The following is a 42,885-nucleotide window of genomic DNA, read 5'->3' on the forward strand; positions in this document are numbered from 1 at the left end:
CCGCTGCGCCGCACGCCCCGCTCCGAGGCCGGGCTCGACACCGAGGCGATCATGGGCGAGCCGGTCACGTTCTACGACGTGGTGGACGGCTTCGCCTTCGTGCAGCTCGGCCTCGATGGCTATGTCGGCTACGTGCCCGAGGGCGCCCTCGGCCCGGCCGATCCGGCCCCGACCCACCGGGTCACGGCTTTGCGCAGCTTCCTCTACCCCGAGCCGAACATGAAGCGGCCGAACGGCGGCTACCTCAGCCTCGGCGCCAGCGTGACAGCGCACGAATGCGAGGGCGATTTCCTGCGGATCGGCCCGGGTGCCTACCTGTTCGCGGCGCATGCCGAGGATGTGGGACACCGAAGACCCGACTTCTGCGGCACAGCCGAGCGCCTCGCCGGCACGCCCTATCTCTGGGGCGGCCGCACCAGCCTCGGGCTCGATTGCTCGGGCCTCGTGCAGCTCTCCCTGCTGATGGCCGGCATCGCTTGCCCCCGCGACACCGACATGCAGGAGGCGGCTCTGGGCGAAGCGCTTCCCCCCGGCCTCGACGGGCTGCTGCGCGGCGACCTCGTGTTCTGGAAGGGCCATGTCGGCTTGATGCTCGACGCCGACCGCCTCATCCACGCCAACGGCCATCACATGACGGTCGCCGTCGAGCCGCTGCGCGAGGCGGTCGCGCGGATCGCCGAGAAGAGCTTTGGGGCGGTCACGTCGATCCGGCGCCTGCCGCGAATCGCGGCGTAGCGGATTTTTCAGGGCGGCAATCCTCGCCGCACGCGGGTCTCACTGCTTCAACCGCATCTTGATCCGGTAGGTCAGCCCGTCCCGCACGTCGCGATAGCCGTCGAGGCGCTGTTCGCGGGTGCCGTCCTGGTTCAGCGTCGGGTCGGGGGTCGGCCAGTATTCGACGTCGGCGGCGAGCGTGTGCGTGAGGGCGATGGCCTTGTGGTGGGCTTCCGGGGAGAGGGTGACGATGAGGTCGAAGTTCAGGCCCTCCCACTCCTCCAGCTCCTCGATGGTGCGCGGCTTGTGGCGCGAGGCGTCGATGCCGATCTCGTCCAGCGCCGCCACCATGAACGGATCGCGCGGCTCGCCCGTGCGCACGCCGGCCGACTGCACGTAGATCGATTTTCCGAAATAGTGCCGGGCGATGGCCTCCGCCGCCGGGGAGCGTACGGCGTTGAAGTTGCACATGAACAGCACGGCCTGGACCCGCCGTTTCTTCGCCGGGCCTCCGGGGGGAGCCTCGTCCGCCATGCCGGAATCCTCAGGACGCGCGCCGCGCGCTCATCAGCCCTTCCAATGCAAGGCGAAGACCAGGGTGAACAGCCGCCGCGCGGTCTGGTGGTCGAGGTCGACCTTGCCGTCGAGGCGCTGCTTCAGGAGTTCCGAGGCCTCGTTGTGCAGGCCGCGCCGGCCCATGTCGATCGCCTCGATCTGGCTGGGGGAGGCGGTGCGGATGGCGCTGTAATAGCTCTCGCAGACCATTTCGTAGTCGCGGATCACCCGCCGGAACGGCGAGAGCGAGAGCAGGTGCGTCATCACCGGCTCGCCGCCCTCGGTGGAGATCGCGAAGGACAGCTTGTTCTCCACGAGCCCGATCACGAGGCCGTAGGGGCCCTGGTCGCGCCCCGGAATCGTGAAGGAGTTGTCCTCCAGGATGTCGAAGATCGCGATGGCGCGCTCGTGTTCCTGGTCGGGATTGCCGCGACTGATCGAGGCCTCGTCGAGGCTCACCGCGACGAGGCGGTGACTCGAGGTCTCTTTGTCTGTCGCCTTGTCCGCTTCGGCCGCCATCCCGCCGTCGCCTTCCATCACGTCCCGCGTTCGGACACGCCTATCAGAGGTTCAGCCGGATCGCGACCGAGCGGGCGTGCCCGTCGAGGCCTTCCGAGCGCCCCAGCGCGATCGCCGCCGGTCCCAGCGCCCGGAGCGCCGCCGGATCGCAGCGCAGGATCGAGGTGCGCTTCATGAAGTCGAGCACCGAGAGACCCGACGAGAATCGGGCCGAGCGGGCGGTGGGCAGCACGTGGTTCGGGCCGCCGACGTAATCGCCGATCGCCTCGGGCGTGTGCGAACCGAGGAAGATCGCGCCGGCATTCCGGATCTTCTGCGAGAGGGCTTCGGCGTCCTCGGTCTCGATCTCGAGATGCTCGGGGGCGAGCCGGTCGACCAGCGGCACGGCCTCGTCGAAATCCGCGACGCGGATGATCGCGCCGTAATCGCGCCAGCTCGCCCGCGCGATCTTTTCGCGGGACAACGTGGTGAGCGCGCGCTCGACGGCCTGCTCGACCTGCTCCGCCAGCGCATCCGAGGTGGTGATGAGGATGGCCTGCGCCGCCTCGTCGTGCTCGGCCTGGGCGAGCAGGTCGGCGGCGATCCAATCGGGGTTGGCGTGGTGGTCGGCGAGGATCAGCACCTCGGAGGGGCCGGCGATCATGTCGATGCCGACCTGGCCGAACACCCGGCGCTTGGCCGCCGCGACATAGGCGTTGCCCGGCCCGACGATCTTGGCGACGGGCGCGATGCTCGCGGTGCCATAGGCCAAGGCCGCCACCGCCTGCGCGCCGCCGACGCGAAAGATCTCGGTGACGCCGGAGATGTGGGCGGCGGCCAGCACCAGCGGGTTGAGCCGTCCGTCCGGCGTCGGCACGACCATGGCGACGCGCGGCACGCCGGCGACGCGGGCGGGCACGGCGTTCATCAGCACGGAGGAGGGGTAGCTCGCGGTGCCGCCCGGCACGTAGAGCCCGACGGATTCGAGCGCCGTCCAGCGCCAGCCCGCGGTGACGCCGAGATCGTCGGTGGCGAGGTGGTCCTTCGGGATCTGCAGGCGGTGATAGGTCTCGATCCGCTCGGCGGCGAGGCGCAACGCCGTGAGCTGCTCGGCCGGGCACTGCGCCAGCGCGGCCTCGACCTCCTCGGCGGTGAAGCGCAGCGAAGCCTCCGAGAAGTCGTCGCCGAGCCGGTCGAAGCGGCGGGTGTAGTCGACGAGCGCCGCGTCGCCGCCCGAGACCACGCCGGCGATGATGCCGCGCACGGTCTCGTCGACGTCTTCGGATATCTCGCGCTTCACGCTGAGGAGGCGGGCAAAGCCCTCGGCGAAGGACGGGTCGCGGCTGTCGAGGCGGATCATGAGGTGATGTCTCGGGTCTGGCCCTGCAGCACGGCCTGGCCGGCCTGTTCGGCGTCGTGGTCGGGACGGCCCTCGGCTTCCCAGACGGGCCCGAGATCCTTCATGCGGACCTCGATGCACTCGACGTCGAGCCGGACCGCGATGCCGTCGGCGAAGACGAGGGTGGCGGTGCCGGACGGCGCCTCGCCGGGCTCGAAGGTGACGGCGAGCAGGCTCAGGATCTCGTCGGATGTCTGGCCCGGCACGATGCCCATGTTTTTGAGCCCCTTGGCCTTCACGCTCATCACCCGCTCGAAATGCACGCCGACGAGCCGGCGGCGCGGCGCTTTGCCGGGGGCGGTGGAGCGGTCGAAACGGCGGGCCACCAGCACGAAGCGATGCTCGCCCGGTAGCCAGGCGAGGTCGTCCGCGCGCAGGATCGCATCCTGCAGATGCGCCGAGACGACGGCGAGATCCTCGGTGTCGAGGGCGGCGAGCTTGAGAAGCTCCACGGAGGGCTCCGGAGGGAGGCGGGGTCGCGCGCAGACGGCGACCGGTCGGCGTCTAGGTAGCGAGGCGCTTCCCCCGCGGCAACTGCGGTGGCGGCGCAGGCCCGGTCCCTGCGCGGCGCTTGCCCTGCGCTCGACCGCACCGACATGAGTCTGCCGACACCGAGTCTCGGGCTAAACGAGAGGCGCGCCATGGACCGCACCGAACTGATCCTGAACGTCGAGGGCATGACCTGCGGCGGCTGCGCGGAGTCCGTCCGCAAGACCATTTGCCGGCTCGACCCCGACGCCGAGGTCGCCGTCGACCTGGAGCGCCGCCGGGTGACGGCGACGACCCGCGCGCGGAGTCTCGAGATTGCGCAGGCGCTGGACAAGGCTGGTTTCACGGCCAGCGCTATGACGGGCTGAGGCACCATGGACGCTCCCCGCAACGACCGCGACGCCTGGTGGATGCCCTTCACCGCCAATCGCGCCGCCAAGCGCGATCCGCGCCTGATCGCGAGCGCGGAGGGCATGCATTACCGCACGCCCGATGGGCGCACCCTGCTCGACGGCATCTCGGGGCTGTGGTGCTGCAATGCCGGGCACAACCGCGAGCCGATCGTGGCGGCGATCCAGGCCCAGGCGGCGCAGCTCGACTATGCGCCGCCGTTCCAGTTCGGGCACGAGGGCGCCTTCGCGCTGGCCGCACGGATCGCGGCGCTGGCGCCGGGGGATCTCGACCACGTCTTCTTCTGCAACTCGGGCTCCGAGGCCGTCGACACCGCGCTGAAGATCGCGCTGGCCTATCGCCATGCCACGGGGGAGGGCGGCCGCACGCGGTTCGTCGGGCGCGAGCGCGGCTATCACGGCGTCGGCTTCGGCGGGATTTCGGTCGGCGGCCTCGCCGGAAACCGCAAGGTCTTCGGCCACGGCCTCTCGGGCGTCGACCACCTGCCGCATACCTACGACCGCGAACGGCAGGCGTTTTCCAAGGGCGAGCCCGATTGGGGTGGCCATTTAGCCGACGAACTGGAGCGCATCGTCGCCCTGCACGACGCCTCCACGCTCTGCGCCGTCATCGTCGAACCGATGGCCGGCTCCACCGGCGTGCTGCCGCCGCCAAAAGGCTACCTACAGACACTGCGAAACATCTGCGACCGGCACGGCATCCTGCTGATCTTCGACGAGGTCATCACCGGGTTCGGGCGTCTCGGCTTCGCCTTCGCGGCCGAGCGCTACGGCGTCACGCCGGACATGATCTGCTTCGCCAAGGGCGTGACCGCCGGCGCGGTGCCGCTCGGCGGGGTGATCGTGCGGGAGGGCATCCACGCCGCGCTGATGACGGGACCCGAGCGGGCGATCGAGCTGTTTCACGGCTACACCTATTCCGGCCACCCCCTCGCCTGCGCCGCCGGCCTCGCCGCGCTCGATCTCTACCGGGACGAGGGCCTGTTCGCGCGCGCCCGCACTCTGGAGCCTGTCTTCGCCGACGCCGTGATGAGCCTGCGCGGCGAGCCGAACGTGCTCGACATCCGCACCCTCGGCCTCGCCGCCGGCATCGACCTCGCGCCCCGGCCCGACGCGCCCGGCGCGCGGGGCTACGACGCCATGGTCGAGGCGTTTCACCGGCACGACCTCGTCGTCCGGGTCTCGGGCGATACGCTGACGCTCTGCCCGGCGCTGATCGTGAGCGAGGATCAGATCGGTGAACTGGTGGAGAAGACGCGGGCGGTGATCCGGGCGGTGGCGTGAACGGCGCTCTCTTACCAGTGGCCCTTACGGCTGACGCCGTCAGGGATGTCCGCCGCACGCGCGGCGACGCGCATTCGCGCTGGCCAACGGCCGACGGCTTGTCAGAGCCGAAGCTTACGGCCGCTGGTATCAAACAAAATTTGGCCCAAACCTCCAAAAAATCCGAGACGCTTTTCTCAGCCCACTCGACCACAACGCGCAGAACGCCTTATCTCGGCAGTTGAGCATTTCACGATCCGGCCGCGTGCGCCCGCGTGCCCGGCCCAAGAAATTGCAGCGACGCCCAAACCCAAAAAAGAACGAAGGAGAGGATATGCCCTCAGACATCGAGATCGCCCGCGCGGCGACGCTGAAGCCCATCGCGGAGGTCGCGGCCAAGGTCGGCATTCCGGAGGACGCGCTTCAGAACTACGGCAAGCACATCGCCAAGATCGATCACGGCTTCATCAAGTCGCTCGGCGACAAGCCGAACGGCAAGCTCGTGCTCGTCACCGCGATCTCGCCGACCCCGGCGGGCGAGGGCAAGACCACCACGACGGTGGGCCTCGGCGACGCGCTCAACCGCATCGGCAAGAAGGCCGTGATTTGTATCCGCGAGCCCTCGCTCGGCCCCTGCTTCGGCATGAAGGGCGGGGCGGCCGGCGGCGGCAAGGCGCAGGTCGTGCCGATGGAGCAGATCAACCTGCACTTCACCGGCGACTTCCACGCCATCACCTCGGCGCACTCGCTCGCCGCCGCGCTGATCGACAACCACGTCTACTGGGCGAACGAGCTCAACATCGACGTGCGCCGCATCCACTGGCGCCGCGTGGTCGACATGAACGACCGGGCGCTTCGCGCCATCAACCAGTCGCTCGGCGGCGTCGCCAACGGCTTCCCGCGCGAGGACGGCTTCGACATCACCGTGGCCTCCGAGGTCATGGCGGTGTTCTGCCTCGCCAAGGACCTCGCCGACCTCGAGGAGCGCCTCGGCAAGATCGTCATCGCCGACACCCGCGACCGCAAGCCCGTCACCCTCAAGGACGTGAAGGCCACGGGCGCGATGACCGTGCTCCTGAAGGACGCCCTGCAGCCCAACATCGTTCAGACGCTCGAGGGCAACCCGGCCCTGATCCATGGCGGACCCTTCGCCAACATCGCCCATGGCTGCAACTCGGTGATCGCGACGCAGACCGGCCTGAAGCTCGGCGACTACGTCGTGACCGAAGCCGGCTTCGGCGCCGACCTCGGCGCGGAAAAGTTCATCGACATCAAGTGCCGCCAGACCGGCCTCGTCCCGTCCGCGGTGGTGATCGTCGCGACGATCCGCGCCCTCAAGATGCATGGCGGCGTCAACAAGAAGGAACTCGCCGGGGAGAACATCGAGGCCCTGGAGAAAGGCTTCGCCAACCTCGCCCGGCACGTGACCAACATGCGCAGCTTCGGCCTGCCCGTGGTGGTGGGCGTGAACCATTTCTTCCAGGACACCGATGCCGAGCACGCCAAGCTGAAGGAGCTGTGCCGCGACAAGCTCGACGTGGAAGCCATCACCTGCAAGCACTGGGCTGACGGTGGCGCCGGCGCGGAAGAGCTCGCCAACGCCGTCGTCAAGCTCGCCGAGGGCGAGGCGAAGCCGCTGACCTTCGCCTACGAGCTCGAGGGCAAGCTGTCCGACAAGGTCAAGGCGATCGCGACCAAGCTCTACGGCGCGTCCGGCATCTCGATCGATGCGAAGGCGGCGACCAAGCTCGCCGGCTTCGAGAAGGACGGCTACGGCAACCTGCCGGTCTGCATGGCCAAGACGCAGTACTCGTTCTCCACCGACCCGACCCTGATCGGCGCTCCCTCCGACCACGTCATCGCGGTGCGCGACGTCCGCCTTTCGGCCGGCGCCGGCTTCGTGGTGGTGATCTGCGGAGAGATCATGACCATGCCGGGCCTGCCCAAGGTCCCGGCCGCGGACACGATCCGGCTCGACGAGAAGGGCCAGATCGACGGGCTGTTCTAGGAACCGCGACGCCCACCCTCTCCCCGCACGCGGGGAGAGGGCCGTGGCCCCTCGTCGGGTCCACGGCAAGCGGAGGCGAAGCCGAAGCGGGGGTGAGGGGGCGGCTCCGAACGAGACTCCTCCGGCGGCGACCCCTCACCTTCGGCTGCCGCCTTGCCCCGCCGACGACGAGGTCGTCGCGGCCCTCTCCCTGCAAGCGGGGCGAGGGGGTGCGCTCAGGCCGCGCGTGTACCTTCAGCCCTCGCCGAGCAGCGCCCGGATCTCCGCCGTCAGCGCATCCTTCAGATCCGGCCGCTGCAACCCGTAGGCGATGTTCGCGGTGAGGAAGCCGAGCTTCGAGCCGGTGTCGTAGGTCTTGCCGTCGTAGCGCATGCCGAAAAACTTCTGCGCGTCCATCAGCTCGAGCATCGCGTCGGTGAGCTGGATCTCGCCACCGGCGCCCTTCTTGCCGTGCTCCAGGATCGAAAAGACCTCGGGCTGCAGGATGTAGCGGCCGGAGATGATGAAATTCGAGGGCGCGGTGCCCTGCTTCGGCTTCTCGACCATGCCGGTGATCTCGAAGGTCTGGCCGAACGTCTCGCCGACGGAGACGATGCCGTATTGGTGCGTCTCCTCCGGCTTCACCTCCTCCACCGCGATGACGTTGCCGCCGTGCTCCTCGTAGGCCGCCAGCATCTGGCCCATGCAGCCGGGGCTGAGCATGTCGGGCAGCAGCACCGCGAAGGGCTCGTCGCCGACGATCTCGCGGGCGCACCAGACGGCGTGGCCGAGGCCGAGGGGGGCCTGCTGGCGGGTGAAGCTGGTCTGGCCGGCCTTGGGCAGGTCCTTCTTCAGCTCCTCGTAGGCCGCCGTCTTGCCGCGCTCCTGCAGGGTGTGGTCCAGCTCGAACGCGATGTCGAAATGGTCCTCGATCACCGCCTTGCCGCGCCCGGTGACGAAGATGAAATGCTCGATGCCGGCAGCCCGCGCCTCGTCGACGACATGCTGCACCACCGGCCGGTCGACCACGGTGAGCATCTCCTTCGGCATGGCCTTGGTGGCCGGCAGGAAGCGCGTGCCGAGACCGGCGACGGGAAGGACGGCTTTGCGGATTTTCTTCATGGAGCGGGACCCGTTTGTGGCGTGCGTCGGGACGCGTTGTGGCTGAGATTACATAGCACGGCGTTGGCTGGCTTCACTGTGGGCAAAACGTGCCTGAGAGGGAATTCCCGCGAGATGCGTACGGCGCCGTCGTGACCCGTCAGCCGATACTCGGGAGACATCCGGAAGGCGTCCCTTTCGGTCAAGCGCACCGTGCCTTGGCTTGGCTGAGCGATGCCGACGACGGTTTGCTCTGCCGACCGTAAGCAGTCGATGGTGCTTCATCCGCGCCCCACCATTGTGTAGCGTCAACCTGCAACTGTGGGGACCTGAAACACGATGGCGGTACTGGTCACGGGAGGCGCCGGCTATATCGGCAGCCACATGGTGCTCGCGCTGATCGATGCCGGGCACGACGATGTCGTGGTGATCGACGATCTCTCCACCGGCTTCGATTGGGCGCTGCCGCCCGAGGTGACACTGGTGGTGGGCGACGTGGCCGACCAAGAGCTCGTCGCCAAAACCATCCGCGAGCATGAGATCGAGGCGCTGGCGCATTTCGCGGCGCGGATCGTGGTGCCGGACTCGGTGACCGACCCGCTGCACTACTACCTTGCCAACACCGTCAAGACGCGGGCGCTGATCGAGACGGCGGTGCAGGAGGGCGTCAAGCACGTCATCTTCTCATCGACCGCGGCGGTCTACGGCGAGCCCGAGACCGTGCCGGTGCCGGAGAATCTGGCCACCAACCCGATCAACCCCTACGGCCGCTCGAAGCTGATGAGCGAGTGGATGATCGCCGACGCGGCCAAGGCGCACGGCTTCAGCTACGTCATCCTGCGCTACTTCAACGTCGCCGGGGCCGACCCGCGCGGGCGCTCCGGCCAGTCGACACCGAACGCCACGCACCTGATCAAGGTCGCGACGCAGGCGGCACTCGGGCAGCGCACGCATCTCGACGTCTACGGCACGGACTACCCGACGCCGGACGGTTCGTGCCTCCGCGACTACATCCAGGTCTCGGACCTCGCCGAGGCGCATCTCGTCGCGCTGAACCACCTGCGCGGCGGCGGCGACAGCCTGACGCTGAATTGCGGCTACGGGCGCGGCTATTCGGTGCTGGAGGTGATCGAGGTGGTGAAGCGCGTCTCGGGCAAGGATTTCGAGGTCAGGCTTTCACCGCGCCGGGCCGGCGATCCGGCGCAGATCGTGGCGGGAGCGGACCGGATCCGCAACGAACTTGGCTGGGTGCCGAAGCACGACGACCTCGACGGCATCGTGCGGCAGGCGCTGGATTGGGAAGATGCCTTGGTGAAGCGGAACCGGGTGTGATGACGAAGGGTGCCGACGCTGCGCGAAACCCTCTCCCCCGAAAGACCTCGGGCTTGCCCGAGATCTGTCCTCTTGATGCCCATGTCGGGCAGGCCCGACATGGGGTGAGCGAGGGTCGGGAGAGGGGAGCGACGCTTCCAGATATGTTGCTCCCCTCTCCCGACCCGCTTCGCGGGCCACCCTCCCCCGCAGAGGGGGGAGGGGAGTCGCGCTGGCACCGCCGTGCGATTCTCGTGTCGGTCGTCGGGCTTGCCGCGTCCGTCGGAAACCGCCGCGCGCTCGCAGCCGCCGACCCCGACTTCCGCGCCTTCCTCGACGCTCTCCGCCCCGACGCCCAGGCCCGCGGCATCTCGCAAACGACCTTTGACGCCGCGTTCCGCGACGTCACTGCCCCAGACCCCGACGTCATCGGGCGCACGAAGAAGCAGAGCGAGTTCAGCCGGCCGGTCTGGGAGTATCTCGTCGGCGCAATCTCGCCCGGGCGGCTCGACCGCGGGCGGGCGCATGCCGCACGGCTCGCGGAGACGCTCGCGAAAATCGAAAAGAACTACGGCGTGCCGCGCTGGGTCATGCTCGCGTTCTGGGGCATCGAATCGGATTTCGGCACGAGCCCCGGCACTTTGCCGGTGGTGCGGGCGCTGGCGAGCCTCGCCTATGCACGGCACCGCGGCGATATCTTCCGGGCCGAAATCCTGGCGGCCCTGGAGATCCTGGAGCGGGGGGACATCACGCCCGACAGGATGAAGGGCTCCTGGGCCGGGGCCATGGGGCAGGTGCAGTTCCTGCCCTCGGTGTTCCTGACATACGCGGTCGATTTCGACGGCGACGGGCATCGCGACATCTGGGGCTCGCAGGCCGATTCGCTGGCCTCGATCGGGCATTATCTGAAAGAGATCGGCTGGAACCCGGCCTATTCCTGGGGCTACGAGGTGCGGCTGCCGCCGGATTTCGACCTGAGCCGCTACAAGGGCGACTTTTCGGATTTTGGCCGGCGCGGCGTCAAGCGGACCGACGGCAAGGCGTGGCCGGCGAACGGCACCGGTTCGCTGTTCCTGCCCGGCGGCCTCGGCGGGCCGGTGTTTCTGATCACCGACAATTTCGAGGTGATCCGAGTCTACAACACCAGCGATTCCTACGCCCTTGCCGTCGGCCACCTCGCCGACCGGCTCTCCGGCGCACCGGCGCTCGCCGCCCCTTGGCCGAGCGGCGCGGCCCGGCTCGACAACGCGGGGTTGAAGTCGCTGCAGGAGGGGCTTGCGGCCGGCGGATTCTACAGCGGCGAGTTCGACGGCCGGGCCGGCCCGAAACTGCGCGAGGCCGTGCGGCAGTACCAGATCCGGGCCGGGCTGCCGGCCGACGGTTACGCGGGGCCGGCGCTGCTGGCGCACGTGGCTGGACGGCGCTGAGCCGCCGTTTCGGCCCCCGTGTTCGACACGGTGCGCATCTGGGTTATCATCCTGGCGATCACCGTGACGATCTCAGGCAGCATGCGCCGGCCTTCCTTCGGCGCAGCAGAACGGGCAGCCGTATGGCCTTCTCACCGAGGCATCTCGCGACCGTCGCGCTCCTCGCAGCCGCGGCATTTCTGACGCCCGTGCAAGGGGTCCGGGCGCAGTGGGGCGACAGCTACGACGCGCCGCGCGACCCGTATTACGCGCCGCGCCGCCGCGCCGTCCGCGAAGACCGCCGCTACGCTCCCCCGCAGGAGGCTCCGCGCCAGTTCTACTGGCCCTGGGAGGACCGCCCGCAGCAGCAGGTCCAGCCGAATCGTGAAGTCGCGCCAAGGACTTACAGTCGGCCTGCGCGTCCGCGTCCGCCCTCCGTCGGGTCGAGCGGACAGGAGGCTCCCGTCGCCCGCAAGCGCACGCCCAGCCCCGCGCCCAGCGTCGCCAAGCCACTCCCGCCGGCTCCCGCGAAAACCGCCCCCACCGTCCAGGTCGCGGTCTTCGGCGACTCTCTCGCCTCCTATCTTTCCAAGGGCTTGGACGACGTTTTTCGCGACAACGCCGACGTCGCGGTGATCGACCGCTCGCGCGGCGACAGCGGCATCGTGCGCAAGGACGTCGTCGATTGGGCCAAGGCGGCCGACGACTATCTCAACGCCAACCCGAAGACCGCCTACGGCCTCTTCATGGTCGGCGTAAATGACCGGCAGGCTATCCGCGAGGGCGGAGAAAGCTTCGAGCCGCTGAGCGACAAGTGGCGCGAAATCTATGCCGCCCGGGTCGATGCCGTCGCCAAGGTCTTTACCGACCATAAGGTCCCACTGATCTGGGTGAGCGTGCCGCCCGTACGGTTCGAGCTGCTCACCAAGGACTTGGCGACCATCAACGACATCGCGCGCGAGCGCATCCAGAGGGCCGGGCAGACCTATGTCGACATCTGGCCGGGCTTCGTCGACGACCGCAACCGCTACACCGCGACCGGCCCCGACCTCGACGGCCAGCGCGCCACCCTGCGCACCGCCGACGGCATCCACTTCACCAATCCCGGCGCCCGCAAGGTCGCCCACTTCGCCGATCTCGAGCTGAAGCGCATGATGGGCGCCAACGGCACGCTGCCCGTCGAGCCGCCCGCCGTCGCTGCGGTCCCCTCCGGGGCTCCCCTCGAATCCGGGCCAAGTCTCGACGACAGCTCGACAATCGACCGCAAGATCACCGCGATGCTGCCGAGCCTGCCCGAGCCGCCCGGCATCCCGAGCCTGCCGGTCAAGCCCGCCTCGGGCCCGGTCGTGCCGCTCGGCCGCGCCGAGGTCTCGCCGGGTGGGACGCTGATCAGCAGCCGGCCCCGCGAAGGCGACGCCCTAGGCACGGTCGAGCGGACGATGCAGCGCGGCGCCGCCCCGCTGCCGCAACCCGGCCGCGCCGACGACTTCAAATGGCCGCCGGGCTGATTTTTTGAGGTTTCTTCGAGGGATCAATGAGACAGCCGGTCCTGCGAAGCGCCGGACCGGCTTGAGACTTCAGCGCGGCAGGACGCTCTCGCCCATCAGCGCCTCGTCGATCGAGCGCGCCGCCTGACGCCCTTCGCGGATCGCCCAGACCACCAGGGACTGTCCGCGCCGCATGTCGCCGGCCGAGTAGATCTTGGGCTGTGAGGTCCGGTAGTCCTCCTCGTTCGCCAGCACGTTGCCGCGCTTGTCGAGGGTGACGCCGGAATCCGCGACCATGCCCTTGTGCAGCGGGCTCGCGAAACCGATTGCCATGAACACGAGGTCGGCCGGCAGTACGAACTCGCTGCCAGGGATTGGCTGACGCTTGTCGTCGACCCGAGCGCAGACGACGCCGGTGAGGCGACCCTTGCGGTTGCCTTCGAGCCGCAGGGTAGCAGCCTGGAACTCGCGCTCGGCGCCCTCGGCTTGCGAGGACGAGGTCCGCATCTTCGTCGGCCAATATGGCCAGACGGTCAGCTTGTCCTCGCGCTCGGGCGGACGCGGGCGGATGTCGAGCTGCGTCACCGAAAGTGCGCCCTGGCGGAAAGCCGTGCCCACGCAATCGGATGCGGTGTCGCCGCCGCCGATCACGACGACGTTCTTGCTGGCGGCCAGGATCGGCAATTCGCCGTTGCCGGGCATCGGCTCGGCGCCCACGCGCCGGTTCGATTGGACGAGGTAGGGCATGGCGTAGTGCACGCCTTCGAGCTCCTGGCCGGGAAGCTGCGGGTTGCGCGGCTCCTCGGCCCCACCGCAGAACAGCACGGCGTCGAACTCGGCCGTCAGCTCCTCGACCGATTTATCGACGCCGACATTGACCTTGTAGTGGAAGACGACCCCCTCGGCCTCCATCTGCTTCACGCGCCGGTCGATGTGGCGCTTCTCCATCTTGAAGTCGGGGATGCCGTAACGGAGCAGGCCGCCGGCCTTCGGCTCGCGCTCGAATAGATGGGTGTCGTGGCCGACCCGGGCGAGCTGCTGGGCGGCCGCCATGCCGGCGGGACCGGAGCCGATCACGGCGACGCGCTTGCCGGTGCGGATGGCGGATGGCTCGGGCTTCACCCAGCCGTTGTTCCAGGCCCGGTCCGCGATCGCCTGCTCGATGGTCTTGATCGCCACCGGCTGGTTTTCGAGGTTCAGCGTGCAGGCCTCTTCGCAGGGTGCGGGGCAGACGCGACCGGTGAATTCCGGGAAGTTGTTGGTGGAGTGCAGGTTGCGCGCGGCCTCCTCCCAGTCGGACTGGAAGACGAGGTCGTTCCAGTCCGGGATCTGGTTGTGGACCGGACAGCCGGTGGGGCCGTGGCAGAACGGAATGCCGCAATCCATGCAGCGCGCCGCCTGCTTGGCGAGATCGTGCTCGTCGAGCGGCAGCGTGAACTCGCGGAAGTGGCGAACACGGTCGGCGGCGAGCTGATACTTCTGCTCCTGCCGGTCGTATTCGAGGAAACCCGTGACCTTGCCCATCGATCAACCCTTAGCGGCCGGCATCCGCGCTGCGCGCGCGGCCTGACACGTCCGTCTTTTGCTGCAATGACGACCGGCCTTGTCCGGTCGTCTCGGTCACATCACTCCGCCGCCATCGGCATCCGGGCCGCTTCCATCTCGCGCAGCGCCCGACGGTACTCGACCGGCATCACCTTGACGAACTTGGTGCGGTAGGTCGCCCAGTCGTCGAGGATCAGCTTGGCTTTGGGCGAGCCGGTGTACTTGAGATGGTTGGTCAGGAGCTGGCTCAGCCGCTCCTCGTCGTGGCCCGACATGTCGGCGAGGAGATCGACGCGGCCCTTGGTCTCGAGGTCGCCGTCCTGGTGGTAACGACGCATGACGTCGTCCTCCTCCTCCACCGGTTCGAGATCGACCATCGAGAGGTTGCAGCGCGCGGTGAACGAGCCGTCCTCGTCGAGCACGTAGGCGATGCCGCCCGACATGCCGGCCGCGAAGTTGCGCCCGGTCTCGCCGATCGAGACTACGACGCCGCCGGTCATGTACTCGCAGCCATGGTCGCCCATGCCCTCGACCACCGTGATCGCGCCGGAATTGCGCACGGCGAAGCGCTCGCCGGCCGAGCCGCGGATGTAGCACTCGCCGGCGATGGCGCCGTAGAGCACGGTGTTGCCGGCCATGATCGTGCGCGACGGGTCGGACTTCAGGGCCTCGCTCGGGCGGATGATCAGCTTGCCGCCCGATAGGCCCTTGCCGACATAGTCGTTGCCGTGGCCGGTCAGCTCGATGGTCACGCCGGCCGCGACCCAGGCCCCGAAGCTCTGGCCGGCTGTGCCGGCGAGCTTCACCGTGATGGTGTCGTCGGGCAGGCCCTCGTGGCCGTGTGCCTTGGCGACCATGCCGGAGAGCATCGCCCCGGCGGCACGGTCGGAGTTCCGGATCACGTCGGTCAGCACCACCGGTTCGCCGGTCTCAATGGCGTTCTTGGCGCCTTCGATCAGGCGACGGTCGAGGACCTTGTCGATCGGGTGGTTCTGCCGGCTGGTCCAGCGGATCGCCACGTCCGGCCCGACATCGGGACGGTGGAACAGTTTGGAGAAGTCGAGGCCGCGGGCCTTCCAGTGCTCGATGGCGTCACGCTTGTTGAGGAGATCGGAGCGGCCGATCAGGTCCTCGACCTTGGTGAAGCCCATCGCGGCCATGAGCTCGCGCACCTCTTCGGCGACGAAGAAGAAGTAGTTCACCACGTGCTCGGGCGTGCCCTTGAAGCGCTTGCGCAGCACAGGGTCCTGCGTGGCGACGCCGACTGGGCAGGTGTTGAGGTGGCACTTGCGCATCATGATACAACCGGCCGCGATCAACGGCGCGGTCGAGAAGCCGATCTGGTCGGCGCCGAGCAGCACGGCGATCAGCACGTCCTTGCCGGTGCGGATGCCGCCATCGGCCTGGAGCGCCACGCGGCCGCGCAGGTTGTTCAGGACGAGCGTCTGCTGCGTCTCGGCGAGACCGGTCTCCCAGGGACCGCCAGCATGCTTGAGCGAGGTCAGCGGGGCCGCACCCGTGCCGCCGTCGAAGCCGGAGATCGTGATGTGGTCGGCGCGGGCCTTGGCGACGCCGGCCGCCACCGTGCCGACGCCGACTTCGGACACCAGCTTCACGGAAACGTCTGCCGCAGGATTCACGTTCTTCAGGTCGAAGATCAGCTGGGCCAGATCCTCGATCGAGTAGATGTCGTGGTGCGGCGGCGGCGAGATCAGGCCGACGCCGGGGGTGGCGTAGCGAACCTTGGCGATCTTGGCGTCGACCTTGTGGCCGGGCAACTGGCCGCCCTCGCCGGGCTTCGCTCCCTGCGCGACCTTGATCTGCATCATGTCGGCGTTGACGAGGTACTCGGTGGTGACGCCGAAGCGGCCCGAGGCGACCTGCTTGATCGCCGAGCGGCGCGAGCGCCCGTCCGGCCCGGTGATGAAGCGGCGCGGCTCCTCGCCGCCTTCGCCCGAATTCGAGCGGCCGCCGAACGAGTTCATCGCGATGGCGAGCGTCTCGTGCGCTTCCTTCGAGATCGACCCGTAGGACATCGCGCCCGTGGCGAAGCGCTTCACGATCTCGGAGGCCGGCTCGACCTCGTCGAGCGGCACCGGCGTGCGACCGATGTCCTCGGCGGTGCTGATCCGGAACAGCCCACGCAGGGTCTTGAGGTGGTTCTCCTGCTCGTTCACGAGCCGGGCGTATTCGCGATAGCGGTCGTCCGCGCCCATCCGCACGGCGTGCTGCAGGGTGGCGACGGTGTCGGGCGTCCAGGTGTGGGTCTCGCCGCGCAGGCGATAGGCGTACTCGCCGCCGACATCGAGGGCATGCCGGTAGATCGGCGCGTCGCCGAAGGCGTCGCGGTGGCGGATCGTCGTCTCCTGGGCGACCTCGGCCATGCCGATGCCCTCGACCGTCGTCGCGGTCCCGAAGAAGTCGCGGGCGACGAAGGCCGAGTTCAGGCCGATGGCGTCGAAGATCTGCGCGCCGCAATAGGATTGGTAGGTCGAGATGCCCATCTTGGACATGACCTTGAGCAGGCCCTTATCGATCGACTTGATGTAGCGGTAGACGATCTCGTCGTCGGTGAGATCCGGCGGGAACTCGTCCTTCATCGCGATCAGCGTCTCGAAGGCGAGATACGGGTTGATCGCCTCGGCGCCGTAGCCGGCCAGACACGCGAAATGGTGGATCTCGCGCGGCTCGCCCGACTCGATGACGAGCCCGACCGAGGTACGAAGCCCCTTGCGGATCAGGTAGTTGTGCACCGCCGCGGTCGCGAGCAGCGCCGGAATCGGGATGCGGTCCGGCCCGACCGCGCGGTCGGACAGGATGATGATGTTGTAGCCGCCGCGCACCGCGACCTCGGCCCGGTCGCAGAGTCGGTCGAGAGCACCCTCCATCGCCGACGCGCCGGTCTCGGCGGGGAAGGTGATGTCGAGGGTCTTGGTGTCGAAGCGGTCCTCGAAATGCGAGATCGACCGGATTTTTTCCAAATCGCCGTTTGTGAGAATCGGCTGGCGCACCTCCAGCCGCTTGCGGCGGGAGGCGCCTTCCATGTCGAGCAGGTTGGGGCGCGGGCCGATGAACGAGACGAGGCTCATCACGGCCTCCTCGCGGATCGGGTCGATCGGCGGGTTCGTGACCTGCGCGAAGTTCTGCTTGAAGTAGCTGAACAGCGGCTTCGGCTTGTCCGAGAGCGGTGCCAGCGGCGTGTCGGAGCCCATCGAGCCGACGGCTTCCTGGCCGGTCACGGCCATGGGCGCCATCAGCAGCTTGAGGTCTTCCTGGGTGTAGCCGAAGGCCTGCTGACGATCGAGCAGGGTCACGTCCGAGCGCGAGGCGCGCGGCTGGATCGGGTGCAGGTCCTCCAGCACGATCTGGGTGTTCTTGACCCATTCGGCGTAGGGATGCGCCGCGGCGAGCTCTTCCTTGAGTTCCTCGTCCGAGACGATGCGGCCCTTCTCCAGATCGATCAGCAGCATCCGGCCCGGCTGTAGGCGCCAGGACTGGACAATCTTCTCGTCGGGGATCGGCAGCACGCCCATCTCGGAGGCGAGCACGACGAGGCCGTCGTCGGTGACGATGTAGCGGGCCGGGCGCAGGCCGTTGCGGTCCAGCGTCGCGCCGATCTGGCGGCCGTCGGTGAAGGCCACGGCGGCCGGGCCGTCCCACGGCTCCATCAGGGCGGCGTGATACTCGTAGAAGGCACGCCGCTCCTCGGTCATGAGCGGGTTGCCCGCCCAGGCCTCGGGGATGAGCATCATCATGGCGTGGGACAGCGAGTAGCCGCCCATCACCAGGAACTCGAGGGCGTTGTCGAAGCACGCCGTGTCGGACTGTCCCTCGTAGGAGATCGGCCAGATCTTCGAGATGTCGTTGCCGAAGAGGTCGGAATCGACGCTGGCCTGCCGCGCCTTCATCCAGTTCACGTTGCCGCGCAGCGTGTTGATCTCGCCGTTATGCGCCACCAGCCGGTAGGGGTGCGACAGCCGCCAGGTCGGGAAGGTGTTGGTGGCGAAGCGCTGGTGGACGAGGGCCAGCGCCGATACGAAGCGCTCGTCCTTGAGGTCGAGGAAGTACTCGCCGAGCTGATGCACCAGCACCATGCCCTTGTAGACGATGGTCCGGGTCGAGACCGAAACCGGATAGAATTCGTGCACGCGGGTGTCGTCGAGGCCGTAGACGCGGCCCGAGATCGCCTTGCGGGCGATGTAGACGCGACGCTCGAAGGCATCCTGATCGGTGATCGCCGCCGGGCAGCCGATGAAGAGCTGGCGGTGATGCGGCTCGGTCTCCTTGACCGCCTGGCCGAGATCCTCCGGCTCGACGGGCACGTCGCGCCAGCCGACCAGCGGCAGGCCTTCCTCGGCCAGCACCTTCTGGACGATGTCCTCGATGACCGCGCGGGCCTGGTCGTTCTTCGGCATGAAGAACTGGCCGATGGCGTAGCGGCCGGCCTCGGGAAGCTCGAAGCCGAGACGCGAGCATTCCTCCGCGAAGAAGCCGTGCGGGATCTGGGTGAGGATGCCGCAGCCGTCGCCCATCTTCGGATCGGCGCCGACAGCGCCGCGATGGTCGAGATTCTCCAGGATCTTCAGGCCCTGCTGCACGATGGCGTGCGTGCGCCGGTCGTGCATGTCCGCGACGAAGCCGACGCCGCAGGCGTCGTGCTCCTGCGAGGGATCGTACATGCCCTGGGACTTCGGCATGGCGGGATCGCGCACCACCAGAGGCGCGGGGCCGGCGTGGCGCGACGGCACGGGCCGATCGCTCTCGTCAGCGGCGTGGGGCATCGATCCTCCGGATGCGATTCCGCTCATGTCCAATCCCGTTCTCCGATCGTCCCGCCGGATCCGGCCGGGGATGCGAGCATGTTTCGTGCCCGAACGCCATATGGCGGCCGGGAATCGTACGGTCGTCGCGATCGGGTCGGCTCGGCACTCTTGGAGGGAAGCGCCCGCAACCCGCGGGCGTCACGTCGGCGTCGTCAGCCGGCGTTCGCCCTGATCGCCGCGTCGGCAATCGGCATATCGGTTCGTTTCGACATCGCGTCGGTCACGCCAACCGCTCCTGCCCGTCTTCGGCATCCCGAGAAAAGGACAGTGTTCCTGTCCTAAAAATCGACGTTGCCAGATTTTATCGAGTCCAGCAAGAGCCCCGCCGCGCCGGCAATCACGCTTTAGCACAAGGGTGAATCGCGCTCTCGGCCCCGGCCCGCGTCCGCATGACGCGACCGCCGCGCGACCTTGCCTGATGCCGCCGCAATCGTCCCGCATTTCCGCCCCGATCGGCTGGTTGAAGCAGGGCAGCCGATCACAGGGGCAATGCGGGGCAACGACTCCGCTGAACGGACCGGAGGCGCTCGCGGCCGCAGGGCCCGCCTCCGGTCGAGGCCGGACGGGATCGCTCCGGGGGCCAAAAATCTGGGGGCCAGAGAGAAGCCACATGGCATCCATGCGCCGAACACACCCGTCCCATTCCAATTCTCGACGCGTCCGCTGCGCGCTGCTCGGATCGGCGGTTCTCTCGCTCGTCGCCGCGAGCGACGCTTCCGCGCAGTTCGCCTACGGCTACATGCGCACCTATCCTGGGCCGGCCTTCGAGGACGATCCGCCGCCGATCCCCCCGCGCGCCGTCGTCTATCGGCTGCAGGATCGCGGCTTCACCGAGATCGCTCGGCCGCGCTTCGACGGACGCGCCTATGTCGTCGAGGCGACCAACCCGGCGGGCAGCCGCGTCCGGCTGTTCGTCGATGCCCGCGAGGGCGGCATCGTCGGCCGCGAGCGTCTCGATACGCCCTACTATCCCTCCGCTCGCGTCGCCCGGTCCGCTCCCGGTTATGGCTGGACCGAGGAGGATGTGGCGCCGCGCCGTGGCAGCCGAGCTCCGGAAGGCCTGCTGCCACCGGGTGACATCCCGCTGCCGCGGCCCTCGCTCCATGCCGAGATCGAGCGCGCTCCGGGCCTCCCGTCGCGACCGGGCGCCACTGAGGGCGGCACGTTCGGCGTGAACCCGGATGGCAGGGCGGGCCTGCGGGGCGAGACGGCCAAGGGCGACAGGGCCCGGGCTCCCGCGCCCCAGCGCAAAACCGCCAAGCTGACGCCGCCGGTCAAGCCCGTCGCGCCGAGCGTCTCGCCCGAAGCGCCGCTTCCGCAGACGACGCCTTCCGAGCCGGCCGCCGCCAAGGCGCCGGAGACGGCCAAGGCGCCTGACGCCGCGAAGGTGGTCGCACCCGAGGTGACGAAGGCGGAGCCTGCTGCGATGACGCCGGCCGCGAACCGGCCTGCCGCTGCCGAGAAGGCCGCAAGCGACAAGCCGGCCGAGGAGAAGCGCGCGGACAAGGCGTCCGCCGCAAAGGACGGTGCGAATCAGGGCTGGCAGGACCCGCCGGCATCCGAGCCGAAGCGCAACGTCCGCGTCATCGGCGGTACGATCGTCGTGCCCGGCGGCGGCGAGGCCGCACCCGCCGTCGCGAACTGAGTCTTCCGGGTTTTTGGGAGAAGACGCCGCGCCGGCTGCCTTGTCAGGTGCCGAGCACAAGACGCTCCCGTCCCGCGAACACCGTGAGCGTGTCGGAGCGGGCGATGGCGCAGAGCGTCATATCGTGAAGCCGGGCGCGCTCGATCGCCAGCGAGGTCGGCGCGGAGATCGCTACGATCACGGAGGCGCCGTAGGTGGCCGCCTTCTCCACCATCTCGAACGAGCACCGGCTGGTGATGACGAGGAAGCCCTGGTCGGCGTCCTCGCCCGCCCGCATCAGGGCGCCGATCAGCTTGTCCAACGCATTGTGCCGGCCGACGTCTTCGCGGACCGCGACGAGCGAGCCGTCGAGACGGGCCCAGGCCGCGGCGTGCACGGCGCGCGTCTCCCGACCGAGGGTTTGTTCGGCGTGGAGACCGTCGAGCGCCGTTTTGATCGCCGCAACCGCGACGTCCGGCCCCTTGCCGCTGCGCGGCGCGGCCAACGGGAGCGCGGCGAGATCCTCGATGCCGCAGACGCCGCAGCCGGTCCGGCCGCTGATGGCGCGCTTACGGGCGAGGTGCTCGCGCAGCCGCCCCGGCGCGAGATCGACCAGCAGGCGCAGGCCGTCTTCGCCGGACTCGACCGTCGCCGAACGGATTTCCGCGGCGCTCTCGACGATGCCCTCCGTCAGGCTGAAGCCGTAGGCGAAATCCGCGAGGTCGGCGGGCGTCGTCATCATCACCGCGTAGGGCACGCTGCCGTAGACGACGTTTACCGGCGTCTCGACGGCCAACGACCGGTTGTCGGCGCGCGGGACGGCATCGTCATAGGCAATGACGAGGGTCGGGACGCGTAGGCTCGTCGGAGGCTCGGACTGCAGGGTCTCCGTCTCGCTCGATTGCATCGCGAAACCTTCGCACTCTCAGGTGGTGAGCCGCAGCAAAAATGGCCGCCGACGTCCAAAAGGGCCCGCTTCATCCGCCGCCAGACATGCGTCAAACGGAGCCGTGCGACGCTCTTGGCGGTTGCGTGATTGTGATCAGTATGGTTCTACGTCGCCGTCCATCAGTCTCGCGATGAGAGCCGAACACGGCTGTTGCGCCTCGACCGGACCTCGGCACCGCACCGACGCTATCTGCGAACGTGCGGTAACGAAATCAAGACAATAACGGGGAGCCACGAGAGGCACATGCGGACGGTGCAGGCGAAACATCGGTCTCAATGGGGGCTTGCCGCGATCGGCGCCCTCCTCGTCACGTCCACCGCCGCCTTCGCGGCGGAGCCCGGCGTTCCCGTGCCGTGGCAGATGGGCCGGCAGACGCCGGTGACGGCCGAGGCTCTCGATCTCATGAACTTCGAGCACGTGCTGCACTGGCTCGCCTTCGCCATCTCGCTCTTCGTGCTCGGGCTGCTTCTCTACTGCGTCTACCGCTTCAACGAGAAGGCCAACCCGACGCCGTCGCGCACGACGCACAACACCGCGATCGAGATCGCCTGGACCATCATCCCGGTCCTGATCCTCGTCGGCGTTGCGATTCCCTCGTTCCGCACCCTGCGCACGCAGCTGATCATCCCCACCGCCGACGTGACCGTGAAGGCCACCGGCCACGCCTGGTACTGGTCCTACGACTATCCGAAGGCCGGCGAAGACGGCGGCTTCACCTTCGACGCCAACATCGATGAAGAGAAGGAGCCGAAGCTGCTCCAGACCGACAACGAGATGGTCGTCCCGGTGAACAAGGTCGTGAAGGTCCAGGTGACCTCGACCGACGTGATCCACTCCTGGGCGATGCCGTCCTTCGGCGGCAAGGTCGACGCCATCCCCGGCCGCCTGAACGAACTGTGGTTCAAGGCCGACCGCGAGGGCGTCTATCACGGCCAGTGCTCGGAGCTCTGCGGCATGCGTCATGCCTACATGCCGATCGTCGTGAAGGTGGTCAGCGATCAGGCCTATGCCGAGTGGCTGAAGGAAGCCAAGACCAAGTTCGCCGCGATCGACGACGGCTCGAAGCTCGCCGCGGCCAAGTGAGGCCGCTCGCGGGACGGGCCTCGCCCTGTCCCGCTCCTTTCGCCTGATCACACGATACCCGAGTTAAGGTCAGCATCGATGGCAACCGCCGCAGCACATGCCGGGCATGATGCCCACGACGATCACAAGCCGTCCTTCTTCGCCCGTTGGTTCCTCTCGACGAACCACAAGGACATCGGCACCCTCTACCTGCTGTTCGCGTTCTTCGCGGGCTGCATCGGCGCATTCCTCTCCTTCGGTATCCGGATGGAGATGGAAGAGCCGGGCCTCCAGTACTTCACCAACCCGCAGACCTATAACGTCTTCGTCACGGGTCACGGCCTCATCATGGTGTTCTTCATGGTGATGCCGGCGCTGATCGGCGGCTTCGGCAACTGGTTCGTGCCCCTCATGATCGGCGCGCCGGACATGGCGTTCCCGCGCATGAACAACATCTCGTTCTGGCTCACCGTCGCCGGCTTCTGCAGCCTGATCTGCTCCCTCTTCGTCGAGGGCGCGCCGGGTGCGAGCGGTGCTGGTACGGGCTGGACCGTCTATCCGCCGCTGTCGGCCTCGGGCCATCCCGGCCCCGCCGTCGACTTCGCGATCTTCTCGCTGCACCTCGCCGGTGCCGGCTCGATCCTCGGCGCGATCAACTTCATCACGACGATCCTCAACATGCGCGCTCCGGGCATGACGCTGCACAAGATGCCGCTGTTCGCCTGGGCCGAGCTCGTCACCGCGTTCCTGCTGTTGCTCTCGCTCCCGGTTCTCGCCGGCGCGATCACCATGCTGCTGACGGACCGCAACTTCGGCACGACCTTCTTCGCCCCCGAGGGCGGCGGCGACCCGGTGCTCTACCAGCACCTGTTCTGGTTCTTCGGTCACCCCGAGGTGTACGTGATGATCCTGCCGGCCTTCGGCATCGTCTCGCACATCATCGCGACGTTCTCGAAGAAGCCCGTGTTCGGCTACCTCGCCATGGCCTACGCCATGGTCGCCATCGGCGTCGTCGGCTTCGTCGTGTGGGCGCACCACATGTACACCGTCGGCCTGTCGCTCCAGACGCAATCCTACTTCGTGTTCGCCACCATGGTGATCGCGGTGCCGACCGGCGTGAAGATCTTCTCCTGGATCGCGACGATGTGGGGCGGTTCGATCCGCTTCACCGCGGCGATGCACTGGGCGGTGGGCTTCATCTTCCTGTTCACGGTCGGCGGCGTCACCGGCGTCGTGCTCGCGAACTCGGCGGTCGATAAGTACCTGCACGACACCTACTACGTGGTCGCGCACTTCCACTACGTGCTCTCGCTGGGCGCCGTGTTCATCATCTTCGCCGGTGTCTACTACTGGTTCCCGAAGATGACCGGCCACGTCATCCCCGAGTGGGCCGGCAAGCTGCACTTCTGGCTGGCCTTCATCGGCGCGAACATCCTGTTCTTCCCGATGCACTTCCTCGGCCTCGCCGGCATGCCGCGCCGCTACGCCGACTACCCGGAGGCCTTCGCCCCCTGGCACAAGGTCGCGACCTGGGGCGGGCATATCTTCGCGCTCGGCATGGTGGTGTTCTTCATCGGCGTGATCCTGGCCTTCCGCTCCAGCAAGCGCGCTGCCGCCAACCCGTGGGGCGAGGGTGCGACGACGCTGGAATGGACGCTGTCCTCGCCGCCGCCCTTCCACCAGTACGAGACGCTGCCCCGGATCGTCGACGAGCCGGCCCACTAAGGCCCTACTCCCGACACCGAGACGATCGCGAGGACCGCTCCGGCGGTCCTCGCTCTTTCCCGGAGGCCACGGCCCAAGAGCCAGGCCTCCCGGAAAGGGCGATGCGACGGTACCGACCGCGCAGGCCTGAACGATCACGTTCAGCACATCGAAAAATACGGTTTTCATGTCGAGCCTGACGAACAGCCTTCCCGCCGACGCTCAGGGCTTCAATCCCACCGCATCTGCGGCAGGCGGTGAAGTCTCGGATTTCTTCGCGCTGCTGAAGCCGCGCGTGATGGTGCTGGTGATCTTCACGGCCCTCGTCGGCATGGTGGTCTCGCACCCGAGCGTGAATCCGATCATCGCGGGCATCTCGCTGCTGATGATCGCCGTCGGTGCTGGTGCCTCGGGCTGCCTCAACATGTGGTGGGACGCCGACATCGACGCGCTGATGACGCGCACCGCCACGCGCCCGATCCCGGCAGGCCGGATCCTGCCGAACGAGGCGCTCGCCTTCGGCATGGTGCTCTCGGTCGGCTCGGTGCTGATTCTCGGCCTCGCCTCGAACTGGCTCGCCGCCGGGCTCCTGGCCTTCACCATCGTGTTCTACGCCGTCGTCTATTCGATGTGGCTGAAGCGGGCGACCGCGCAGAACATCGTCATCGGCGGCGCCGCCGGCGCCCTGCCGCCGATCGTCGGTCAGGCCGCCGTCACGGGCACCGTCAGTCTCGACTCGATCATCCTGTTCGCGATCATCTTCATCTGGACGCCGCCCCACTTCTGGGCGCTCGCGCTCGTGAAGAGCGGCGACTACGCCAAGGCCGGCATCCCAATGATGCCGAACGTCGCCGGTCCCGATTCGACTCGCCGCCAGATCGTCTGGTACACGCTGCTGCTCGTGCCGCTCGGCATGTCGCCGGTGGCGCTGGGTTTCGGCGGCTGGCTCTACGCGGTGATCTCGGCCCTCGGCGGTCTCGGCATGCTGGCCGGCGCGATCCAGGTGTTCCGCCTGCGCGAGGGCGAGCCCGAGCGCCGGGCGGCGATGGGCCTGTTCGGCTTCTCGATCCTCTACCTGCTGCTGCTGTTCGCCGCCCTGCTCGCCGAGCACGGCTTCGGCCTGTTCCGCGCCGTCGGCGTCTGACGCGCCATGGCCGAGCATCCGGAGTTCTCCGTTCGACAGCTGACCCCCGCCGAGGTCCAGGCGCGGCGCAAGCGCTCGATCGCCATCGCGTTGACCCTCGGCGCCCTCGTCGTCCTGTTCTTCGTGCTGACGATCGCCAAGCTCGGTCCGCAAATCCTCGAGCGACCGCTGTGATCGGGCGCCGGGCATGAGCGACCAAGCGGCACGAACCGCGAAAACGGTGCGCTGGACGGCCATCGCCTGCGCAAGCGTCGTCGTCGGCATGACCGGGCTCGCCTTCGCCTCGGTGCCGCTCTACGACCTGTTCTGCAAGGCAACGGGCTATGACGGCACGCCGCGCAAGGGGCTGGCGCTCACGACCTCCGGCGACACGGCTGCGACCAAGCCGGTGACGGTCAAGTTCGACACCAACGTCGCCCCGAACCTGTCGTGGCGCTTTCAGCCGGAGGCGCCGAGCGTCGAGGCCGTGCCGGGCGAGACCAAGACGGTGTTCTTCAAGGTCAAGAACGTCGGCCCGAAGCCGTCCACCGGCATCGCGACCTTCAACGTGCAGCCCGGCCTGATGGGCAGCTACTTCGTGAAGATCCAGTGCTTCTGCTTCGACGAGCACACGCTCCAGCCGGGCGAGACCATGGACTTCCCGCTGGTGTTCTACGTCGACCCGAAGCTGCGCCAGGATGCCGATATCGCCGACATCGGCGAGATGACGCTGTCCTACACCTACTTCGTCTCCCGAAACGGCTCGCCACAGGCGGCGGTGGCGGGCGGCGGCTGAGGCGCAGGCACGAATATTTCGGCGCGCGAGCGTGACAACGGGCGCAGGCCCGCGATAGAGCTTCAGGCTCGGAGGCCGGCCCTAAGCCGATCTTCGACAAGGTGAAACGGGGCCCGCCGGTGGCGGCGAAGGCCGGGGGTGAGGAGAGCTTTTCGATGGCCGAGGCGCACGCCAAGAATCACGACTACCACATCCTCTCTCCGAGCCCGTGGCCGCTGATCGGCGCCTTTTCCGGCTTCGTCACGACGACCGGCGCCGTGTTCTGGATGAAGGGTCTGACGCTGGGCGGCCTCGCTGTCGGCCCGTACATGTTCTCCGCCGGCTTCCTCGGCATCCTCTACACGATGATGTCGTGGTGGAAGGACGTCACCAAGGAGGCGAACAGCGGCGACCACACCCGCGTCGTCCAGCTACATCACCGCTACGGCATGATGATGTTCATCGCCTCCGAGGTGATGTTCTTCGTCGCTTGGTTCTGGGCCTATTTCGAGGCGGCGCTCTACACCGCCGACCCGATCCAGGCGCAGCGCGTCGAGTTCACTGGTGGTGTCTGGCCGCCGAAGGGCATCGAAGCCTTCGATCCGTGGCACCTGCCGCTCCTGAACACGCTGATCCTGCTGACCTCCGGCACCACGATCACCTGGGCGCACCACGCTCTGCTGCACGACGATCGCAAGGGCCTGAAATACGGCCTCTGGCTGACGATCATTCTCGGCGTGCTGTTCACCGCCTGCCAGGCCTACGAGTACAGCCACGCGCATTTCGGCTTCGCCGGCAGCATCTATTCGTCGACCTTCTTCATGGCGACGGGCTTCCACGGCGCGCATGTCATCATCGGCACGATCTTCCTCGCGATCTGCCTGATGCGGGCCTATTCCGGCGACTTCACCGTCAAGCAGCACCTCGGCTTCGAATTCGCCGCCTGGTACTGGCACTTCGTGGACGTGGTCTGGCTGTTCCTGTTCGCCTCGATCTACGTCTGGGGCTCGGGCATCGGCCACGCCGCCGCTCACTGACGGTCCGAACCGGCGCGCCTTGCGCCTCGGACAACCCTGAAGGGCGGCGCGAGCCGCCCTTTTTTGCGCCCGGAGCCGGGCTCGTCCCCATATCGGGAGTCGAGCCCAGGAGACCGTATCCGTGACCGCCTCTGCCATCAGCCCGAATCCGATCCCGACTGGCCTGCGCGGGCGCTGTCCGCGGTGCGGCGAGGGCCATATGTTCGATGGCTTTCTGACCTTCCGACCGTCCTGCGAGGTCTGCGGCCAGGATTTCTCTTCGTTCTCGACGGGTGACGGGCCGGCCTTCTTCGTGATGTCGATCGTCGGCTTCGTCGTCGTCGGACTCGCCCTCTGGATGGAGATCACCTACGAGCCGCCGATCTGGGTCCACGCCCTGGTCGCGACGTCGCTGTCGGTGGGCTTGAGTCTCGCTCTGGTGCGTCCGCTCAAGGGCCTGCTGGCGGCGCTCCAGCTCCACAACAAGGCCGAGCAGGGACGCTTCAAATAGTGAACGTGATCGGCGCATCGAAGAGTCCCAGCCGCTGGCGCGGCCTGATCGCGCCCGGCATCGCCTCGGCCGTCTCTCTCGCCATCCTGATCGGGCTCGGCATCTGGCAGATCGAGCGCAAAGGTGAGAAGGAAGCGCTGATCGGCCACATCATCGAGCGCTCGCACGCGGAGCCGCCGGCCGCGCTGCCTGCCGCCGACGCCTGGGATCCGAAGACGGACGAGTTCCGCCGAGTCCGCGTCACCGGCACGCTGAAGAACGACAAGGAAACGCTGGTCCACGGCCTCGCCGCCGGCGACGTGCCGGGCCGGGCGCTTCAGGGCTTCTACGTGATCACGCCGCTGGTGCGGACGGACGGCTCGACGGTCCTGGTCAACCGCGGCTTCATTCCCACCGAACTCAAGAACCCCGCCGACCGTCAGGCCGGACAGGTTGCCGGTGAGACCACGCTGACCGGAATCCTGCGCGCCACCGAGGTCCGCACCATGTTCGTGCCGGCCGCCGATCCGGCCCGCGGCGAGTGGTTCAATCGCGACATCGCCGGCATCGCGGCGGCGAAGGGGCTCGGAGCAGTGCCGCCCTACCTGATCGAAGCGGACGCGACGCCAAACCCAGGCGGCTGGCCGAAGGGCGGCCAGTTGCGCGTCGACCTGCCCAACAACCACCTGCAATACGCGTTCACCTGGTTCGGCATCGCCGCGTGCCTCGTCGGCGTGTTCTCGGTGTTCGCGTGGAGAAAGCTCAACGATCCGCCCGAGGCGTCCGCCGGCTGATCCCTGCGGCACGGCCTCTGCTTGTTCCGCTGCGGCGGCGCGCTACACTCGTATCGGCCGGTCGTACGGAGTGGTGACGATGCGCATCCTCGTTGGACTTCTCTCTCTTCTGCTGATGGGTTCGCTGGCATGGGCCGCGGACGAGACCGATCGCAACGCCGCGCGCGCCACGATCGAGCGCCAGCTCGAGGCCTTCAAGAAGAAGGATTCGGCCACCGCCTACGCCCAGGCCGCTCCGCAGATCCAAAACATGTTCACCTCGCCCGAGACGTTTCTCGCCATGGTCGAACAGGGCTACCCGCCGGTGCTGGCGCCGCGCAGCTACAGCTTCGATGCCGTCGAGGATGCGGGTGAGGGCGAGCTCGCCCAAGGCCTGAAGCTGCAGGACGAGAACGGCGTCGACTGGGTCGCGCTCTATTCGCTCCAGAAGCAGGCCGACGGCCAATGGCGCATCACCGGCTGCTCGCTGAAGAAGGCGCCGGGCAGCAACGCGTGATAAACGTCGCACGACGTCCGGACCTTTTCGACAGACCCCCACGAAACGTGTAGAGCGGGCGCCTTCCCGGAGGCCCCTTTGCTGCACGTTTCGACCCGCGGCGCCGCTGCGCCCTTGAGCTTTTCCGACGCCCTCCTTGCCGGTCTCGCCCGCGACGGCGGCCTCTACGTGCCGGAGAGCTGGCCGCAGATCGCAAAATCCGAGATCGCGGCCTTGAGCGGCGTGCGCTATGCCGACGCGGCCAAGCGCGTGCTGCGCCCGCTCATCGACGGCGAGATCGCGGACGCTGCGCTCGACCGGATGATCGAAGATTCCTATGCCTGCTTCCGCCACCCGGCGATCTGCCCGCTGACGCAGATCGACGACAACCTCTTCCTGCTCGAACTTTTCCACGGCCCGACGCTCGCCTTCAAGGACGTGGCGATGCAGCTGCTCGGGCGGCTGATGGATCACGTCCTGCGCCAGCGCGGCTCACGGGCGACCATCGTCGGCGCGACCTCGGGCGATACTGGCTCTGCCGCCGTCGAAGCCTTCAAGGGGCTCGATCAGGTCGACGTCTTCGTGCTGTTCCCGCACGGCCGCGTCTCGGAGGTGCAGCGCCGGCAGATGACGACGGTGGCCTGCCCGAACGTGCACGCCATCGCCATCGACGGGACCTTCGACGATTGCCAGGACATCGTGAAGTCGATGTTCCAGCACGGCGATTTCGCGCAGGATGTCCACCTTTCGGGCGTGAACTCGATCAACTGGGCGCGAGTCGCCGCGCAGGCGGTCTACTACTTCACCAGCGCCGTCTCGCTCGGGAGCCCGCACCGCCCGGTCTCGTTCGCGGTGCCGACCGGCAATTTCGGCGACATCCTGGCCGGCTGGGTCGCCAAGCGCATGGGGCTGCCGATCGATCGCCTGATGATCGGCACCAACGCCAACGACATCCTGGCCCGCACGCTCGAACACGGCACCTACGAATTGCGCGGCGTGCACCCAACCACCTCTCCGTCGATGGACATCCAGATCTCGTCGAACTTCGAGCGGCTGCTGTTCGAGGCGCTCGGCCGCGACTCCTCCTCGCTCGGGCGTCTGATGGCCGGCTTGAAGCAATCCGGCGGCTTCTCGCTCGATCCCGCCGTGCTGCAGACCGTGCGCGACGAGTTCGATGCCGCCGCCGTCCACGAGCCCGAGGTGGTGGAGGAGATCGCCGGCACCTACCGCAAGACGGGCATGGTGCTCGATCCGCACAGCGCCATCGGCGTGCGCGCCGGCCGCCGGCTGCTGCAGAAGGACCCGGCGACACCCGTCGTGGCCCTCGCCACCGCCCATCCCGCGAAATTCCCCGATGCGGTCTCCCAGGCGACGGGCGCGGGGCGCCCCGTCCTGCCGCCGCACCTCGCCGACCTGCTGGACCGACCGGAGCTGATCGCCAACCTGCCGAACGATCAGGCCGCCGTGGAGCGCTACATCCGCGAGCGCGCCCGCATCACGGCGGGTGCCTGACCCCATGAACGAGCACTTTTCCACATTCGGCGCCTCGCCCGACCTGAAGATCGCGCGCCTCGCCAACGGCCTCACCATCGCGACCGAGGCGATCCCCGGCGTGGCGACGGCCTCCCTCGGCGTCTATGTCGGCGCTGGCTCGCGGCACGAGCGGCCCGAAGAGCATGGCCTCAGCCATCTCATCGAGCACATGGCCTTCAAGGGCACGCAGACGCGCTCGGCCCGCCGCATCGCCGAGGACATCGAGAATGTCGGCGGCGAGATCAATGCTGCAACCAGCACCGAGAGCACGAGCTACACGGCCCGGGTGCTCGGCGAGGATGTCGGTGTTGCCCTGGACGTGCTCGGCGACATCCTGACCCGCTCGACCTTCGAGGCCGGCGAACTGGCGCGCGAAAAGGGCGTGATCCTGCAGGAATACGCGGCCGTCGAGGATACGCCGGATGACGTCGTCTACGACGCCTTCGTCGAGACGGCTTTTCCCGACCAGCCGATCGGCCGGCCGATCCTGGGTCGGCCCGAGACGATCACGAGTTTTTCGCGCGAAGGCATCGAGGCCTTCATCGCTCGGGAATACGTACCCGAGCGCATGGTGCTGGCAGCTGCCGGCGCCGTCTCGCACGACGAAATCGTTGCGGCGGGCGAGCGTCTGTTCGGGGACCTGAAGCCGGCCATATCGCAGCCGATCGTTCCCGGGCTCTATGCCGGCGGCGAGCGCCGCATGCAGAAGAAGCTCGAACAGGCGAACCTCGTTCTCGGCCTGCCCGGCCTCTCGTTTCGCGACGACGGCTATTACGCGCTGCACCTGTTCGCGCAGGTGCTCGGCGGGGGCCTGACCTCGCGGCTCTGGCACGAGGTGCGCGAGACCCGCGGCCTTGCCTACGACATCCAGGCCTTCCACTGGCCCTTCTCGGATTGTGGGCTGTTCGGCATCGGCGCCGGCACGTCGGGCTCGGACCTGCGCGAACTCGTCGAGGTCGCCATCGCCACGACCCGCACGGCGACGGTGGAGCTCGACGAGGTCGAACTCGCCCGCGCCAAGGCGCAGCTCAAGGTCTCGTTGCTCTCGGCCCTGGAGACGCCCGGCGGCCGCATCGAGCGCAACGCCCGGCAGCTCCTGGCCTGGGGCCGCGTGATTCCCTCCGGCGAGGTGATCGCGAAAGTGGATGCCGTGACCGTGGACGACGTGCGGGCGGCTGGCCGGACGGTGATCGCCGGGGCGCCGACGCTCGCAGCGATTGGGCCGATCAAGAAGCTGCCGACGCTGAAGCACGTGGCCGCCTCGCTCGTCGCCTAACCCTCGCCGTCGACGAAGATTCGGCGGTCGCCGACGCGGCGCGTGAACCGCACTGCGTCGAGATGCTCGAGCAGCGGGATCGAGAACTTTCGCGAGATGCCCAGCGCCGCGCCGGCTTCCTTGGCCAGGAAGCCGCTGTCGGCCGCCGTCGCCGCCGGGAAGCTCCTTACGAGCTGCGCCTTGCCGGCCGTGATGGCGTCCCGGTGAAACAGGATCGTGCGCTTCTGCACGCGGTCCAGCGCTCGGATCAGCGTTCCCGAGGCTAGGAGATAGGTCAGTGCCTCGCGTCGCCGGATGTCGCGTCCGACGACCTCGACCTCGTCCGGTGGGGACAGCGCGCCGTTACGAAACGTCGTTTCGAGAAGCCGGACATGCTCGGTCTCGTTCCGGGCCGGGTCGAAATCGGCGCGGCGAAACAGCGGGCCTGCCTGAACCACGTCCCGCGTTCCGATGAGATCGCGCAGGGCGGCCGTGGTCACAATCTCAGCGGCCGTGACGGCACGGGCGAGACGGTCGACCGGAAGCCCGTGTTCGATTGCGTGATCGCGGTGATGCACAGTCAGGGCCGACAAAAGGTTCTCGCGGAGCGCAGCGAAGGCGGGGGCGCCAAGGAAGCGGTCGCCGATCTCGCAGGCACCGAGTTCCGTCAGGCCACGCCGCACGCGCTCCGGGGCGATTCCGACGAGGCGGGCGAGATCGAGCAGCGCGGTACCCGATGCGGCGTCGCGCGCGAGCCGTGTCGCAAGCGTCTCCTTCGGCTTGCCGGTTGCGGTGACGGAGAGTTCGGCCTGGACTCGCGCATCGTGCCGCTTGCGGCGTCGTGCCAACGGATCGAGGATCCGCCCGCCCGCCACGGTGACCGAGGGCGAGTCGAGGCGGAGGATGAAGGGCTCGCGGGCCGGTACCGCGATGTCCTCCTCGGTACGGAGCTGCGCGAGGGCGCTCGCGCCGGGCTCCAGTCTGTCGCGGTCGAGCAGGCGCAGGCGGGCGGGTACCTCGGTGGTGCCGAACAGGAGCCGGCAGCCGGTGCCTCCTTCCAGCGGCGCTGCAGCGCTCGCCACGGCCGTCAGGGCGACGTCGATCCAGCGGCCGGTGGCCAGCATGTCCGGTGCGGTCAGGGCCTGACCTCGGTGCAGGTCGCCGATCTCGACGCCGCGTAGGGCCACCGCCGTCCGGCGGCCGGGCTCGGCAGCCTGCACCGGGCGGCCATGGATCTGGAGGCTTCGCACCGTGGCCGTGCGGTTGCCCGGCATGATCGCGATCCTGTCGCCGACCGACAGCCGACCGCGCCGCAGGGTGCCGGTGACGACGGCGCCGAAGCCGGGGCGGGCGAAGACGCGGTCAATCGGGAGGTAGGGGAAGCCGTCGTCGCTGGACGGAGCGGCCTCCCGCAACAGCGCGCTCAGCGCCGTACGGAGCTCGGCGATACCGGTCTCGGCCAGGACCGAGGTCGCCACAACCACAGGATGCATGATGCCGGCGCGGGTCGCGACGGCGGACAGTTCTGCTTTGCGCGCGGCGATTGTTTCAGGGCCGACGAGGTCGCACTTGGTCAGTGCGACCACGCCGCGCCGCACGCCGATCAGCCGCGCGATCTCGAGATGCTCCACGGTCTGGGGCTTGATGCCCTCGTTGGCATCGACCGCGAGCAGCACGGCGCGCATGCCGGTGGCGCCCGAGATCATCGCGCGCACGAAGCGTTCGTGGCCGGGGAGATCGACGAGATCGATCTCCCCGGCTTCCCCGCCGGCGGCTTTCAGCAGGGCGAAACCCGGCACGATCGAGACGCCGCGCGCCTTCTCCTCCTTGAGGCGGTCGGTATCCGTGCCGGTGAGGGCGTGGACGAGGGCGGTCTTGCCGTGGTCGACATGGCCGATCACGCCGACGAGGAGCGATGTGGTCAAGACGGTGCCGAAGGGTTGGGGAAATAGACGATGATTGTCGCTGTTCTAGCCGCCGCCGCGCGTTCGGTGAAGCAAAATTATCAATCGCACAATCTAATTGTACGCAAGTTATAGGGTTGTGGTGCTGGGGGGAAAAGGCGAAATCCCGGGCGCTCAGACGACGAACAGCAGGTTCAATCCGGCCTTGCGAAACCCCTCTTCTGCGATCTTGAGGTCGAGGCCGTAGGAGGCCACGTCGTCGGCGATCGGATCGAAGGCCGGATCACGGTCCTGATGGAAGTGCTTGAGGTAGCTGTTGCAGCTCGTGCAGGTCTCGACCTTCACGTCCTTCGAGATCTCGTCGAGCCCGTAATAGCTGATGCCCTCCCCGGAGCCGCAAGCCGTGCAGCGGATCCGGACGTGGTTCCAAAGCGTGTTGCAGACCGAGCAAGATAGGTAGCGGGCCTTGTCGGCCGGCGTCCAGGCGACGATGAGGCTGGCCGTCGGCGCGCCGCCGCAGCAGGGGCAGACGCCGTCGGCCACGGGTTTCAGGACCTTGTCGTCGAGGGCGGCGGCCTGCTCGGCCATAAAGACCTGAAGACCGGCCGCGACGAAGACGCATTCGGCCATGCGCTCCACGAGGAAGGCGCCGTCGAAGATCTGGAGGGCGAGATCGAGCCGCTCCTCCGGCGCCGCGGCCTGCAGTGAGGTGCGGGCGAGCTGCGCCGCCTCGGTCAGACCAGAAAGATCGATGACGTCGAGCAGCCGGTCGAGGCAGGCGAGGAAGTTCGGATCGTCGCTGACGAGGCTACGAGAGAGCGGCGGCATGCCGTTGTCGCTGCGCAACGCGACGTCTTCGGCCGACAGAGGCAAGGGGCGTTCGCCGGCAAAGGCACGCTGCGCCACGACCTCGGCCTGCGCGGCGGCGATGCGCGCGAGCAAGTCGAGATAGCCCTCAAGCGGGTGCCCGGGTGCGATCGCCTTCAGCCGTTTGGCGCGATCCGCGAACAGCGTCGCCGGCTTCGGCAGCCGAACGAAGGGGACCGAGGCCGCGATGCCGATCCGGTCGGGATCGGGCTGGATGTCCGCCGGCTTACGGACCGGCTGCTCGGCAGGCGTCGGTTCGGTGGCGGCCTCCGCAGGGGGGCCGCCGCGCCTGAAAAATCGGGCCAAGGATCAGGGTCCGTGCTTCTCGACAGGCTTCGCGCCGGCAGCGGGCTTGTCGCCCGTGATCTGGCGCAGCCATTTGCGGTGGTGCCGGTAGGCCCAGCCGCCCGTGACGTTGCCGCGCATCATCGCACGCCCGGTGCCGCGCACCCAGATGCCGGCATAGATGTGGACGACGATGATGGCGATGGCGCCGATCGCGGCGAGCGAATGGGCGAGAAGCGCCCAGCGCTGCGTCTCGATGGTGGTGTACTCGTAGAAGTACTGCTCCCAGATCATCAGCCCCGAGACGAACATCACGCCGATCAGCACGGTCTGGCCCCAGAACACTCCCTTCTGGCCGGCATTGTACTTGCCGAGTTCGGGCAGCCGGTCCTCCCGGTTGGTGACGACGTCGCCGATCTTCATCGACCAGGCGACGTCGTCCTTGTTTGGGATGTTCAGGCGCCAGAACTTCAGGAACAGCAGCGCGAAGCTGACGACGAGGGCCACGCCGAACCATGGGTGGATCGCCCGCGTCGCCGCGCCACCACCGAACAGGCCGGTGAGCGAGAATAGGTAGGGCGTGAACATCGCCAGACCCGACAGCGCCAGCAGCGTGAACAGGATCGCCGTGACCCAGTGGTTGACCCGCTGGAGCCCGGAATAGCGCGGCACGTACATGATCTCGGGCGTTTCGGCCTTCACCTCCCGCAGGGGAGGATGCGGCTCGCCATCCCGGACATCGGTATGAATCGTCATCGGACCTGTCCCGATCTCTGTCTGTACAATGCCGTCTGTCTTCCGCTGATCCCCCAATCCATCACGAGGGCCGGATCTCGCCGCCGTCCCGGCGGCGCGCACCGCGCTCCTTCATGTCGATCGCCTCTTCCTCTTCCTCCGCCTCGACCTCGTTCGGTCCGGCGGTCACGTAGTGGAAGAAGCCGGCCAGCGCCGCGAAGCCCATCGTGGCGAGCCCCATCACCTTGGCGCCGCCCTTCCAGAAGGCGACCAGCGGCGAGATCTTGGGGTCGTTCGGCAGGCCCGCATAGAGCTGCGGCTTGTCGGCGTGGTGGAGCACGTACATCACGTGCGTGCCGCCGACGCCGGCCGGGTCATAGAGGCCGGCCTTGTCGAATCCGCGCGACTTGAGGTCGACGACCCGGTCGTTCGCCTGCTCGATCATGGCCTCCTTGGTGCCGAACATGATCGAACCGGTCGGGCAGGCCTTGGCGCAGGCGGGAGCCTGACCGACCGCGACGCGATCGGAGCAGAGCGTGCACTTGTAGGCCTTGTTGTCGGTCTTCGAGATGCGCGGAATGTTGAAGGGGCAGCCCTTCACGCAGTAGCCGCAGCCGATGCAGTGATCCTCGACGAAGTCGACGATGCCGTTCGAGTACTGCACGATTGCGCCCGGCGACGGGCAGGCCTTGAGGCAGCCCGGGTCGGTGCAGTGCATGCAGCCGTCCTTGCGGATCAGCCACTCGAGATTGTTGGTCTCGGCGTTCTCGTACTCCGTGAACCGCATCAGGGTCCACGACTTCGCCGTGAGGTCGTGCGGGTTGTCGTAGACGCCGACATTGATGCCGACGTCGTCGCGCAGGTCGTTCCACTCCTCGCACGCCGACTGGCAGGCCTTGCAGCCGATGCACTTCGAGACGTCGATGAGCTTGGCGACCTCCTGCTGACGGCGGATCGCCGGCGGCGTCTCCGTGGAAGCGGACTTCTGCCGGATGTCGAGGGAGCTGTAATCGGCCATTGTGCTGCTCCCCCTACGCGACGCGGTCGTTCGGAGGCGTGGTCGCCTCGATATTCACCAGCCACGCCTTGTATTCGGGCGTCTCGGTGTTGGCGTCGCCGACCACGGGGGTGAGCGTGTTCGGGTGCCAGCCGTTGCGGGTCTTGCCGATGAAGCCCCAATGCTGCGGCAGGCCGACGACGTGCACGGCCTTGCCGTCGCACATCAGCGGCTTGATGCGCTTGGTGACCACCGCCTTGGCCTTGAGCGACCCGCGCTTCGACCAGACGCGGACCCAGTCACCCTTGGCGATACCCTTCTCCTTGGCCAGCTGCTCCGAGATCTCGACGAACATCTCCGGCTGGAGGATCGCGTTGATCCGGGAATGCTTAGTCCACTGATGGAAGTGCTCGGTGAGCCGGTAGCTCGTCGCCGCGTAGGGGAACTCGGCCGAGGTGCCGAGATCGGCTAGATCGCCCTTGAAGATGCGCGAGGCAGGATTGCCCTTCATCTTCGGGAACGGAATGTTCGCCATCGGCGACTCGAACGGCTCGTAATGCGTCGGGAACGGCCCGTCGCGCATCAGGCCGCGGGTCCACAGGCGGGCGACGCCCTCCTGGTTCAGGATGAACGGACCGACGTTCTTCTCCGGCGGCGTGGTGACGCCGTAATCCGGCACGTCGAAGCCGACCCACTGCTTGCCGTTCCACTCGATGATCTTCTTCTTCTCCGACCACGGCTTCCCCTCGGGGTCGCACGAGGCGCGGTTGTAGAGAATCCGTCGGTTGGCCGGCCAGGCGAAGGTCCAGTTCGGCGCGATGCCCTTGTTGCCGGGATCGGTGTTGTCCCGGCGGGCCATGATGTTGCCCTTCTCGGTGTAGCAGCCGGAATAGATCCAGCAACCGCACGCGGTCGAGCCGTCGTCCTTGAGTTGCGCGAAGCCGTCGACCTGCCGGCCCGCCGGGATCGTGGTGCCGCTGGCATCCGTGATTGGGGCCACCGTGTAGCCGTTCAGCTCGCGCGCCAACTCGACCGGAGTCGGCGATTCCGGGTCGGCGTAGTTCCAGTTCAGGTTGACGATCGGGTCGGCGTAGGCGCCGCCGTCCCGCTTGTACAACGCCTTGATGCGCAGATGGATGGCGGACATGATCTCGATGTCCGGCCGGCACTCGCCCGGCGGCTCCTGCGCCTTCCAGTGCCACTGCAGCCAGCGGCTGGAATTGGCGAGCGAGCCCTCCTCCTCGGCGAACAGCGTCGTCGGCAGCTCGAACACCTCGGTCTGGATCTTCGAAGAATCGACGTCGTTGTACTCGCCGTGGTTCTCCCAGAACCGGGCCGTCTCGGTCTGCAGCGGGTCCATCACGACGATGAACTTCATCCGCGAGAAGGCTTCGGTCATCTTGGCGCGATTGGGGAAGGTCATCAGGGGGTTGAAGCCCTGGATGACGTAGCCGGTCATCTTGCCCTGCTTGGCCAGCTCGAAGCCGCGCAGCACGTCGTAGGTCGGCACGTCGAGCTTGGGCAGATAATCGAAGGCCCAGTCGTTCTCCTTGGTGGCGTGCTCGCCCCACATCACCTTCTGGAAGGAGACGAAGAACTTGTTGTAGTTCTGCCAGTAGCTCATCTGGCCGGGACGCAGCGGCTTGAACTGCCGCTTCGAAATGTAGTCCGCGTAATTCTCGTCCTTCTCGATCGGGATGTTGAGATAACCCGGGATCAGATTCGACATCAGCCCAAGATCGGTGAGACCCTGGATGTTGGAGTGGCCGCGTAGCGCCTGCATGCCGCCGCCGAGCTGGCCGATATTGCCCAGCAGCGTCTGCACGATGCACATCGAGCGGATGTTCTGCGAGCCCTTGGAGTGCTGCGTCCAGCCGAGGGCGTAGAGCGACGCCATCGTCCGGTCGGTCGACGCGGTCGAGGCCATCAGCTCGCAGACCTTGAGGAAGGTCTCCTTCGGCGAGCCGCAGATCCGCTCCACCATCTCTGGCGTGTAGATCGCGATGTGCTTCTTCAGAAGGTTCAGGACGCAGCGCGGGTGCTGCATCGTCTCGTCGACGACCGCGAAGCCGTCGGGACCCATCTCGTAGTCCCAGGTCGTCTTGTCGTAGTCGCGCTTGTCCTCCGAGTAGCCCGAAAATAAGCCCTCGCTGAAGTCGTAGCCTTCCTTCACGACGAAGGCAGCGTTCGAATAGGCCGCGACGTAGCGGTGCTGGATCTTGTCGTTGTCGAGCAAGTACTTGGCGACGCCCGACAGGAACGCGATGTCGGTCCCCTGCCGGATCGGGCAGTAGAGATCCGCCACGGAGGCCGTGCGGGTGAAACGCGGGTCGACGACGATGAGCTTGGCGTTGTTATGCGCCTTGGCTTCCACCACCCACTTGAAGCCGCAGGGGTGCGCTTCGGCGGCATTGCCGCCCATCACGGTGATAACGTCGGCGTGCTTGATGTCCATCCAGAGGTTGGTCATCGCGCCACGGCCGAAGGAGGGCGCCAAACTGGCGACCGATGGGCCGTGTCAAACCCTGGCCTGATTATCGAAGGTCAGGGCCCCCATGCTTCGGACGACCTTGTAGGTACACCAAGCCGTCTCACTGGAAGTCGCGGATGCGCCGAGGAAGCCGACGGTGGTCCATCGGTTGACCGTCAGGTCGCCGTTCTTGGCGATGAAGTTCTTGTCGCGGTCCTCCTTGAGGAGCATCGCGATCCGGTCGAGGGCGAAGTCCCACGAGACGCGCTTGAACTCCGACGAACCGGGCTCACGGTGCATCGGGTACTTGGTGCGGGTCTCGGACGTGATGAAGTCGAGGAGCGACGAACCCTTCGGACAGAGCGTGCCGCGGTTCACCGGATGGTCCGGGTCGCCCTCGACATGCATCACCGCCGACTTCGAGTTCTTCGAGTTGTCGCCGAGGCTGTAGAGGATGACGCCGCAGGCCACCGAGCAATAGGGGCAGGTGTTGCGCGTCTCCTTCATCTGCGCGAGCTTGAAGGGCCGCACCGCGGCTGCCATCGCGGGCTCCAGGGCACCGAAGCCGAGAGCGCCGAGCGACCCGCCGGCGAGACCGACACCGATCCCCTTCAGCAAGCCGCGTCTCGAGACCTGAACGTTCATCGCAGGGCCTTGTTGAGAGCTATTCTTAATTCAGTTTTATGCGCGAAGGCCGACCCGAGGCAAGCGTGCGCTGCAGCGTGGCCGCGGCATTTATCGCCGCACTGGCAGCACGTTCGCGGCCCGGCGCTCATCCGGTCGCAGGGCAGGTTTTCGCTATTTCGTGGGCGAGGCCGGGTTGCTGCCCGAGGGGCCGGGGGTGCGATGATCGAGCGGCTTCTGCGGATCGTCCGAACCGTTGTTCGAGGCGCTGCTCGCGCCGACCGTCTTGGTGGACGAGCTGTCGGACTTGTTGCTCATCGAGTTGCCGCCCGGATTCTCCGCATCCTTGGAGGCCGATTCCTCGCGCGGCACGGGGGCCTGGCTCCAGCCGTCGTTGGCGCTCTTGTTCTTGTCGCCCATGGCGTCCTGGCCCTTGATGTCGCCGGGCTCGGCCTGTGCGGACAAGGTCATGCCGAGCGTCAGAAGCAGGGCCGCCACGGGCAGCCTGCGCGAAAAAATGCCGGAAACCATTGGAAATCCTGACGATTGCGGTTAACGCGATGGCCGGTCAACGCCGCCACGCCGGGGCAGTTCCGGCGCCGGCGGTTCCCGCTCGCCCGCTGGTGTCAGACGTTGCGCATGAAGCCGCGGGCGCGGATCCAGCTGAGGAAGAGGCCGGCCCAGGCGGCGGTCGGCGCCCCCGGCACGCCGAGGCCGAAGCCGTGGCCGCCGCGCTCGAACAGGTGCATCTCGACTGCCACGCCCGCTGCGCGCAGGGCGTTGTACATCAGCAGCGGATGGTCGACGGTGCCGACCGGATCGTCGGAGGCCTGGGCCAGGAAGGTCGGCGGCGAGCGCCGCGTCACCTGCGCATCCACCGAATAGGCCCGGCGCTGCGCGTCGGAGGGGTTGTCGCCGACGAGGACGGCCCGGCTGGAGATGGTTCTGTCGAACGGCGCCTTCAGGGTGATGATCGGGTAGATCAGGCCGGCGAGCGCCACATGCGCGCTCTGCTGGTCGGCTGCATCGACGTCGTCGTAGAGGTCGACCTCGGAATCCACCGCCGTCTCGCCCATGAGATGGCCGCCGGCCGAGAAGCCGAGGACGCCGATGCGCTCCGGGTCGACGCCGTATTGCGCGGCGTTGGCGCGCACCAGCCGGACGGCGCGCTGCGCGTCCTGGCGCGGGGCGTCCGGCCCGTCGCGCCACTTCTCGCCCGGCAACCGGTAGATCAGCAGGAACACCGTGAAGCCGGCCTTGGCGAGCCAGGCTCCCACCGGCAGCCCCTCGCCGCTGATGTCGATGCGGCGGTAGCCGCCGCCGGCCGCGACGATGAACGCGCCGCCGTTCGAGCGCTGCGGGCGGATCACCATCAGGCAGGGTCGCGTCACGGCGGTGATCACGCCGCTCAACGTCTCGTCGAAACGGTAGTCGCCCCGGAACGGCCCGCCGCCGCCCGGCGGCAGGCCCGGCCAGAGGTCGATGACCTCAAGTTCCGCCCCGGGCGCCGATTTCGGCAGGGGCCGCACGGTCTCGATCACGGGCGGCTGGGCCGGATTCTGCGGGATCGCCCGCGCCGCGGCGTCTCCCGGATTGTCCTGCGCCCGTGCCCGCTCCCCGGTCAGGACGGCCGCCGCGCCCGCCAGAAGGGCCCTGCGATCGAGCGTCATGGCGCCAGCATCCGACATCCTCCTCACCCGCGCGGGCCATGCCGGGCAAACGGCTCAGACGCGCTCGCGATCCTTATACATCGCGCTTTCGCCGCCGCATCGTGCCGCCTTTTCTGCGGAGCGCGGCGTCAGTCCCGGCGCTCGAGCGTCGCGACGTAGAAGCCGTCCGTGCCGGTGAGGGCCGGGCTCATCTGCAGGCCGTGCCGGGTCAGGCGCACGAACGGCGCCAGGGCCGGGGCCTCCTCGGCGATGATGCGGGCCGTGTCGATCGCGCCGAAGCGGCCGCGCTGGCGCTTCAGCAGCCCCGTCACCGCCTCGTCGTTCTCGTCCGGCAGCAGCGAGCAGGTGACGTAGACGATGCGTCCGCCCGGACGGACGAGCTCGGCGGCCCGGTCCAGGGTCTGCGCCTGCTCGGCGACGCGGAGCGCTAGGCTGCCCGGCCGCAAGCGCCACTTGGCGTCGGGATTGCGCCGCCAGGTGCCGGTGCCGGTGCAGGGCGCGTCGACCAGCACCCGGTCGACGCTGCCGTCGAGGTCGGTCAGCACGTCGGCCCGCAACCGCCCGGCCCGCGGCGTGCGGATCTCGGCCTCGGCGCCGGCCCGGCGCAGGCGCTCGTGGATCGGCGCGAGCCGGCGCGGGTCGGCGTCGGTGGCGACGATGCGGCCTTCGTTCTTCATCAGCGCGGCGAGCCCCAGGGTCTTGCCGCCGCCACCGGCGCAGAGGTCGACCACTGTCTCGCCGGCCTTCGCCCCGGAGAGCCGCGTCGCGAGCTGCGAGCCCTCGTCCTGGATCTCGTAGAGGCCCTCGATGAATTCCGGCTCGACGTGAAGCGCGGGGCCGCGCCCGTCCGCCCCGATCGGGATGCGCAGGCCGTTCGGCGCGTGCGGCGTCGGCTCTGGCGCGAGGTGGGTCAGGCGGGCGAGCGCCGCGTCGCGGTCGAGCTTGAGCGCGTTGATCCGGATGTCGAGGGGTGCCCGGCGGCCGAGCGCGCGCAGTTCCGGCAGCAGGTCGTCGCCGAGCAGGCCCTGCAAGGCGGGCAGTACCCAGGCCGGCGCGTCCCCGGCGATCTCCGGCGGGGCGTCGTCGAGGCTGCCGTTGGCGAGGCGCTCACGCTCGCCCTCGCTCAGCGGCTCCGGGGCGAAGCGCGAGCCATCGAACATCGCCGCCACCGTCGGCAGGGCGAGGCCGTGCTGCAAGCGCAGCATGCCGATCAGCACCGAGCGGGGGGCGTCGTCGCCCATGATCCAGGCGGCCGAAGCCCGGCGGCGCAGGCCGTCATAGACGAGGCTCGCGATCGCGGCGCGGTCGCCCGATCCGGCGAAGCGGTGGGCGAGGCCCCAATCCTTGAGGGCGTCGGCGGCCGGACGGCGGCGGTCCGCGATGTCGGCTAGGACTTCGATGGCGGCGGAGAGGCGGGCGGAAGTGGTCGAGCGCCATGCCGGCTCGCGCATCCTGCTCGCCGCCCATTCCATGGGATCGCTCATCGCCTACGACGTGCTGCGCATGCTCGAACGCGACGGCGTCGCCCTGCGCGTCGAGCACTTC

Annotated in this window: 35 protein-coding genes; 19 read left to right on the forward strand and 16 right to left on the reverse strand. The window is 68.1% G+C overall.

Annotated features, from left to right (window positions below; translation table 11 throughout):
* On the forward strand, positions 1 to 735 hold a 735-nt coding region (locus tag FV217_RS11140; protein WP_147817254.1), incomplete at its 5' end, for a C40 family peptidase.
* 39 nt (positions 736 to 774) lie between these two features.
* On the opposite strand, the gene FV217_RS11145 is transcribed toward FV217_RS11140, so the two are convergent.
* Genes FV217_RS11145 through FV217_RS11160 form a run of 4 tightly spaced genes read right to left on the reverse strand, consistent with a single transcriptional unit; the run spans position 775 to position 3,618 of the window.
* Complete coding sequence (locus tag FV217_RS11145) at positions 775 to 1,248, reverse strand: low molecular weight phosphatase family protein (RefSeq protein WP_147817255.1); 474 nt, start codon at positions 1,246 to 1,248, stop codon at positions 775 to 777.
* 33 nt (positions 1,249 to 1,281) lie between these two features.
* Positions 1,282 to 1,788 carry a UPF0262 family protein gene (locus tag FV217_RS11150; protein ID WP_147817256.1) on the reverse strand — a complete coding sequence of 169 codons (507 nt, stop codon included), beginning with the start codon at positions 1,786 to 1,788 and terminating at the stop codon, positions 1,282 to 1,284.
* Between the two features lie 43 nt (positions 1,789 to 1,831).
* Positions 1,832 to 3,127: a histidinol dehydrogenase gene (gene hisD, locus FV217_RS11155; RefSeq protein WP_147817257.1), complete on the reverse strand. Its 1,296-nt coding sequence runs from the start codon at positions 3,125 to 3,127 to the stop codon at positions 1,832 to 1,834.
* Positions 3,124 to 3,618 (reverse strand): DUF2948 family protein, encoded by a 495-nt coding sequence (locus tag FV217_RS11160; RefSeq protein WP_147817258.1) that lies wholly within the window; start codon positions 3,616 to 3,618, stop codon positions 3,124 to 3,126. The genes hisD and FV217_RS11160 overlap by 4 nt, the downstream gene beginning before the upstream one ends.
* A 189-nt stretch (positions 3,619 to 3,807) precedes the next feature.
* Here FV217_RS11160 and FV217_RS11165 point away from each other — a divergent pair, with 189 nt between their 5' ends.
* The 3 genes from FV217_RS11165 (at position 3,808) to FV217_RS11175 (ending at position 7,336) form a co-directional block, all read left to right on the forward strand.
* The gene (locus FV217_RS11165; RefSeq protein WP_147817259.1) at positions 3,808 to 4,023 is read left to right on the forward strand and encodes a heavy-metal-associated domain-containing protein; all 216 of its coding nucleotides are present in this window, start codon (positions 3,808 to 3,810) and stop codon (positions 4,021 to 4,023) included.
* A gap of 6 nt (positions 4,024 to 4,029) precedes the next feature.
* On the forward strand, positions 4,030 to 5,349 hold the full coding sequence (locus tag FV217_RS11170) for an aspartate aminotransferase family protein (protein ID WP_147817260.1): 1,320 nt from the start codon (positions 4,030 to 4,032) through the stop codon (positions 5,347 to 5,349).
* Between the two features lie 313 nt (positions 5,350 to 5,662).
* Entirely contained in the window at positions 5,663 to 7,336 is a 1,674-nt protein-coding gene (locus tag FV217_RS11175; protein WP_147817261.1) for a formate--tetrahydrofolate ligase, read from the forward strand.
* 234 nt (positions 7,337 to 7,570) lie between these two features.
* Here the strand turns inward: FV217_RS11175 and galU are convergent, their stop codons facing one another.
* The gene (gene galU, locus FV217_RS11180; protein WP_147817262.1) at positions 7,571 to 8,437 is read right to left on the reverse strand and encodes a UTP--glucose-1-phosphate uridylyltransferase GalU; all 867 of its coding nucleotides are present in this window, start codon (positions 8,435 to 8,437) and stop codon (positions 7,571 to 7,573) included.
* Positions 8,438 to 8,755: 318 nt separating this feature from the next.
* On the opposite strand from galU, the gene galE reads away from it, so the two are divergent.
* From galE to FV217_RS11195, 3 genes are all read left to right on the forward strand, one after another.
* Positions 8,756 to 9,748 carry a UDP-glucose 4-epimerase GalE gene (gene galE, locus FV217_RS11185; RefSeq protein WP_147817263.1) on the forward strand — a complete coding sequence of 331 codons (993 nt, stop codon included), beginning with the start codon at positions 8,756 to 8,758 and terminating at the stop codon, positions 9,746 to 9,748.
* Positions 9,749 to 9,981: 233 nt separating this feature from the next.
* Positions 9,982 to 11,154 carry a lytic murein transglycosylase gene (locus FV217_RS11190; protein ID WP_238232930.1) on the forward strand — a complete coding sequence of 391 codons (1,173 nt, stop codon included), beginning with the start codon at positions 9,982 to 9,984 and terminating at the stop codon, positions 11,152 to 11,154.
* A gap of 122 nt (positions 11,155 to 11,276) precedes the next feature.
* Complete coding sequence (locus tag FV217_RS11195) at positions 11,277 to 12,641, forward strand: SGNH family hydrolase (RefSeq protein WP_147817265.1); 1,365 nt, start codon at positions 11,277 to 11,279, stop codon at positions 12,639 to 12,641.
* A 69-nt stretch (positions 12,642 to 12,710) separates the two neighbouring features.
* On the opposite strand, the gene FV217_RS11200 is transcribed toward FV217_RS11195, so the two are convergent.
* Together FV217_RS11200 and gltB are read right to left on the reverse strand one after the other, a co-directional pair.
* Positions 12,711 to 14,144 (reverse strand): glutamate synthase subunit beta, encoded by a 1,434-nt coding sequence (locus FV217_RS11200; RefSeq protein WP_147817266.1) that lies wholly within the window; start codon positions 14,142 to 14,144, stop codon positions 12,711 to 12,713.
* A 101-nt stretch (positions 14,145 to 14,245) separates the two neighbouring features.
* Positions 14,246 to 18,946 carry a glutamate synthase large subunit gene (gene gltB / locus FV217_RS11205; RefSeq protein ID WP_147817267.1) on the reverse strand — a complete coding sequence of 1,567 codons (4,701 nt, stop codon included), beginning with the start codon at positions 18,944 to 18,946 and terminating at the stop codon, positions 14,246 to 14,248.
* A gap of 652 nt (positions 18,947 to 19,598) precedes the next feature.
* Between gltB and FV217_RS11210 the strand changes: the two genes are divergently transcribed.
* Positions 19,599 to 20,633: a hypothetical protein gene (locus FV217_RS11210; protein WP_147817268.1), complete on the forward strand. Its 1,035-nt coding sequence runs from the start codon at positions 19,599 to 19,601 to the stop codon at positions 20,631 to 20,633.
* Positions 20,634 to 20,676: 43 nt separating this feature from the next.
* Here FV217_RS11210 and fdhD read toward each other — a convergent pair whose 3' ends face one another.
* Entirely contained in the window at positions 20,677 to 21,519 is an 843-nt protein-coding gene (gene fdhD / locus FV217_RS11215) for a formate dehydrogenase accessory sulfurtransferase FdhD (protein ID WP_147817269.1), read from the reverse strand.
* A gap of 285 nt (positions 21,520 to 21,804) precedes the next feature.
* Here fdhD and coxB point away from each other — a divergent pair, with 285 nt between their 5' ends.
* The 11 genes from coxB to FV217_RS11265 all read left to right on the forward strand — a co-directional run bounded on the left by coxB (position 21,805) and on the right by FV217_RS11265 (position 31,809).
* Positions 21,805 to 22,644 (forward strand): cytochrome c oxidase subunit II, encoded by an 840-nt coding sequence (gene coxB, locus FV217_RS11220; RefSeq protein ID WP_147817270.1) that lies wholly within the window; start codon positions 21,805 to 21,807, stop codon positions 22,642 to 22,644.
* Positions 22,645 to 22,722: 78 nt separating this feature from the next.
* Positions 22,723 to 24,348 carry a cytochrome c oxidase subunit I gene (ctaD, locus tag FV217_RS11225; protein ID WP_147817271.1) on the forward strand — a complete coding sequence of 542 codons (1,626 nt, stop codon included), beginning with the start codon at positions 22,723 to 22,725 and terminating at the stop codon, positions 24,346 to 24,348.
* 166 nt (positions 24,349 to 24,514) lie between these two features.
* Positions 24,515 to 25,471, forward strand: coding sequence for a heme o synthase (locus FV217_RS11230; protein WP_147817272.1), 957 nt, complete (start codon positions 24,515 to 24,517; stop codon positions 25,469 to 25,471).
* Between the two features lie 6 nt (positions 25,472 to 25,477).
* Positions 25,478 to 25,645, forward strand: a complete 168-nt coding sequence (locus FV217_RS22850; RefSeq protein ID WP_187272522.1) for a hypothetical protein — start codon at positions 25,478 to 25,480, stop codon at positions 25,643 to 25,645.
* Positions 25,646 to 25,658: 13 nt separating this feature from the next.
* Complete coding sequence (locus FV217_RS11235; protein ID WP_147817273.1) at positions 25,659 to 26,246, forward strand: cytochrome c oxidase assembly protein; 588 nt, start codon at positions 25,659 to 25,661, stop codon at positions 26,244 to 26,246.
* Positions 26,247 to 26,401: 155 nt separating this feature from the next.
* On the forward strand, positions 26,402 to 27,262 hold the full coding sequence (locus FV217_RS11240; protein WP_147817274.1) for a cytochrome c oxidase subunit 3: 861 nt from the start codon (positions 26,402 to 26,404) through the stop codon (positions 27,260 to 27,262).
* Positions 27,263 to 27,383: 121 nt separating this feature from the next.
* A complete protein-coding gene (locus FV217_RS11245) occupies positions 27,384 to 27,752 on the forward strand; it encodes a DUF983 domain-containing protein (RefSeq protein WP_238232931.1) in 369 nt (122 codons plus the stop codon).
* Complete coding sequence (locus FV217_RS11250) at positions 27,752 to 28,525, forward strand: SURF1 family protein (protein WP_147817275.1); 774 nt, start codon at positions 27,752 to 27,754, stop codon at positions 28,523 to 28,525. Before FV217_RS11245 ends, FV217_RS11250 begins: the two co-directional genes overlap by 1 nt.
* A gap of 79 nt (positions 28,526 to 28,604) precedes the next feature.
* Positions 28,605 to 29,021: a DUF4864 domain-containing protein gene (locus FV217_RS11255; RefSeq protein ID WP_147817276.1), complete on the forward strand. Its 417-nt coding sequence runs from the start codon at positions 28,605 to 28,607 to the stop codon at positions 29,019 to 29,021.
* Between the two features lie 78 nt (positions 29,022 to 29,099).
* Positions 29,100 to 30,512, forward strand: a complete 1,413-nt coding sequence (gene thrC / locus FV217_RS11260; protein ID WP_147817277.1) for a threonine synthase — start codon at positions 29,100 to 29,102, stop codon at positions 30,510 to 30,512.
* A 4-nt stretch (positions 30,513 to 30,516) separates the two neighbouring features.
* Entirely contained in the window at positions 30,517 to 31,809 is a 1,293-nt protein-coding gene (locus FV217_RS11265; RefSeq protein WP_147817278.1) for a pitrilysin family protein, read from the forward strand.
* Here FV217_RS11265 and selB read toward each other — a convergent pair.
* The 8 genes from selB to FV217_RS11305 all read right to left on the reverse strand — a co-directional run bounded on the left by selB (position 31,806) and on the right by FV217_RS11305 (position 42,791).
* Complete coding sequence (gene selB / locus FV217_RS11270; protein ID WP_246682766.1) at positions 31,806 to 33,713, reverse strand: selenocysteine-specific translation elongation factor; 1,908 nt, start codon at positions 33,711 to 33,713, stop codon at positions 31,806 to 31,808. The two genes, FV217_RS11265 and selB, sit on opposite strands and share 4 nt — an antisense overlap.
* Before the next feature lie 153 nt (positions 33,714 to 33,866).
* Positions 33,867 to 34,865, reverse strand: coding sequence for a formate dehydrogenase accessory protein FdhE (fdhE, locus tag FV217_RS11275; protein WP_147817279.1), 999 nt, complete (start codon positions 34,863 to 34,865; stop codon positions 33,867 to 33,869).
* A 3-nt stretch (positions 34,866 to 34,868) separates the two neighbouring features.
* Entirely contained in the window at positions 34,869 to 35,600 is a 732-nt protein-coding gene (locus tag FV217_RS11280) for a formate dehydrogenase subunit gamma (protein ID WP_147817280.1), read from the reverse strand.
* Positions 35,601 to 35,661: 61 nt separating this feature from the next.
* Positions 35,662 to 36,597: a formate dehydrogenase subunit beta gene (gene fdxH / locus FV217_RS11285; protein WP_147817281.1), complete on the reverse strand. Its 936-nt coding sequence runs from the start codon at positions 36,595 to 36,597 to the stop codon at positions 35,662 to 35,664.
* Between the two features lie 13 nt (positions 36,598 to 36,610).
* Positions 36,611 to 39,691, reverse strand: a complete 3,081-nt coding sequence (gene fdnG, locus FV217_RS11290; protein ID WP_147817282.1) for a formate dehydrogenase-N subunit alpha — start codon at positions 39,689 to 39,691, stop codon at positions 36,611 to 36,613.
* 153 nt (positions 39,692 to 39,844) lie between these two features.
* A complete protein-coding gene (locus FV217_RS11295; protein ID WP_246682767.1) occupies positions 39,845 to 40,168 on the reverse strand; it encodes a hypothetical protein in 324 nt (107 codons plus the stop codon).
* A 128-nt stretch (positions 40,169 to 40,296) separates the two neighbouring features.
* Positions 40,297 to 41,340 (reverse strand): alpha/beta hydrolase, encoded by a 1,044-nt coding sequence (locus tag FV217_RS11300; RefSeq protein ID WP_147817284.1) that lies wholly within the window; start codon positions 41,338 to 41,340, stop codon positions 40,297 to 40,299.
* 128 nt (positions 41,341 to 41,468) lie between these two features.
* Positions 41,469 to 42,791 carry an RsmB/NOP family class I SAM-dependent RNA methyltransferase gene (locus tag FV217_RS11305; protein ID WP_147817285.1) on the reverse strand — a complete coding sequence of 441 codons (1,323 nt, stop codon included), beginning with the start codon at positions 42,789 to 42,791 and terminating at the stop codon, positions 41,469 to 41,471.
* Between the last annotated feature and the right edge of the window lie 94 nt (positions 42,792 to 42,885).

The organism is Methylobacterium sp. WL9 (assembly GCF_008040035.1).
Lineage (GTDB): Bacteria > Pseudomonadota > Alphaproteobacteria > Rhizobiales > Beijerinckiaceae > Methylobacterium > Methylobacterium thuringiense.

Coding starts and splice junctions, on each gene's coding strand:
- FV217_RS11210 (WP_147817268.1), top strand. CDS start 19,599: ATGGCATCCATGCGCCGAACACACCCGTCCCATTCCAATTCTCGACGC.
- FV217_RS11230 (WP_147817272.1), top strand. CDS start 24,515: ATGTCGAGCCTGACGAACAGCCTTCCCGCCGACGCTCAGGGCTTCAAT.
- hisD (WP_147817257.1), bottom strand. CDS start 3,127: ATGATCCGCCTCGACAGCCGCGACCCGTCCTTCGCCGAGGGCTTTGCC.
- FV217_RS11255 (WP_147817276.1), top strand. CDS start 28,605: ATGCGCATCCTCGTTGGACTTCTCTCTCTTCTGCTGATGGGTTCGCTG.
- FV217_RS11240 (WP_147817274.1), top strand. CDS start 26,402: ATGGCCGAGGCGCACGCCAAGAATCACGACTACCACATCCTCTCTCCG.
- FV217_RS11305 (WP_147817285.1), bottom strand. CDS start 42,791: ATGCGCGAGCCGGCATGGCGCTCGACCACTTCCGCCCGCCTCTCCGCC.
- FV217_RS22850 (WP_187272522.1), top strand. CDS start 25,478: ATGGCCGAGCATCCGGAGTTCTCCGTTCGACAGCTGACCCCCGCCGAG.
- galU (WP_147817262.1), bottom strand. CDS start 8,437: ATGAAGAAAATCCGCAAAGCCGTCCTTCCCGTCGCCGGTCTCGGCACG.
- FV217_RS11175 (WP_147817261.1), top strand. CDS start 5,663: ATGCCCTCAGACATCGAGATCGCCCGCGCGGCGACGCTGAAGCCCATC.
- FV217_RS11170 (WP_147817260.1), top strand. CDS start 4,030: ATGGACGCTCCCCGCAACGACCGCGACGCCTGGTGGATGCCCTTCACC.
- FV217_RS11300 (WP_147817284.1), bottom strand. CDS start 41,340: ATGACGCTCGATCGCAGGGCCCTTCTGGCGGGCGCGGCGGCCGTCCTG.
- gltB (WP_147817267.1), bottom strand. CDS start 18,946: ATGCCCCACGCCGCTGACGAGAGCGATCGGCCCGTGCCGTCGCGCCAC.
- FV217_RS11235 (WP_147817273.1), top strand. CDS start 25,659: ATGAGCGACCAAGCGGCACGAACCGCGAAAACGGTGCGCTGGACGGCC.
- FV217_RS11145 (WP_147817255.1), bottom strand. CDS start 1,248: ATGGCGGACGAGGCTCCCCCCGGAGGCCCGGCGAAGAAACGGCGGGTC.
- FV217_RS11195 (WP_147817265.1), top strand. CDS start 11,277: ATGGCCTTCTCACCGAGGCATCTCGCGACCGTCGCGCTCCTCGCAGCC.
- galE (WP_147817263.1), top strand. CDS start 8,756: ATGGCGGTACTGGTCACGGGAGGCGCCGGCTATATCGGCAGCCACATG.
- fdxH (WP_147817281.1), bottom strand. CDS start 36,597: ATGGCCGATTACAGCTCCCTCGACATCCGGCAGAAGTCCGCTTCCACG.
- FV217_RS11265 (WP_147817278.1), top strand. CDS start 30,517: ATGAACGAGCACTTTTCCACATTCGGCGCCTCGCCCGACCTGAAGATC.
- FV217_RS11165 (WP_147817259.1), top strand. CDS start 3,808: ATGGACCGCACCGAACTGATCCTGAACGTCGAGGGCATGACCTGCGGC.
- FV217_RS11200 (WP_147817266.1), bottom strand. CDS start 14,144: ATGGGCAAGGTCACGGGTTTCCTCGAATACGACCGGCAGGAGCAGAAG.
- fdhD (WP_147817269.1), bottom strand. CDS start 21,519: ATGCAATCGAGCGAGACGGAGACCCTGCAGTCCGAGCCTCCGACGAGC.
- FV217_RS11150 (WP_147817256.1), bottom strand. CDS start 1,788: ATGGCGGCCGAAGCGGACAAGGCGACAGACAAAGAGACCTCGAGTCAC.
- ctaD (WP_147817271.1), top strand. CDS start 22,723: ATGGCAACCGCCGCAGCACATGCCGGGCATGATGCCCACGACGATCAC.
- coxB (WP_147817270.1), top strand. CDS start 21,805: ATGCGGACGGTGCAGGCGAAACATCGGTCTCAATGGGGGCTTGCCGCG.
- FV217_RS11280 (WP_147817280.1), bottom strand. CDS start 35,600: ATGACGATTCATACCGATGTCCGGGATGGCGAGCCGCATCCTCCCCTG.